This window comes from Corynebacterium sp. HMSC077G07, from assembly GCF_001809225.1.
Lineage (GTDB): Bacteria > Actinomycetota > Actinomycetes > Mycobacteriales > Mycobacteriaceae > Corynebacterium > Corynebacterium jeikeium_D.
Window position 1 is genome coordinate 1 of record NZ_KV796525.1, and the last position, 57,671, is coordinate 57,671.

A 57,671-nucleotide genomic window follows, 5' to 3' on the forward strand; every position below is an offset into this window, starting at 1 on the left:
GGCCACGCTGACCTCCGAATACATTACACACATGCCCCTATTTAAGCGAATCCGCTGGTAGAACCTGGAAAACGAATCACTTTAGTTAACTCTGTATGCCAGATTTGAGCCTTCCTACGGCTCGGGCGCTACTTTTCAGCAACTCAGCAATTGACCAATTACTTAGTCAGAGCCGCCTTGTCACCTGCGAGTCGTCGCCAAGCAGTGGCAGACGCGACCCCCATCAGCGCACCCGCACCCAGAAACACGCTGCCTGCACCCATCGCGGTAGCACCCAAACCAGCAACCGGCGGCAGGATGACCTGCGCCAAGCGGTTACCCATCAGTCGGATGGATAGCGCCTGAGCGCGCACCTCGGCATCCACCAGGGAGCTCACCCACGTCATTGACATGGGCATGACAAAACCCCACGCCAAGCCACAGATACCAACCGCGACAACCATCAGCCACGCACTCTGTAGCCACGGCATTGCCAAAAGCGGCAGGACACCGGCACAAACTGCAATGATAAGGACTCGATTGCGATTAGCTCGGTGCAAAACAGTCGGCATGAGGGCTCGGGAAATAATCGCGAGGCCACTACGCGCACCAAGGATTACCGTCACCTCGGCAACACTAAAGCCCAGTTCGCGTCCCAGCACCGGCACATATGCCGTCAACAGGTCAATGGCTACGATGACCGCAATTGATACAGCCATGGCGCTGGACATGCCGTCGATACGCAGGATGCTTAAGACCGATGCGCCGCTGGCTTCGGCCTGCCCCGGCCGCCTCTCGTCCATCCGGCTGCGGTCGCTAACAGTCGACGCCGGGGATTGCTCAGTTGAGCTAGCAGCTTGCACTTCGGCGGCTGCATTCGCTTCGTGCCGTCGATAAGCAGTTGCGACCGGCCAGCCGATGACCAGGGCGACCGCGCCGATTCCCGTCATCACCCAGAGCGCGAAAGTTGTAGCGGTCATAGTGCTGCCGTCGTGGTTGGGAGTGAGCAGACCTGCACCGACAATGCCGAGGAACTGCCCGACGGAAATTCCGAGCGTGAAATAAGCAAAGAGGCTATCGAGCCCGGCGACGCCGCCACGCAGGTGCGAAACCATGCCTTGAGCGGCGATGAGCGTGGTCATGTGGGCAAAACCCAGGGCCACGTAGCCGAGCAGAAGAATAGGTAGGTTCGGCGAGAGCGCCATTACTGCTGCCGCGATGACGGTGGCGACGAGACCGGAGTACATGACTTCGGTGGCGCGATGACTGTCGACAAGCTTGCCGGCGGGAAGCGCAATAATAAGAGGTACAAGTGAAAATGCGGCAGTGAACCAGCCGACGGTGGCGGCGGAACCGCCAAAATCGAGGACTCGCCAAGAAAGCAGCACGCGACCGCCGTTGAAAACCGCTTGTCCCAACACAGTAATGAGAACCAATAGGCCGAACCAGCGTCTCATACCTGTTTGTAACTCCCCTTCTCCTGTGTGGTCGTACTCTTCGCGGGGCGATTTCTTTGCACGTCAATACCTAAATTGATCGGTGCCTTCTCGTCGACTCGCACTCCTGCCAACCCGCGAAGAGCGGTCAAAGTGATGCGGCTTATTAAGAATAGTCCCTGAAGTTAAACATGTTTAGCGCATAGAATGAATTATTCGGGCATCCTTGTCGATGTAACCGGTTTGCTTATTTAGTTAATAAAGAATCAGGAATTAGGAGCCATGCTTGAACGCACATTGGTGTTCGTCGATACGTCATATTTATTGGCGAGCTTTTACAACTCGTGGGAAACCGGAGCCCGCGGGCAATTAGAAATCGACCTTAGAGAAGTAGTTAGTGTCCTTGACCGAATGATTAACCAGCAGCTGAACCAGCCAGTTCAGCGGCAACTTTGGTACGACGGCATCCCGGAGTCGGGGCCGCATCGTTACCAGCGCTCACTGCGCACGATCGATGGTGTGCAGCTGCGCGCAGGTCAACTCATTGAATGGGGTGACCGACGGACGCAGAAGGCCGTCGATACTCGGCTCGTCGCAGACATGGTTGTCGCCGGCCTGCGCAACCAAGTTTCCGATATCGTGCTGGTCTCGGGCGATGCGGACATGCTGCCCGGCGTCGCTGAGGCTTCGGCTGCCGGTGTGCGTGTGCATCTCTACGGCTTCGGCTGGGACTCCATGTCCGGTGCACTTCGCCATGCCTGCGATTCGACGACAATCCTCGATCCCCGCGAGGACTTCGCCGACGCCATGCAGCTCAATGTCCTCGAAGGCCCAATCCCGCCGGTCGTCCGCACGAATAAGCCGCTGGGCGATGCCGAACCAATCGAAGATCTCGGCGCTACCTGCGTGCCGGATACGCGCATCACTCCTCCGGGCGAGGGCTCGCTTGACGACGGCACGGAGAACACTCCCTCCGCCGCCGACGGTGACGCTGCTTCGCCGGAGGCCGGCACTCCGGAGGTTCCGCAGGACCAGCGCGTTGTGCCATCCCCCACGGCTGACAGCGACTCCGACTGTCGCAGCGAAGACAATGCCGCAGCCACGCCGACGGCCAAGGCCGACTCGCCGAAGTTCAACGAGGTCGAGCACGCGGCCAAGATGGGTGCCCGGGAAATCCCGGCGCAGGCTGAGCACCGCGCTGAGGTAGAGCGCACCGGCGGTTCGGAAGCTACACGGGTGGATTCCGCTGCTTCGGGCGTTTCGGCTGCCTCACCAGCGCAGCCAACGCAGCCAGCACAGCCTTCTCCAGCGACCATGCCCGGCGCGACAGTCAACACTGGCAGTGGGGCTGGTAACGACACTGTGAACAACACCGGAGCCGAGCATGCAGGCGCGTCTGCCTCCGATTCCGCGTCGTCGACTGCAACCGGCAGTGGGGAGTCGGCGACGGAGTCGTCGACAAGCGAAGACGGTGCCAACACGAGTACGCCGAAACCAAGCCCGCGGCCGAATCCTTCGATGATGGCGCCAAGGAGGAAGCTGCGTAGTCGATACGTGCCCCTGCCGAACGAGGTGTGGGCATCCGCGGGTTTTCAGACGCCGTTCGATGTGGGACAGCAGTACGCGAACTGGTGGTACGAGAATATTGCAAACGAGCAGGCGCGCGATAGTGCCCACTTGCTCTCTGGTGGTGGGCTGCCACCGGACATTGATCGTCCGCTGCTGCAGTTTGCGTGCGAAACCCTGCACGAATACACGCTGACGGAGACGCAGCGCGTCAATCTGCGCGATGGTTTCCACGCCGGTATCCGCGGAGTGCTGCTCGCGCGGAAGAACGGCGAATTGGAGTAATAGCGCGCCTCACGGATTCGGCAGTTTCGGTGGCTTCAGCACTGCTGGCGCTACTGTCGCTGCTGGCGCTGCTGGTGCGAGAAAGTGTCGGGGTTTATGTCAGTTTAGGGTGGTTTTTCCCGCTCAAACTGACATAAACCCCGACACTTTCTTGTTGACGATTGTTGGCAACTGGTGAACGCTACTTCGCTTCGTCTGCGTCCGTTGTGGTGTCCTCAACGGCCTCAACGGACTCGGCGGACTCGGCGGCCTCCAGCTCGCCGGCGTTATCCTTCGCGGCAGAACCGGATTCGAGAGCAGCGTTTTCATTATTCATCTGGGCACGAATTTCGGCCAGACGCATGTCAGCAGCGGCATCGCGAGTCGAAGTCTCGATCTCAGCCATACGACCTGCCTGTGAGGATTCCGCGAGCTCCTGAGCGCCCAACGCATTGGCGTAGCGGCCTTCAATCTTCTCACGGACCGAATCCAAAGTCGGCACATTCGGATCCTCGGAAATACCCTGCATGCTCTGGAGAGTCTTCGACGCGGTCTCTTGCATCTTGGCCTGATCGGCCTGCGACTCCAGCTTGCGGATATCCTGCTTAATCTGCTCGTAGCGAGCCTGCGACTGCTGCGCCTGACGCTGTGCCTCCTCAGCAGCAGATACGGCCTGCTGGTGGAGCTGCGTAGTATTTTCCAGCTCCTTTTCAACATTCACCAGCTGGGTGGCAAACACCTCAGCAGTGCTTTCCATCTTCTGTGCAGTGGCCTCATCGCCCTTGGCACGAGCTTGATCCGCATTGGCGAGTGCCTGCCGGGTGTTCTCGGTAATCTTGTCACGCTCAGAGGTCAACCGCCCCAGCTGCATTTCCAGCTGATTGCGGTTGCCGATGATAGCCGCAGCCTGACGCTGAATCTCCTGATGGCGCTGACGCTCGGCCTCAGCTGCCTGTGCAATCTGAACCTTAGGATCCGCATTGTCCTCGATCTTCTTATCGAACGAAGACATCATGTACTTCCAGCCCTTGGCAAATGGATTAGCCATGCAAATCCAACCTTCCTCAACATATGCGGAATAACTAATCGGAACCGAGAAGATTCCATCTCTTAAAAAATTGTACGTGAGCTAGCTCGCTCTCTCTCGGCAAACGGAAAGAGCTGGTTACCGACAAGCAAGACTCCCCCAGAGTTGTAAACTCTCTAAACATGGTTCATTGCCCTCAACGCACGTACCGCGGACTGGCCGCGAGTCTCGCCGCGGTAATTACTCTGTCAGCAACTGCGCCGCTGGCTAACGCGACAGTCACCGCAACTGCTGACTCCACCGATACCGGTGCATTTTCGCAGGTAGTCGTAGCAGCTCCATCGTCAACGGAGCCGGCTAAGCCCTCCGACGCAAAAACCAAGAAGACCACCGAAAAGCCAACTGAAAAGGCTCCCGAGAAGAGCACAGGGCGAACCGCAGAGAAGTCGGCGGAACAGTCGGCTGAGAAGTCGACCGAGAAAACCTCTTCACCGACATCGGAAACGTCCTCGACGGAGCCGTCGGAAAGCACTGTGAAAAGTGAGCCGAAGGAGTTTCCCCCACTTGTGCCAGGGGCGAAGACCCAGTGGGGCCTTGGCGTGCAAACTCGTCTCGACGAAGTGACTGAGAAGTTCGACGCTAAGGGCGGCATGCTCGGCATGGGCATTCTGGATCGCCAGACCGGTGAGTTCATCTGCAACTCACACTGTGATGATGTTTTTCGCCTCGCCAGCCTGATGAAGGTATTCGTCGCCGACGTTGTGGCCTATTCCAACTACACGCAGCCGAAGAAGGGCGAGATTGTCGCTGGCCAGGGTGATATGCCGGTTGAGGGCAACCCCGACGCCATGCTGCGCGACGACATGATTCGATACTCCAACAACGAAGCAACTGACGAGCTGTGGGATTCCTACGGCGGTGTACGCATCGTTGACAATGTCCGACAGCGCTACGGCCTCTCGGATAAGACTGTCGGCTCACCTATGTGGGGAGCCACCACCAGTACGCCAGCCGACATGGTTGCCTACTTTGACCGGATGCTGAGCGAAGAAGGCGGGCTGAGCGACACGGAGACCAAATACATGCGTCAGCTGATGTACTCACTGCCGCGCTACTCCTACGGCGATGCAGACCAGAACTTCGGTCTGCGTGCAGCGCTACCGAAGGAAACGATTGCCAACAAGTCCGGTTGGTACGAAGAGCAGCACACCACTGCCGGATTCCTTGGCGACGATGACCGTTACGCTATCGCGGTTCTGGGCAAAAACCTGACCGCCAACGAACTCACCGAAGCTGTCAAGCACGTGTTCCCAGACGGGCAGGTTCTGCCAACAGGTGAGAAGGAGACAAAGCACGCCCGCACCAGCGCACCACTGTCGATTGAGGAGGACTCAAACAAAGTCGCTCCAGCCCTGTGGGCGCTAGTAGCAGCACTCGCTGGCTTTGGTATTGGCTGGCTCATTCGTGGCCAGCGCGCGGACTAGATACAAAAAGCCCCCGCGCGCTTGAGGGCTAGTTCAGGCGCGGGGGCTTACGCGGAAGTGCTCCAAGTCGGAAAACGCACAGTATGCGGGCTGAACCGCAGAGTTTACTCGGTAGCGCTATCCTGTGCGGCCTGCTCGGCAATTTGCGCACGGACATCATCCATGTTCAGCTCCGAAGCCTGGCCAACCAGATCGCTCAGGGCGGCCTCCGGCAGCACACCAGAGTGCTGGAACAGCAGGATTCCCTCGCGGAAAACAAACAGCGTCGGAATCGACTGAATGCCCAGGGCCGCCGAAACCTCCTGGTTGGCATCGGTGTCCAGCTTTGCGAACACTACCTCTGAGTGCTTCTCCGAAGCCTTCTCATAAATCGGGGCGAACTGGCGGCACGGACCGCACCAGGATGCCCAGGCATCAACGAGCACAATGTCGTTGTTCTGAATAGTCTCAGCGAAAGTCTCGTTCGTAATATCAACAGTTGCCATGGGTCTAACTCCTCTTACTCTTTAACGTCGTGTTCTAACTTCACGTTCTTTACGTAGGTTTTTACCCGTTAGTCTCCCACAACGCACGCGGGGGTCGTTTCATTCCCGCCGGGTTCGCGGGAACGTCGTAAAGCGGCGCGTGCTAGTGGTTGATGCGGACAGTGTTGGCCTGTTTACCCAGGCCATCGATGGTGATGACCATTTCCTGGCCATCCTGAAGGTAGGTCTGCGGGCTCATGCCGTGGCCAACACCCGCCGGCGTTCCCGTGGAGATGACATCGCCCGGGTTCAGCTGCACGAACTGTGAGATGTAGGCGATCAACTTTGCCGGGGAGAAAACAAGGTCCGCAATCGGTGCATCCTGGCGCAGCTCTCCGTCGACGTATGTGCGCACCCGCGCGGAGTCCGCATCGAAAGCATCAGCCGTGAGCATCCACGGCCCGAAAGCACTGGCGCGCTGCAACGTCTTCCCCTGTAGCCACTGCGCGGTGGCATACTGGAAATCGCGCTGGGTGAAGTCATTCATAATCGCGTACCCAGCGATAGCGTCCTGCGCCTGCTCCTCCGACACCCGCAAGCAGGTCTCACCGACGATAACCGCGAGCTCGCCTTCGTAATCGAGCTTCTCCGCGCAGGCCTCCGGCACTCGGATATCATCCTTCGCGCCAGCGACGGCATCGGCAAACTTTGCGAATAACGTCGGCACCTCGGGGCGCTGGTGCCCCATCTCGTCGATGTGCGCGGCATAGTTCAGGCCGACGCAGACAATCTTGCCCGGCCGCGTAATCAGCGGTGCGAACGCCCACGCGCTCTCCGCCATGACGTTGTCAGGGTTGTTCCCCGCCTCCGCCAAGAGTTCTTCCGCTTCACGACGCCACGTTGGCCGCGCTAACACATCTCCGAGACAGTGGTCATCAAAAAGGACCGCTACCCCGTCGCCGAGAACAGCGGCGCGGGTTGCACCCTGATATCGCAACGTTGCTAGACGCATGGCTTTCTCATTTCTTCATGGCTATTCTCTGTGTCACTTCTGCCGCCTGATCGGCTCCCGGTTCCACGCTACCGCCTTGTTGAGCTGAATTAGGAAGCAGGTTCGCTCTTAGGCTGCCGCGGAGCCTCGCCTTCAGGCAGGGAAGAAGGATTCTGACTGCGCTGAAGGGCACGCTGCCCCGGCGTAGTCATGCGCACTACCCACGCAGGACGGACAAAGAGCCACCCGGCACCGATGGCAAGCAGCAACCTGTGCAGACCAAGACACAGCATCGCCGCAATGATAGTCACCAGCGGCGTCATGATGACCAAATGTGGGTCCTTCGGCAGAATGAGGTCACAAATAATCATGACCACAACCAACATTGGAATGTGCATGAGGAAGATAGGCAGCGTTCGGCCGCCAACCTTTTCAAAGGGCACAACTAGGCGAGTGTTCTGCAGCATCGCCATAATATTGATTGCAGCCAGTGCGCCAGTGGTGGACAGGTACACGCGGGTGAAGCCGACGTTGCCTTCGTTAAAGCTCGAGTAGGTCGCCTGCACCCAGATCGCCACCGACAGGAACGCCGTCAGCGTCACTAGCAGTGAGAGGCCGCTGCGACGCTGTGCCATCCGGAAAATCCAGGGCGCACCGTACATGCCCAGCACGTAGAAGAACAGCATCTTGGTGACAAAGTCCCACGACCAGCTGGACGAGGCAAAAGGTGCCCATGCACTAATGAGGCCTGTAACGATGAGCTGAATCACCGGATGTACCCAGCGAAATGCTCGTGTGAGAATTGCGAACAGCGCCAGCGCCCACAGGAACCAAAGGTAGGAAGTTGGTTCGATGATCGCGTGAAGCGTGTTGTAAATTCGCGGCCCCCACGCGCTGTGGTCCGTGATCGGCGGCGGAGATACTATGCCATCGGCATCCACGTGCGTATACGGCATGAGGAAAAGCACGAAGTCACGCAGTGGAACCCAAATCACGTAGAGATAGACCATCACCCAGATTCGGCGATTGGCTAACTTATGCCACGACTCCTTAAGTGCCTTGCCGGCGAACAGCCCAGATAGCAGGAAAAACAGCGGCATACGGATTGGTCCGAGGAAGAAGTTAATCCCCGCCCACTGCGCCGTGTAGTAACCGTGCGCTTGCAGCTCTGTGATGGCATGGCCAAGCACAACTAAAAGAATGCACAGCCCCTTAGCCGCATCTACCCAACCGACGCGCTGTTTCGGCGCACTCTTCTGCCTTTTCGCTTTGGCCTCCGCTGCCACGGGAGCGGCAGTTGGTGACATAGTGCTTCCCCGCTTCCCGACGACTCCGCGTAACCCTCAAAACCTTCAAAACCATCAACGCACGAAAACTCGCCCTATTGACTGTCACTCACCTTACCTAGCCACCCGGATTGCACTAATTCTGGGTGGCTAGGCCAGGCACCTAGAGAGAACCGCTGGGCTCCTCCGCCAGGTTGGCGAACCTGGAGTAATGCAGCTGGTGGGCCACAGCAATGCTTCCGGTCGGTCCACCACGGTGCTTTGCGACGATAATATCCGCCTCACCAGCACGTTCATGGTCAGCCTCCTGCGAGTCCGGCCGGTAAATCAGCATGACGATATCGGCATCCTGCTCCAGCGAACCCGACTCACGCAGGTCCGAGACCTGTGGCTTCTTATCTGTGCGAGCTTCCGGACCACGATTCAGCTGCGAAATTGCAATCAGCGGTACCTCGAGCTCCTTCGCCAACAACTTGAGCTGACGGGAGAACTCCGAGACCTCTTGCTGCCTGGACTCGACTTTTTTACCCGAGCTCATCAGCTGCAGGTAGTCGACCACGATCATCTTCAGATCGTGCTTCTGCTTCAGCTGACGTGCCTTCGCGCGAATTTCCATCATGGTCAGGTTCGGCGAGTCATCAATAAACAGCGGAGCATCACGAATCTTGTCGCCGACCTCGACCAGCTTTGTCCAGTCCCGCTCATCCAGGTCACCGGAGCGCAAAGATGCCATGTTGATCTTCGCCTCTGCGGACATGATGCGCATCATGATTTCATTGCGCGACATTTCCAACGAGAAAATTGCGCTGGTCATGCCGTTGCGAATCGAGGCCGAACGCATGAAGTCCATTGCAAGCGTGGACTTACCCACACCCGGACGGGCCGCAATAATCACCATCTGACCTGGGTGAAGGCCATTTGTCAGCTTGTCCAGGTTGGTAATCCCCGTCGGCACACCCTGCGCCAGACCGCCGTTTTGGGTAATAAGATCCAGTTCCTCCAGCGTGTCATCCAGGACATCGGCGATGGGAACGTAGTCATTCTTCGTGTTCTCACGTCCAACGCTGAAAATGAGCTGCTGCGCCTCATCCACCAGCTGCTCCGGCTCCGTGTCCTCCGCGCCCGCATAGCCAATCTGGGCGATCTTCGTGCCGGCCTCTACCAGGCGACGGATTGTCGCCTTCTCCGCAACAATGCGGGCATAGAACTGCGCATTCGCCGCCGTTGGCACCAGGGAGGCCAAGGTGTGCAGGTACAGCGGACCACCGATGCGCTCCAGGTCTCCAGTTCGATCCAGACGACCTGCCAGCAAAATGGGGTCAATTTCCGAGGACTCACCGTAGAGGTGCAAAATCGCCGAGTAAATCGTCTGGTGCGCCGGTCGGTAGAAATCCTCCGGTGTCAGCTGCTCGTACACATCCGCAACGACCTCTGAGTTCAGCAGCATCGCGCCGAGCACACTCTGCTCCGCCTCGATATTGTGCGGCGGGGTGCGCTCAAAAGTCGCGCCCGCGACCGCACTCGCACGAGCGCCACGACCACGGTCTCGCTCCCAGTCCCGCGCCCCAGATCCGCTTGCCGACGATCCGTTGCCCGAGCTCTGAGAGAAGGAATACTCCTCCGGTGGCGCATCCTCTACCGGCGGTTCCGGGGGCAGCGGAACGTCATCGAAGGAATCATCGTGGGAATTCACCGAGTAGGACGACGCCTCGTCCCCTGCTCCTGAATGACCACCATCACCTACAGGCTGACTCATCGTGAGCAGCTCCTCCCCTTCTGGACCACTTAGGTGCCTTTTCAACCCTGTTGCTGACTGACCGTCACACTCAATATGCCTGTTCCGCCCGCCAGCATTGGACACCTGACTACCTACCGCAGTTATACCTGCTCGAGCGGATTGACGGACCTGTAAAAGTACCCTTTAAGGCCCCAGAAAACAATCCTCGACAGGGGTTATCCCCGAAGTTATCCACAGCACCTGTGGATAAGCCTGGGGAGAACATGTGCACAATCAAGAAAAGTCCAGGTGAACGGTCCGTAACCCTAAACCGCCGCTTGAATGTTAACGGGGGTAGCGGAGTTTCAACCCGAAAATATTCTATCTACGCAGGTCAGTGCGTATTTGCCTTAATCCTGCACAAATGTAATCCTCTGTTACCCCTTTAGCATCGATGCTGCTCATGCGGAGATTATTAACGATGAATTAATAAAAATCTCGTGCACTCCAGAAGAGTTATCCACGGCAGCCAGGCAAGTTACCCACAGGTTTATCCACAGAAATCATTGTTAGCCTGTGGACAAGTCGTAGACGCTCTTTCCAGCACCTGCATAAAAGGCTTTAAACCAGCCTTAAACCACGAAAAGCCCTGACCTTTCACTACGAAAGATCAGAGCTTCACGTGTGCTGTTGTCATTGGGCCTCAGAGCCCGCGCAGTCTTTAAACGCGGTGCTCGTCAGCCGCCGTCAAAGTAAAAACTCTAAACCGCGAACTTACGCGGCGACGACCTGTACGGAAACATGCGCGGTAATCTGCGGGTGCAGCGCGATGTCAACGGTGTGCTTACCAAGGGACTTGATCTGGCTCGGAGCAAGCACGACTGCGCGCTTGTCGATAGCCTGACCGGAAGCCTTACGAACTGCATCGGCGATGTCACCCTTGGTGACAGAACCGAACAGCTTGCCATTTTCCGAAGCCTTCACAGCAACGGAGACGTTGTCGAGCGAATCAATCTTCTGCTTGACTTCACGTGCATGGTCGAGGTCGCGGATAGCGCGAGCCTCCTGGGCACGACGAATGCCCTCGATCTGCTTTTCTGCGCCGCGGGTGGCAACAATTGCCAGTCCGCGAGGAAGCAGGTAGTTACGTCCGTAGCCGGCCTTGACCTCAACGATGTCGCCTGCGACACCGAGCTTGTCAACGTCGGCGGTGAGGATCAGCTTCATGATCCCTGCCTTTCGCTGGATATGTCTTTAAAAGATTATGAGAATTGTGGATGCTAAATCTGCTGCAAACTAGTCACGTAGTGCCGTGGCTGGAAGGAGCTTAGAACGGAGGCTCATCGCCGCCGAAGCCGCCACCGGCCGGAGGAGCTGAGTTCCACGGATCTTCCGCAGGAGCTCCGCCACCAAAACCGCGATCGCCCTGTCCACCCTGGTTGCCCTGGTTTCCACCAAAGCCACCGCCGAAACCACCACCGGCATTTCCGCCCTGGCTGCGGTTGCCGCCGCCAAAGTTTCCACCGCCGTTGCGTGGAGTGCGCGTGACCTGAGCTCGAGCGAACTTCAGGGACGGGCCCACCTCATCGACCTCAACCTCAAAGACGGTACGACGCTCGCCCTCGCGGGTCTCGTAACTGCGCTGGCGCAGACGACCCTGGACGATGACGCGCATGCCCTTGGAGAGACTTTCGACAGCGTTCTCCGCTGCCTCACGCCACAGGCTGCAGGTGAGGAACATGCCCTCGCCGTCAACCCACTGGCCATCTCGGTACACCCGCGGAGTCGACGCGACGCGGAAGTTCGCGACGGCGGTGCCGTTCTGGGTGTACTTAAGCTCCGGGTCAGCAACCAGGTTGCCAACCACCGTGATTTGTACGTCTCCCTGAGCCATGCTTCTTCTCCTCGGTTGTATTCTGTCGAGCTGATGATGGGGCTTTCGCCCGCTATCCTACGGCTTTCGCATTACCGGTGTGCCCCATTCGAGCACTCTGGCTACGCAAATATGACGCAGATTAACGATCAACCCGCAGCACCTTGGTGCGCAGGATGCTGTCGTTCAGATTCAGACGACGGTCGAGTTCCAGCACGGTTGCGGACTCGCAGGTGAGGTCGACGACAACGTAGATGCCGTCTTCCTTCTTCTCGATCGGGTAGGCGAGGTGGCGCTTACCCCAGATGTCCACCTTCTCCACCTTGCCGTTCTCCTTGCGGACAACGTCGAGGTACTTCTCCAGGGACGGGCCTACGGTGCGCTCATCCTGAGACGGATCGATAATAATCATTACTTCGTAGTGACGCACGGACCTCATCACCTCCTATGGTCTAGTTCTTGTATTTCGGCTACACAGCGTGGTGCGCTGGCACTGTCTTTCATGCCAACCGCTATGCAGCAGGAGGATCGTTGCGTCAAGCAACCCTGCCAGGGTACCGCAGGCAGAGGTATATGTCCTAATCGCAGGCGCCATCGGCAAGCAGTACTGGCAAGCGGTGTCAGGGCGCCGAATAGAAAGAGACGCACACAGAGCTACTGCGTGCGCCTCTTTGAATTGTGAAGTTGTCGCGTGCTTGGTGGGCAGTTAACGCTCTAGCAACTGACTACCTGGCCTGCGTCCTACATTGATGTCGAGGAAGCATGTGCCAACGCAATAATCACCGGAATGACTGTCGCGAATAGGAAAGCTGCCAGGCACAGAGCCCAAATGATTGCCGGTTTCCACTTCTGCATGAAGCCCCAAAAGGCCGTGCCGAACATCAGGAAGCCAATCGCGACGCAGACGATGGTGAAAATCACCCACGTGTCCACTTACTGTCCACCTCCAGGGTTACCGGGGTCTCCGCCGCCTTCATTGCCACCGCCGAAACCACCGCCTCCCGGAATCGGGATGGGCAGTAGGTCAGCGATTCCGCCGCCACCGCCTCCGCCATCGCCACCCGGAACCGGAAGCGGTGCAGGCTGCTCCTCGGAGGACTCAGAGGTCGACTCCTCGGCCGACTCCTCTTCTGTGGTCTCCGGGGCATAGCCCTGGTCATAGCCAGAGTCAGAGGTCGACGGCGCCTGGTACTGCGGCGCACCTGCGACACCACCGATTGGCTCCGGCTTGGTGAAGTACTCAAAGTCCTCGTTAGACAGTGCGTTATCCATGGTGTACTTCCACAGATCACCCGGGGTTTGCGAGCCGTACATGATGCCACCATAGGAGTTGTAGAGCGCCGAACCATCGACGTTGCCAACCCACACTGCAGTCGACAGCTGCGGTGTCGAACCGATCATCCACGCATCCTTGTTCTGGCCGGTGTCACCCAACTGCGTAGTACCGGTCTTGGCGGCCGACGGGCGACCACCACTCAAGGGCTTGTTGCTGTAACCGGCAATAGGCTCCATGGCCGATATCATATTGGTGGCCACTGCCTTGGAAACTCGACGGTCGCCCTTGTCAGCGTTGGACTCGTAAACAATCTCGCCCTTGGAGTTTTCGACCTTCTCTACGAAGTGAGTCTGCTGATAGACGCCATCGTTAGTCAGGGTAGCCAGACCAACGGCCATATCCAGCGGACGTGAGAGGTACTGACCCAGGGCGATACCGTCCTGCGAGTGACCGTTGTCGTCCATCAGAGTCTTTTCAATACCCGGGATGGACTCAGCCACGCCCAGACGATGAGCCATTTTGGCGGTGTCATCCGGACCATTCTTCAGGTCGCGCTGCAGGCGAATAAACGGGGTGTTCAGCGACTGCTTCAGGGACTCATAAAGCGGAAGCACGCCACCGCCGGCACCGCCGTCGTTGTGCAGAGTGACGTTACCGGACTGCACAGGTGCCGAAGAGTACTGCGCGGTCAGTGGAATACCTTGATCGAGAGCTGCTGCCAGCGCAAAAATCTTGAAAGTAGAGCCGGTCTGCAGACCGCTGTTTGCGTAGTCCCAACCAGTCGGATCGTCGCCACCGTAGTAGGCGCGGACAGCACCGGTCTTCGGCTCCACCGAAACGATGGCGGCACGCAAACCCGTTGACTGATCGACGTAGTTTTCCATCGCATCCAGGGCAGCCTGCTGCACCGTCGGGTCAATGGTCGTCGTAATGCGTAGACCGCCAGTGTTGACCTCCTGCTCGGAGATACCTTCGCGCTCCAACTCAGCCAGAACCTGATTCTTAATCATGGCAGCCGGGCCGGGCTCCGGAGCCTGCTTCGGCGCCAACGCCGGATCGATGGTCTCCGGGTACTGCATTCCCGCGCGGTCCTGCGGCGAGACGATGTTCATCTCCACCAGGCCATCGAGGACGTAGTTCCAACGCTGCTCAGCCTCCGGGCGGTTAGTCCACGGATCCAGTGCAGATGGACGCTGAATCGAGGCTGCCAGCACAGCACCCTCTTCGGCATTCAGCTCACCGACTTCCTTACCGAAGTAGGCCTTCGACGCTGCCGCGATACCGTATGCGTTACGACCAAAGTAAATCGTGTTGAGGTAGGCCTCAAGGATTTCGTCCTTAGTCCACTCCCGCGCCATCTTCGCCGACATGACCAGCTCCTTGGCCTTACGGGTCAGCGTGCGCTCGTTGCCCACCACAGCATTCTTGACGTACTGCTGCGTAATGGTCGAGCCGCCACCGGCACTGGAATTACCAGTCACGACTCCCAGAGCCGCACGGGCATAACCAGTCAAGGAAAAACCCGGGTTGGTATAGAAATCACGATCCTCAGCTGCCAGCACTGCATTGCGTACAGCATCCGGCACCTTGTCGATAGTGATGTTGCTTCGGTTACCGCCCTCCGGGACGATGCGCGTGATTTCCTTTTCACCAGAACGGTCATAAATCACCGCAATCTGGCTATTGGCCAACTCCTCTGGCTCCGGCACGTCCGTTGTCGCATAAGCAACACCGAACACAACTACCGGCAACAGCACGACCAGCGCCACGGCTAGACCGAGCCACGCTAAAATTCGCCGCTTATTATCAGTCGGCTGTTCTTCTTGCGCCATCGAGCTTTCCTCTTCATGGTCATCTGGTTCAAGGTCATCTGGGGCGTACTGCCCCTTCTCCGGGTCCGGCTCGCTTGCCGACGTCATCTCTGAACCGGTAGCCAGACCCTCGTCATTGCCACCGACCGAAACAGCATCAATGCTGTCGCTGGAATCGTCGTCAAGCGATGCGTCATCGGAGCGTGCGTGCGTATTGAAGGAATCAGCATCCGGCTGATCCCACCACTCGCCTGATGAATTAGAACCCTGGCCCTCGTGAGGGCTGTTAGGACCGCCTGGGCTATCGGGTCGATCATTGCTCACGGGTGCTCTCCCTAGTTTTCTGACTCTTCTCGAGCTGCCTGAAGTGTCCGGGTCAGGAAACTCCACTTGCAGTCGGGGCACACCTCAACTTCTTTGACGGTGCACGAACCATATTCATTAACTATTGCGGATAATTCGTTTTCAGTACAAGCAGAGCCGGAACGACGGCCCAAGTTTTCTCCGAACACCCAGAATACGAGTCGGAGGTCGAATTTGCGACATACTGGGCACTCTTCCTGGGACTTTCTGCCGTGAAAACGCGCGGCAGCGACCAGCCGAGCATCGGCATCACAGAGTGATTTCCGTGAAATCTCCCCTACACGCCACTGCTCCAATAACTGCTTCTTGAACAAGGAGTGATCAATCTCGCCCTGCCATGTCATCACGAAGACAGATTAGCAGGCTCGTGCGGGCTGGTTTCACCCCCGCTTTATCGGTAAACACATGCCCCCTCACGGTTCGGGCATCGGCAAACAACGCATAAAGGTATAACGTCACGCTCGTTACCTCAATGCGCGCACCCACTCACGGCCGCACCGCTGGCGCAAGGCCCTGGTGCGGGGTTCTGATGCTAGGTCTTGATGCGAGTTCCCGGTGTGAGTTCCCGGCGCGAGGTCAAAGCCTCCGAGCACATAGTTTCAAGGAGAATTACTAAATGAGTTCAATTCGCGTCGCTATCGTCGGCGTCGGCAACTGCGCCTCTTCCCTGGTGCAGGGTGTCGAGTTCTACCGCGATGCAAAGCCCGATGAGACCATTCCTGGCCTCATGCACGTCGTCTTCGGCGACTACCACGTCTCCGATGTCGAGTTCGTCGCAGCTTTCGACGTTGACGACAAGAAGGTCGGCAAGGACCTCTCCGAGGCCATTGTTTCCTCCGAAAACTGCACCATCAAGATTGCCGATGTCCCGACTCTCGGCGTTGAGGTTCAGCGCGGCCCGACCCTGGATGGCGTTGGCAAGTACTACGCGGACACCATCGACGAATCCCCGGCTGAACCGGTCGACGTTGTTCAGGCGCTGAAGGATGCCAAGGTCGATGTACTGGTCTCCTACCTGCCGGTCGGTTCAGAACAGGCTGACAAGTTCTACGCACAGTGCGCCATTGACGCTGGTGTAGCTTTCGTCAATGCCCTGCCGGTCTTCATCGCTTCCGACCCTGAGTGGGCCAAGAAGTTCGAAGACGCAGGGGTTCCGATTGTCGGCGACGACATCAAGAGCCAGGTCGGCGCAACCATCACCCACCGCGTCATGGCCAAGCTATTTGAGGACCGCGGTGTTCGCCTCGAGCGCACCCTGCAGCTCAACGTCGGCGGCAACATGGACTTCAAGAACATGCTCGAGCGCGACCGCCTCGAGTCCAAGAAGATCTCCAAGACCCAGGCCGTCACCTCCAATCTCACCGGTCCGCTGGCCGGCAAGATCGACGACCGCAACGTCCACATCGGCCCGTCGGACTGGGTGGACTGGCTGGATGACCGCAAGTGGGCCTACGTCCGACTCGAGGGCAAGGCCTTCGGCGAGGTGCCGCTGAACCTTGAGTACAAGCTCGAGGTCTGGGACTCCCCGAACTCCGCTGGCATCATCATCGATGCTGTTCGCGCTGCCAAGATCGCCAAGGATCGCGGCATCGGCGGCCCGGTCTACGCCGCTTCTTCCTACCTGATGAAGTCCCCGCCGAAGCAGCTTGCCGACGATGTTGCGCGAGCACAGCTCGAAGCATTCATCAAGGGCGAAGACTAAAAGGTACAAGCACTCAAAAGTACAAGCGAGCAGCTCCGAGAGCATGTGCCTTGAAAAGTGCCAGCCGGTTACCCATGCGGTAGCCGCTGGCGCTTTTGTGCTTCTCTCTCCCCTATCCTCCCCGCGTCTCTTCCACGCCTTCTCGCCCTACTCGCTGCTGCGCCCATCTCGTCCCCGCCATGGATGCGTGCGCTGCAGTCGTCGTAAAGCAGACAGCAATACACCCGCGAGGATGAATCTGCGAGACATATCACAAGCCAAAAGCATTCGCGAAAGTAGCCGTATGGCTACCTCCAACCCAACGTTCTAAGTACAGAAGAAGTGACACTTTAGGGGGTTTCTGCCAGCACCGAAAAACCTTATACGCAGATAGGTTTAATGTTTTGTACTGGGGTTTTAGATGTTTGGTGGAAAATTCCTGGTGATTTCATCGCCGAAATCACCAGTTGTAGAAAAATAAATAGCACCCCAAATAAATTTCGTATTGGCAACTAGCACTGTTCGCATATAACATCGTCGCTATGACATTATCTTCGGGCTCGATTGGCAATCCTGATGCCGTTACTCCTCTGTCGCTCGCTAAGCGCATTCGCCCTCTCCTGACTCGCGCTGAGCTGCTCTACAGCCGCCGCTCCTCGGAGTCCCAGCTCAGCCGCGCGCAGCTGTCCATCATGATGACCCTGGAGGCACTGGGCGCCTGCCGTATCAGCCAGTTGGCTGAGGCCGAGGCCATCCGCATGCCCACCGCCTCCAACGCCGTGCACCACTTGGAGGTCGCCGGCATGGTGGAGCGCGTCCGCGACAGCAAAGACCGCCGTGGCGTCCGCGTTGAACTGACCGACCGTGGCCGTGAAGAGCTGCACCGTGTTTCTGAAGAGCGCAATCAGCAGATGGCGGAGATGTTCAGCACGCTGACCCAGGAAGAGCTGGAATTTGGTGCTGGTCTTGAGACGATTCTGTCCAAGATCCTCGAAAACTACCCGGAGCACCCAAAGACAAACCCAAGCGTCTAGTCTCTTTTCCAGCTAGCCCTGCCCGCTTTAAGCCCACAGGCAGGATACATAGCTTTTACACGTCCTCGGTGCCGTTTTAAATATGCCCGCCTATCCACGTAGGCTATTACCCAGAAGCACCACTTGGATATTTCTGAGTAATCACAGGAGGATTAGCGATGGCTTCCCGCCCGCTTCGTATCATGATTGCGTGGCGTCCAGGCGAGTACGGCACCGAAACGCTTGCTTACGCCGCTTGGTTAGCTCGCACCACGAAGGTGCAGATTCGCGTTGTCAGCGCACTGTCGCGCGGCTGGCCGCTGACCTCACTGGCTCGGTTGAGCACCAATGACTCCTGGGTTTCCCACGAAACCGAGTCTCTTGAAAAAATCATCAAGGATGAGCTTAAGCTCGCTGGCCTGCGCAAGGGCATGCTTGACGACGATGCCGTACGGATCATCGAATCCTCCAGCGAATCCACAACTATCTGCAACGAAGCCGAAGAATTCGAAGCCGATGTGGTTTTGCTTGGCACCCGCCGAAGCAATACCAAGGACTGGACCGCCAAGAACCGCAGTCGCTTTACTGCGGGATCAACCTCTGATGCGCTGCTGCATTACTCGCCAATCCCGCTGGGATTGGCGATCCCCGGCGCGAAGCTTTCTAAGCACGGTGTGACCCGTGTCAGCATTTGCTACATTGACACCCCACAGTCGCACCACGCATTGAATAAGGCTGCTGACCTGGCATATCGCTGGGAAGTTCCCCTGCGTTTGGTCTCGTTTACGCCGCGTGGTGCGACCATGTACCCGACGGAGAACGGCTACGGCCCCTCCTCTGACCTGATGATTGAGTGGCGCGAGCAGGCTATGGGGCTGCTCGACCGCGGTATGGACCGCGCGCATACCCGTTACCCAGACCTTTCCATTGATGCGGAAGTAGCCTCCGGCAACGGTTGGGAAGAGGCCATTCAGTCCATCAAATGGAAAAAGGGAGACTTGCTCGTTTTGGGTTCGTCTACTCTTGGCCCATTCGGGCGAATTTTCATCGGCTCGTCGACTAACCACATCGTTCGCCACAGCCCGGTGCCAATGCTGATTACTCCGGCCTAGTATGGCAGGCACATCAGACGGCATTTAGAGGCGAGGGGAGCAGATGGTGGATAATTCACCGAAGCGCAGTACACCAGAGCGCAATGAGGATGAAATCTTCGACGAGCTTGAGCGCAAGATGTATTCCGGCAAGCGCGCCTACATCTACACCGCGGGTGTGATTCTTACGACGCTGCTCGCGGGCCTCATTATTGGCATCGCCGGCGCCATTGTCGGTGGCCCCACCTGCGATGCGGGTAAGTCCAGCTTCCTCTGCTCCCGCACTTGGGAGATCCTTTTCCCCGTTGTCCCGGGCGTAATCTCCCTGGTCGGCTGCCTTTTGGGCTTTTGGCAGACCTACGTGGAGTGGAAAAACTTCCGCAACTGGCGCGCGTGGCTCGCTATGTGCTGGGTGCTCATGCCCTTCACTTTGATGTGGATGCTCTCCACATTCGGTGTCCTGATTCTGGGCGTTAAGTAGGGGTAAGAGGCGGCCAGCTTCGGAGCCACCCCTTGAGGCTTTTGCGAGAAAGTCTCAAGCGAGAAAGTGTCTGGGTTTATGACAAATTTGAGTCGATTTTAGGCCTCAAACTGTCATAAACCCAGACACTTTCTTGTACGCATTAGCCTCCCTGGTTACTTCTTCACAACCAGGTTGACCATCTTGCCCGGAACGACAATGACCTTCACGATATTGCCACCGGCGTTTTCCACAGCTGCGACAACCTTTTCGTCGGCACGCGCGGCGGCCTCGATGTCCTCGCGGGAAGCATCGGTAGCCACGTCAATGCGAGCGCGAACCTTGCCGTTAATCTGAACTGGCAGCTCAACGGTGTCGTCGACCAGCCACTTCTCGTCAACTGCCGGCCAGGGGCCGTGTGCCAGGGACTCGGTGTGGCCGAGACGGCTCCACAGTTCCTCCGCAATATGCGGCGCCACAGGGCCAAGCATGAGGGCCAGCGGCTCCACGGCGGCGCGCGGTGCACCGGCCGAACCGTAGGTCTTAGTCAGGTAGTTGACGTACTCAATGAGCTTTGCGACGGCCGTGTTGTCACGCAGCTCTGCGTAATCGGAGGTAACCCCTTCCACGGTGCGGTTGAGGGCCTTGAGGTCGTCGTCGGAAAGCGCTGCGTCCGTGACGGCGAGCTCACCGGAGTCCTCATTGACCACCAGGCGCCAAGCGCGCTGGAGGAAGCGCTGCGAGCCGACCAGATCCTTCGTCGCCCACGGGCGGGAGGTGTCCAGCGGACCCATGGCCATCTCGTAGACGCGCAGGGTGTCAGCGCCGTAGTTGTCGCAGACCTCGTCGGGGGAGACAGCGTTCTTCAGGGACTTGCCCATCTTGCCGTACTCCTGGAAAACTTCCAGGTCAGAGCCGTCTTCGGCGCCGCCTGGGATGAGGAACTTATCATCGCGCTCAACAACCTGATCGGCCGGCTGGTAGACACCACGGGCATCGGTGTAGGCGTAAGCCTGGATGTAGCCCTGGTTGAACAGACGGCGGTACGGCTCCTTGGAGGTCACGTAGCCGAGGTCGAAGAGGACCTTGTGCCAGAAGCGGGAGTAGAGCAGGTGCAGCACTGCGTGCTCGACGCCACCGACGTAGAGGTCGACGCCGCCTGGGTCGTCCTTACCGTGAGTCTCCGGGCGAGGGCCGGTCCAGTAGCGCTCGTTTTCCAGGTCAACGAACTCCTCAGCGTTGTTCGGGTCGATGTAGCGCAGCTGGTACCAGGAGGAACCTGCCCAGTTCGGCATGACATTGGTGTCACGGCGGTACTTCTTCTTGCCATCGCCGAGATCGAGCTCGACATTGACCCAGTCAGTGGCCTTGTCCAGTGGAGCCTTTGGCTCGGTGTCGGCGTCGTCCGGGTCGAAGGTGACCGGCTTGTAGTCCTCGACCTCTGGCAGCTCGACCGGAAGCATGGACTCGGGCAGCGCGTGGGCGTGACCGTCCTCGTCGTAGACGATGGGGAAGGGCTCGCCCCAGTAGCGCTGGCGGGCGAACAGCCAGTCGCGCAGCTTGTACTGGACCTTCTCGTGACCAGCACCTTCCTTCTCCAACCACTCAATGACGGTGGCGATGGCGGTGTCCTTGTCCAGGCCATTGATGTCCAGGCCGGAATCATTGGCGGAGTTCACGCACGTACCGTTACCGACGTACGCCTCCTTTGCAATGTCACCACCTGCGACGACCTCGCGGATTGGCAGACCGAAGGCAGTGGCGAACTCGTAGTCGCGCTCATCGTGGGCCGGGACAGCCATGATGGCACCGGTGCCGTAGCCAATCAGGACGTAGTCGGAAATGAATACCGGCACCTGCTCACCGCTCACCGGGTTGGTGGCGTAAGCGCCCAGGAAGACACCGGTCTTTTCCTTGTTCTCCTGGCGTTCCAGGTCGGACTTGGAGGCAATTGCGGCGCGGTAAGCGGCGACGGCCTCGGCTGGGGTTTCCTTGCCGAAGGTCCAGCGCTCATCCACGCCCTCGTAGGAACCGCTGCCGGCTTCAACCAGCTGATCCACCAGCTCGTGCTCAGGAGCGAGCACCATGTAAGAGGCTCCGAAGAGAGTGTCCGGACGAGTGGTGAAGACCCTGATCTTGGTGGAGACCTTCGGGCCGACCTCGGCTGTGAAGTCGACCTCGGCACCGCGGGAGCGGCCAATCCAGTTGCGCTGCATGGACTTGACCTTGTCCGGCCAGTCCAGCAACTCCAGGTCGTCGACCAGGCGGTCAGCGTATGCGGTGATGCGCATCATCCACTGGCCCAGCCGCTTGCGGAACACCGGGAAGTTACCGCGCTCCGAACGACCCTCGGCGGTCACTTCTTCGTTGGACAGCACAGTGCCGAGGCCCGGACACCAGTTGACCATCGAATTCGACTGGTAAACCAGACGGAATTCGTCGACTGCTTCGCGCTGCTCGGTCTCGCTGAGCTCAGCGTAGACGCGACCATCCTTGGTAGTCATCTCGCCCGACTCCAGCAGCGGAATCAGCTCATCGATGCGACGGGCCTTCTTCTGATCCTCATCGAACCAGGCGTTGTAAATCTGCAGGAAAATCCACTGCGTCCACTTGTAGTAGTCCTGGTCAGTGGTCGCGAAAACACGGCGGCGGTCATGGCCAAGTCCCAGGCGGCCCAGCTGGCGCTCCATGTTGGCGATATTCGCTTCCGTCGTCACGCGCGGGTGCGTACCGGTCTGGATTGCGAACTGCTCCGCCGGCAGACCGAAGGCGTCGTAGCCCAGGGTGTGCAACACGTTTGCGCCCTGCATGCGGTGGAAGCGCGCGAAGACATCGGTGGCGATGTATCCCAGCGGGTGGCCTACGTGCAGACCGACACCGGACGGGTACGGGAACATGTCCTGGACGAAAAGCTTGTCCTTCGGCGGAGTCGAGCCGTCGGCAGCTGCCAAATCGCCCACCGGGTTGGGGGCGTAGAAGGTGCCGTTATCTTTCCAATACGCCTGCCACTTTCCCTCTAGCTGAGTCGCCAGCTCGGGGGAGTAGCGGTAGTCGGTGGCTTCTGCCGAGGACGAGGACTTTTCGCTGTTGGTCATGGTCTCACAGTCTAATAGGTGCGTTTGGCACGTGCTCAACCACCTATATAAATTGGAAGCATGATTGTCATCCCTGTAATTACCCTGGTTCTGGCTGTTTGCATAGCCGTTGTCGCTGGTTTGGCATGGTCGGCGAAGCTACCGGGTAATAACTGGATCGGAATTCGTGCGCCTGAGGCTCGAAAGTCCCAGGAAAACTGGGATATTACGCACCGCGTTGCCGGCCCACCGTGGGCTGTGTCCGCTGTCGCTTTCCTCGGCGCCGCCATGCTCGGCTTCCTCGCCATACGCCCGGAGGCCTCTGGTTGGATGTGGCTGTGGTACGCCGTCGCTCTGCTCGCCGGTATCGCCATGCTCGGCATTGGTGCGGCTATCGGCTCGCACACCATCGCGCTTTACGACGCCAAGGTCTCCGCCGAGTCCGGCTCCGGTTGTGGGTGCGGTGACGGTGACAGCGGCTGTGGCTGTGACTCCGCCGCCACTGATGCCGCCGACACTGCGACTGATGATGCCTGCTGCTCCGACAACCCGGCAGCAGACTGCGGTGTCTCCGGTGGCTGCAGCTCCTGTGGTCTGGAAGGGTTGTGCACGGACAAGGGCTCATCCGCGAATGTCACTTTCAAGCCTGTGGACAAGGATGCGCTGCGCAAGGCAGCTGAGCAGAAGAAGTAAAAAAATTATTGCAGAGAAAAGCTTCTGCAAAATAGTAAGACAACATCTGGTTGCCCACTAAGCTATTTGTCCATGTGGCAACGAATTGTGAATTGGCGTCCAGATCCCCTCATCGTCGGTATCGTTGCTGCAGCGATACTGGCGATTATTTTTCCTGCAAGCGGCACTACCGCTGAGGTTTTCAGCTGGGCCACAAAGATCGCCATTGGCTTCTTGTTCTTCCTCTATGGCGCGCGCCTGAGCCCGCAGGATGCGTTGGCCGGTGTTAAGCATTGGCGGCTGCACATAACCATTCTGGCTTTCACATTCGTGCTGTTCCCAATCCTCGGCCTGCTGATGAAACCCCTGGATTGGATTCTTTCTCCTGGCCTCTACCTGGGCATTTTGTACATGACGCTGGCACCGTCGACGGTGCAGTCGAGTGTGAACTTCACGTCCATCGCCAAGGGCAATGTCGCCGGCGCCATCGTCAGTGCCTCGGCATCTAACCTGCTGGGCATTGTGGTCACACCGGTGCTGGTGATGCTGTTGATGGCCACCGGTGGCGGCATTCATGTGGATTCGTCGGTGTTCTTGGATATTTCGCTGCAGTTGCTGCTGCCATTCGCAATCGGCCAGCTCACTCGCCGTTGGACCCTGAAGTTTGCCGCCGCGAAGACGACTAAGAACGTTGACCGCCTATCCATCGCAATGGTCGTTTACGCAGCCTTCTCCGAGGGCATGGTGCAGGGCATCTGGTCGAAGGTGCCGGCAGGGGACATTGTCATCCTGTGTGTGCTTTCGGTCGTGCTGGTGGAATTCGTTTTGCGGTTGTCCGGATTCATCGCAAATAAGATGGGCTTCGACCGCAAGGACCGCATTGCGATTCAGTTCTGCGGTTCGAAGAAGTCCCTGGCCACCGGTCTGCCCATGGCTGCCGTTATCTTCGGTGCCGATGCCAGCCTCTACATTTTGCCGCTGATGATTTTCCACCAGATTCAGCTGATGATCTGTGCGGTCTACGCCGCTCGCTGGGGCAAGGAAGCAGAAGCTGAGCCGGAGCCACAACCCGCTTAACGCGGTCTAGCGCATGGACCCGAGGGGCGAATCCGGCTTGGCACATATACTGGGGCGCACAACATAAGGTTCGGTTTTAAACGAGCAAACGAAAGTGTGAGATTCAGCATGGCTAACGAGAATCCGGCTCCGTTCTCCCCGGAACAGCGCGCCGCAGAAGAGACCGCGATCAATGAGTTCTGGTCGTGGTGGAACTCTTTTGGCGCCGATGCGCTCGACTCGATGTTTAGTGTCCAGCTCGGTATCGATGGTGCCCCGAACGCCGCCGATGTGGACATTATTGATGTCCAGAAGGAGGTCGGCGGCCGCATCGCCGCTATTAATGACCGGCTCATCTGGGGGTTTGAGGCTGGCGCTCCGTATTCTCGCCATCTTCTGACTGTGAGCGCTGCCGGCGATCCGGAGCTGCGCCCGGTCGCTCGCCGTTGGCTGGAGGCCGCGCCTGACGACGGCGCGGTGTGGTCTTTCACCGACCTCCGCCAGGCGGATCCGGCGATGAAGCTGTCGCTGGGGGATGTCGCAGCTACGTTGGTTGCACAGGGTGCTCTCGAGGCCGATGCTCCCGCCGAGGTCGATCCGGCAGACGCCCGCGTGGCTGTTAGCAGTGGTCATGGGGCAGTGGACGTTCGCCTATTCCACCCGCTGTTCCCGGCAATTGCTCAGTTGGAGGACGGTGAGCGCTTGGTAGCTCAGCTAGGTTTCACACTGCTGCAGCTGGCTCTGGGGGAGGAGGACTTCGGCCTATGGCTGCGCGGTTTCGCCTTCGCTGGCGAGGAGCCGGAAGATGCTATCCCGCTACCGGAGCTGGGCGGTGTCGTCGAGCAGCTCGCGGAAGAGTGCCCGGAGTGGCTCACCATTGATGCCGAAGCCAACGGCCAGCCGCTCGTCGTCGCTACTCGCGCTCCGATTACGCAGCTGGTGAGCCCGACTATGACGCAGCATGTGCTGATTCAGCTCATGCTCGCTCACATTGACGACAAGGGCTTGCCGACGGACGAGTCGAAGGAATCCCTCTCCGAGTTCAATACCGCTGCCGCTGAAGCCATCGCTGAGGACAAGGGTATTTTTGTCGCAACTGAGCAGTCCGACGGTATGGCTCTGCTGCACTTCTTTATTGACCCGGCATCTGATGCGGAGGCGGGTCTGCGAGCTGTTGCGCAGACGTGGACCGACGGAGAGCACGTTGTCGACACCGCTTACGATCCAGCTTGGCAGCGCGTCGGCCACCTGCGCGTGTAGATTGGTTTTTTGTTATGAACGCTCGTCATCGTCTTACTCCACGGCCTTCCCGCGCGATTCGCATGGGTCTTACCGGTGTCATCGCTGTCACCAGCCTTCCGCTGGCAGCTGGAAACGTCGCTGCGGCTCCGCAGCCGAAACTGACTCCACAGGGCACTATTAATGCTCCGGGGCGCACCCAGATCAGCTTTACCCACACCCCGACCGGCGCTCACTACGGTACGGCCAACGAGAATGAAGCTCGTCCGGGGCTGTCGATTGTCAAGCTCTACATTGCCGACTACGTCTTCAAGCACGGCACCGAAGCGGACAAGGCGAAGGCCACACAGATGATTCGCTACTCCGATGACAACATTGCCAGCGAGCTCTACGGCCGTTACCCGGACTCCATTAACGCCACGGCGCGTGAGTACGGCCTCAGCAACACCCACGGTGCGGGCCACTGGGGCAATTCCACGACTTCCAGCGCTGACACCGTGAAGTTCCTGGAGGCCAAGAAGCGCGAGAACCCTTCCGACCCGGTGCTGGTTGCTATGAGCACCGCGTCACCTGTGGCAGCGGATGGCTACCGTCAGGATTACGGCACCGCCACGCTGCCTGGTGTTATTGGCACAAAGTGGGGTTGGTCCGATGACCGCCAGAGCGTTCACGCCTCGGCGTCCATTGGTCCTGACTTCAGCGTCGCTGCTAACACCTACGGCACCAAGGAAGCTCACACCAGCGATGTTCAGAATGCGTTCGGTGGCACGGTGGGCACTCCACCACTGCCTGGTCTGCCCGACAGCCCGAGCCTGCCCAACATCCCAGGCGTCCCGAATCTGTCCGAGAGCCCGAATCTCGGCGAACTACTGAACTTGCCGGAATCCCCGCAGCTGCCGCAGATTCCGGGGCTGCCGAACTTCACAGGCCAGGTACCGGCGCAGTTCTAGCCACTGACCGCTAGCCGCTGGCACCGTCTCACACAGCGCTTACGCAGCGCACCTCACGCGACAAGGTTCACGAGGGCCATATACAGCGCCGTGCCTACGAATATCGAGATCACGGTGTTGCGCCGCCACCAGTGCAGGAAGATGGTGACGACCAGCGCTACAGGCACGGCCCAGGCAGCGCCGGGGTCGCCACCCTCACCGCTGAGCCCCAACCGTCCAAAGACGGTGTAAACCACCAGCGCCATCATGACTCCAACAGGCATGGTCGTGCCGAGGAATTCGAACAGGGGAGAGCCCTTCAGGGTCCGCACGAACGCAAACGGCAGTGCGCGCAACGCAACTGTCACTGCGCCCATCGCAAAGAGCGCGGCTAGCACATAGCCAGAATCGGGCATCGCGGTCATGCTCGCTCTCCCTCCGTTACACGCTGATTGCTTGACGACGTCATGCGCATCACCCGATCTACTCGTGGTGACCACACGCGCAACAGCAGCATGCCGAAGTACATCAACAACCCGATGACCAGCATCTGGTTCGGGTTAATCAGCCACCCGACCAACGTGCAGACGATAGCGGCCAGGGGCAGTGACCAATCCTTGGAGGTCTCAAACGCGTCCATGGCCAGCACCGTAAAGAGCGCCACCAGTGCGAACTCGGCACCGCGGATCCCTTCGGGCAATGCTGCACCGGTTAGCGCCCCGACAATACCGGAGCCCACCCACAGCAACTGGCAGAGAATCTGAATCGTCAGCAGGCGGCGGCCCGACATCTTTTCAGCCGGATTTGCCGCAGAGACGATGGCATACGACTCGTCGGTAAGCGCGTATGTGGAGTATGCGCGGCCGAGACGAGACTGTATCCGGTCGCGGGGGAACGTCAGCCCGTAGAAGACGTGGCGGAAGTTGACCATAAACGAGGTCACGGCACAGCCGAGCAGACCCGTATGGGCCATAACCAGGCCGACAGCGAGGAATTCCATCGACCCCGCGTAGACCACGAAGGAGAAGATGGGTGCCCACCACCAACTTAAGCCAGTCTGTGCGATGAGTAGGCCGAATGCGAGCCCCAGCGGAATGAGACCCATGCCGACGGGCAGTGTCTGCCGAATGCCGGCAGCTATGTCGCTGCGGTCACTAGTTGCGGCACTGTTTCCTTCGGCATTGATGTGCTCACTCATCTAGTTGTCACGTACATCTACGGGGTAGGTGCCATACAGCGGCAGCGGCCAGGGCTGACGGCGCATGCAATCACCCCAGATGTCAGCGGCAGCAGGCGCGAGTACATCAGAGGGCAGGGCAGGGGCGACGTACCAATCACCGCGATCGAGCTCTTCTTCCAGCTGCCCCGGATCCCAGCCCGCGTAACCGGCGAAGATACGCGCGCCATCGATGCGGTCGCGTACATCCTCCGGCTCCGCGCCGAGGTTGACCAGCGCAAACCTATGGGCGATGCGTTCCATCAGCGGTGCACCGGTAATACTGTCGGTCTCCTCTGGGAGGGTAGCGCCATTTCGCACCACACCAATGCAGATTGGCTGCGTCTGGTTGACCGGACCCCCGACGTAGAGCACCGGCGGCTTAGTCATCAGTGACGCCCAGGGCTCGAGCACATTGTGCACAGGCGTCTGCGAACGCTGCGTGAGATCGACACCAAGGGTGCCGTGCTCATCGTGTTCAATGAGGAAAATCACCGAACGAGCGAATTCCGGCGAGAGCATGCCGGGTGCTGCGAGCAGCAGCATACCGGCGGCCGGGTCGTTGCGCTCGAGGCTGGTAAAAAGCCGGTCGCCATAGAGATTCTCCGGATTAATCGATGCCATTAGCTCTCACTTTCGCTTTCAGCCTGCTCACCGGACTGCTCGTACCACCATTTCTTCAGCGCCAAGATAGCATCCTCACGCTCCAGCGGACCGGACTCCAATCGCAGCTCTTTCAGGTAATTCCAGGCCTGTCCGACTTCCTTGCCAGGCTTCAGGTCCAGAATCTCCATGATTTCGTTGCCGTCCAGATCGGGGCGGACGCGTGCGAGGTCCTCCTGCTCAGCGAGCTCCTTGATTCGCGCTTCCAGGTTGTCGCAGGCTCGTGCGAGGCGTGCTGCTTTACGACGGTTTCTCGTCGTACAGTCGGCCCGCACGATTTTGTTGAGTCGTTCCAACAAATCTCCGGCGTCGTTGACATAACGTCGCACCGCCGAGTCCGTCCACTTGCCTTCGCCATAGCCGTGGAAGCGCATGTGCAAGTAGACCAGCTGGGAGATTTCATGGCTAATTTTCTTCGGAAACTTCAACTTGCGCAGGCGGCGACGCACCAGCTTCGCACCGACGACCTCGTGCTGGTAGAAGGTGACATTGCCCTGCTCGTTGTAGGCGCGGGTAGCGGGCTTACCACAGTCGTGCAGCAGTGCCGCCCAGCGCAGCACGAGGTCCGGTTCACCGGGTTCTTCCTGATCAATAGCCTGCCGCATGACCTGCAGGGAGTGTTGATAGACATCCTTGTGCTGGCGGTGTTCATCCTGCGTCATGCGCATATCGGAAATCTCCGGCAGCACGCGGTCGGCCAACCCCGATTCCACCATCAGGTCGATACCACGGCTGGGATCTGCCCCCAGGATGAGCTTGTTCAGCTCAGTGGAGATGCGCTCAACCGTGATGCGGTCAATTTCGCTGGACATTTCCTTCAACGCCTTGAGTACGCGCGGCGCCACGTCGAACCCGAGCTGGGATGCGAAGCGGCAGGCACGCAGCATGCGCAGGGGATCATCGCCAAAGCTGACCTCCGGCGCCCCCGGGGTGTCCAAGACACCCGCGACAAGATCCTCGAAACCTCCGAGCGGGTCGAGGAAGGTGCGAGTGCCGTCGCCATGCAGTTCAACGGCGATGGCGTTACAGCGGAAGTCACGGCGGATTAGATCGCCTTCCAGCGTGTCGCCGAAAGTGACCTCCGGATTGCGACTGACCTGGTCGTACGTATCCGCACGGAACGTGGTGATCTCCACCTGACGGCCATGCCGCTCTGCGGACAGCGTGCCAAATTCAATGCCGGTATCCCAGACAATGTCCGCCCAGTCATCAAGAATCGCGCGCGTCACCTCCGGGCGTGCGTCGGTGGTGAAATCGAGATCCACGCCCAGTCGCCCTAAGAGAGCATCGCGCACAGAACCGCCCACAAGGTACAGACGGTGGCCAGCTGCACTAAACGCAGCTGCCAGCGAATCGAGAATCTCCGACTCCTTGGCAATCGCCTGATCCGCCACTGCCAGCATTGCCGTCCTGCGCACCTGTGGGTCCGCATCAGCAGCCGCCGGAGTAGCGCCGTGAGGTGTAGTCGCCCCGGGCTGGTCACCATTTGTCGTTGAAGGAGTCGATTGTGTCACGACCGACACAATACCCGCTTATACCTATAAACCCGGTAGTCTAAGTGGAATGAACAACGTGGTACGCAATGACAACTCGGCGGCGAAGAGCCGTCGACGTCGTCGGCGACCGCGCAGAAGGGGTGGCGCTTCCGCGTCCACCAACACCAATAGCGCTACTACCAGCGGAAATTCCGCAAAACGCAGTGGCTCCAGTGCCAATGGCCCCAAATCGGCCAAGCCAAACTCCGGTGGCGCCAAGAAATCTTCCAAATCACCGAAGTCGGCACGACCCTCGAAGCAGTCGAACAACCGCGGTGGCCGTAAGAACGGCCAGGATAGGAACAATCGCCGTCGTCACGCACAGACGAAGCGCACGAACAATCGCCGTGCGCACTCGTCGCGCGCGCAAAATGCAGCGCCGATGCAGACCTCGATTGAGACTTCGGCGGGCGGACTGGTCGTCTCGGGTCTGGCCGAGGCGGTCGGCGAGGGCGGCAAGGTCGACCTGTCGCGGATTTATGTCGCGCTGATTGGTCGGCACGACCGCCGCGGGCGCCTGCTGTGGTCAATGCCCAAGGGCCATGTCGAGCCCGGCGAAGCTTTCGATTCCACCGCCGAACGTGAGGTGTGGGAAGAAACGGGCATTCGCGGCGAGGTCATCGAGGAGCTCGGTGTGATTGACTACTGGTTTGTCTCCGATGGCACGCGGATTCACAAGACCGTGCACCATCACCTTCTGCGCTACGTCGATGGCGATTTGAACGACGAAGATCCCGAGGTCACTCAGGTCATGTGGGTCCCGGTAGACACCCTGGTGGAGCGGTTGGCCTACGCTGACGAACGCAAACTGGCCCGGCGCGCGCACAATCTGCTGCCCGATCTCGCCCGCGCGGAAAAGCGAGCAGGCCGGCAGACGCCGAGGTGATTGCGCATGTTCAGGTTGCAGTTGCCAAGGAATGTTGTTCGTAAAGTCACGGCCGCCACCGCAGCGCTCATACTGTGCTTGCCGACGGCCGTTGCGCCCCCAGCTTTTGCGCAAGATGAGCAGTTGTGGGGCAGTGGTACCAATCGAGTCGGTGAACAGGGACCCCTTCGGCTTTCGATAACCAGCTTCGCTCCGCATGTCGCGGCTCTACATTCGACACTGACCATCAAGGTGCAGGTGCACAACACCTCCAACGCGGATATCAGCAATGTTGCGCTGCGCCCACAGCGGGCCGGCGCACTAGCTTCCTCTGCAGATGCGCAGACGATTCTCGCTGAGCCTGAATCGGTGTTTGATGTGGCTGGTACCTTCAGTGCCCCCATCGAGCTGAAAGCGGGCGAGACGCGTGAGGTTACGCTAAGTGTTCCTATCTCCGCACCGGCCCCAGAAGGACTCGACATCACGGAAGCCGGCACGTTTCCGCTGCTCATCAACGCTAACGGGCAACCGGAAGATGACATCGACCGCCTGCTGGCGGAAACACGCGCACTGCTACCGGTGACGGATTCGCAAGCTGCAGGTGATGAGCCGGAACCGCCTGCCGGTGATGAGAACGACAACGATGAGACCGACAATTCCGATGCGCCCACCCGCCGCGACCCAGTGCCGTTTTCGCTGATTTGGCCCATCAGCCAGCCAGTGCCAGTGGTCGGCGGTGAGACCGGTGACGCACCCTCGTCGCCGAATCTCATCCTCACCGACAATTCTTTGGCCGAGTCTCTCGAACGCGGTGGCCGCCTCGACGGTTTGCTCACCTCGTTGGAAAAAGGCTTTGCCGGCCCCGATGGGGAGAGATTGCGGGAATCGACATGCATCGCCATCGACCCGGAGACCCTCGATGCAATCTCCCGGATGACCCGTGACTACTGGATTGGCACCAGCCGCCCAAGTCCTGTCGAGTCCTCTCCACGACTGCGGGATTCCTGGGGAAACGCGGATGACACCAATCTCACGCATATGCCCGCCAGCGACAATGCCGCCGACTGGCTTAACCGGCTGCACGATCTCACACAGGACACGTGCACACTGTCACTGCCGTGGGGCGGCACCGATGCCAGCGCCGTAGCTCGCGTGGCGGATCAAGAGCTTTCCATGGAGGCACTCGCCGCTGGTCGGCAGACCATCGCCAAGCATTTGGACGTTCAGACACTGCCGGGTATCTATTTGCCCGCCGAGGGATACGTAACGTCGGAAAGCGCCCCGCTGTACTCGGCGGCGACAGCTCTGAACGGAACCACTCCGGAGCGCGCATTCGAAGACCGCGTAGATACCGGCGAGACGATGCCTCCCTCGCCCACTCCACGCGAAGCCGCGCACGACACCACCGTATTAGTCGCGGACAACACCACTATCACCGCCGATGGTCAGACACTACGGCCTGGCCACAGTGGCGTGCTTGCCGACGGTAGCCGCGCCTTCGCCCTCTCTGGGGCACTGACAGCCTCTCTGGCTGTAACAGGACGGTCTCCCCAGACTGTGGCGTATTCGAATCTGCTGGGACGCTACGATTTCCGAATCGACTCCGAGGCTGCACGGATGCAGACAGCGATTGGCACTCTGTTCCAATCACTGACTGATTCGGATGCCCCTCGCGCGGCTGTAGTGGCAGCACCACCGTCCGGTTGGGATCCACACGCTAGCGACGCTGAAGATTTCATGGCCGCGGTTCGGAAAGCCGTGGACGCTAACCTGGCTGAGCTAACTCCGCTGATGGACTCCATCACCGCCGCAGCTCGTGACCTGGATGCGGGCTCGGTTACCCCAGTTGACGAGCTCGCCGATCCCGCGCCAGTGAGTGAGACGCTCGTGGAGAAGGCTCAACTGGCCTCCCGCGAAATCACGGACCTGACCACAATCATGTCCAACGATCCCAATGTCGCACTGACGCGGTATGAATTCACCCGCCCCCTGCGGCACGACTTGCTGCGCTCGTTTACAACTCTCGGCCGGCGAAATCAGCTGCAGTCACCTGACGTGCAGCGGCGGAGCGAAGAACTCAGCGACCAGGCACTGATTATGACTCGACGCCTGCGCAATTCAGTGACGTTGGTAGCTCCCGGCGGTGTCTACACCCGCGCAACGCAGCTGTCGCCGATTGCGGTGCTGGCTCGCAATGGCCTGCCGCTGCCGGTTCCCGCGTTCGTGCGCGTCGGCGCTGGAGATTCGGTGATGGAGGAGAAGTATGAGGCCGCCATCCCCGCCAAGGGGTCGGTGACTGTTCAGTTCACTCCGAAGTCGGGTGATGATGCAGAATCCACTCCGGCGACCAATGCTCCAGAGGGAGACCGGCCACGGGATAGTGGAGACAACTCCCACAACCTGTTGCTGTGGCTCGAATCACCTGGCGGCACGCCGATTTCTCGATCAGTGAGTATTTCCGTGCAATCGGGCGCTTCGGTTGGGGTTTTGGCTATCGTGACCCTCGTCATCGTCACTGTTGGTGGGTTTTTTGCCGCAAAACGGTCTCAGTACTTTCGGAAATAGACCCCCTTTTAAGCAACAATAGGACATGTGACTGACTCAGACGCGCATAAATCTGGACTTCGAGGCCGCATTCGTCGCCCCGCGCCACCGGCCCCAGTTCCGGCGGCGCGGCCAACGGCTGAATCTCAGCCGGCCGAAGCGGCCCCGGACCTAACTCGCGTATCCGGCCATAAGGCAAATGCCGATACCGCCGCTGACGCGATGACGGAATCGGCATCACCATCGCCAGCAAAGGCGGCAACTGCGACAGCAACCGCTTCCAGCGATTCCTCCGCAGGCTCGACGGCGGACGCAAATCAGGGACAGTCGAACTCGGACATCGTCGCCTCCACGGGCTCGATGGCAATCGCTACCCTGATTTCGCGCATTACGGGTTTTTTGCGAAACCTGCTCATCGGCGCGACGCTGGGTCCGGCTGTGGCTTCAGCCTTCAACGTCGCCAACACACTGCCGAACCTGATTACGGAAATCGTCCTCGGCGCGGTGCTGACTTCTCTGGTGGTGCCGGTGTTGGTGCGCGCGGAGAAGGAGGATCCAGATCACGGTGCCGCCTTCATTAGACGTCTCTTGACTGTCTCTATGACGCTGCTGGCAGTGGTGACGGTGCTGGCAGTGATAGGTGCGCCACTGTTGACCAGATTGAGCCTTAACGAGGCCGGTAAGGTCAACGTTCCGCTGGCAACGTCCTTTGCGTTCTTATTATTGCCGCAAATCATCTTCTACGGCATATTTGCGCTGCTCATGGCGGTGCTAAACACCAAGGGAATCTTTAAACCCGGTGCGTGGGCACCTGTCGCTAACAACGTCGTGGCCATTGCCACGCTCTTGCTATATCTGTTCCTGCCCGGCCAATTGAGTCCGGATTCGGACGGTTCACTCTCCGATCCGCACATCCTGCTTTTGGGTCTTGGTACCACCCTGGGTGTCGTCATTCAGGCAGCCATCATGATTCCCTACCTCAAGCGCGCGGGCATTGATTTGCGTCCGCTGTGGGGTATCGACGACCGCATCAAACAGTTCACCGGCATGGGTGTCGCGATTATTACCTACGTGGCAATTTCCCAGGCTGGTTACTTCATCACCACCAATATTGCCTCGACTGCCTCCAAGGCAGCGCCGACGATTTACCAGCAGGCTTGGCTGCTGTTGCAGGTGCCCTACGGCATCATCGGAGTTACCTTGCTGACCGCCATCATGCCGCGACTGTCCCGCAATGCAGCCGATGGCAACGATGGGGCAGTGGTCCGCGATCTGTCCATCGGTACGCGCCTGACCATGATTGCGCTGGTGCCGATCGTCGCATTCTTCACCGCATTCGGCCGCCCCATCGCCGTCGGTCTTTTCGCGTATCTGGAGTTCCCCCGCGAAACCGCAGAGATTCTCGGTTGGACGCTGTCCTTCTCGGCGTTCTCGCTTATTCCATACGCCATTGTGCTTTTGCACTTGCGTGTTTTCTACGCCCGTGAAGAGGCCTGGACCCCGACTTTCATCATCCTCGGCATTACCACCGTCAAGGTGATTCTGTCGTTCTTCGCTCCTCGTCTGGCTTCTGACGATGAGACCGTCGTCGTGTTGCTCGGTGCCGCCAACGGTTTCGGTTTCGTCGCCGGCGCGGTAATTGGCTTCTTGCTCTTGCGCCGCGCTCTCGGACACTTGGACAGTAAGGCGACCATCCACACCGTGCTGTGGGCACTGGGGGCGTCGCTCGTCGGTGTCGCCGTCGCCTGGGGCGCATTCGCATTGACCGACCTTGTGCTGTTCGATTTCTTCGGTTCCTTCGGCGTGCTGCTGCAGACCATCGTCACCGGCGTGGTCTTCCTCATCGGTACCGGCCTGGTGCTCGCTCAGGCTCCATTGGAAGAGGTCCGCGTTCTGGGCGGCTTCCTCGGCCGCATCCCGGGTCTACGCCGCTTTGCTCCGCAGCCTCATGCAGCCGACAATGCCGTCGCCGACCGTGAGGATATGGAGCGCGAACGTGGCTTCGCCGCTGATGCTTTCTCGATTGCCCCGTCGAACCTGATCGGCGAGGCCACGGGTCTGGCAAACGAGGGCTTCACCGCTTCGCCGCTGCTGCCGCCGATGCCGACGCAGGGTTCTCGCCCAACCCGCTATGTACCCGGCGAGATGGTCTCAGGTGGTCGTTTCCGTCTGCGTTCTGAAGTCGCGACCTACCCAGGTCTGCGCCTGTGGCGCGCCATGGATATGGGCGATCCCAACAACTCAGATGTCGCACTCGTCTTCGTCGACACGATTGCACTGCCGTACTACGACACTTCGCCATCGGTTGCCGCCCAGAAGATTGCCACGACGACCAATGAGCTGCGTGACCTGGCTGGCACCGGGATGTCCCACATTCATAGTGTGGCGAAGACACGCACCGAGGTGCTCATCGTCGCCGACTGGACCAGCAGTATCGGTATTGAGCGGTTCGATCAGGCCGCCCACCCGGATGCCCTGGCACTCGCAATAGCATCACTTGCCGAGACAATCGCCGACGCCCACGAATCTGGACGCTGCCTTGGCCTGACAAACAAGCCTGGACAATTGCGCATCAGCAGCGACGGCCACATCTACGACGCTTTCCCCGTCGTTTTGCCCGATAGCTCGCAACGTTCGGACTACAACGCGTTGCTTTCTGTCATCGACGAGCTGTTCTACAACTTGCCAAATATCCCCTCCGATATTTCTGCTGCCATCGACCGCGCGAAGCAGGTTCGCCCGGAGAACTTCAACCAAAAGGAGTCGCCAGCTCGCACACTCGCGGAGGATTTGCGCACTGCAGCGCTCGGCCCCGACTCTTCGGAGTTTCTCGCAATCGACCCCGACACCGGTGCGCGCGAATCCGTCGATGCCGACGGTGCAGCCCAATCAAACGCTCACCACACCAAGAATCGCACCCGCGCATTCAGCACCGGCGCAGTCGTTGTCGGTGTAGTCATTGTCGGTGCACTTGTCGCCGCGGGCATCTTTGGACTGGTTAACCGTTCCTCGGACGCACCGATTAACTCCGAGTCCGTACGACGCGGTCCGGCTCCGGTCACGACGCTCTCGCTTGCCGACGCTAGCGAGTGGCAAGCCGACACCGACAACCCTGCAGCAGGTCCGGACAATCCGGACATGGCTGAGCTGACCATCGATAATGACGAGGAAAGCTTCTGGGTAACTTCTACTTACCTCAGCCAGTTCGGCAATCGTCCAGAGGACTTTAAACCTGGTGTTGGTATTCGGGTCACTCTGGATGAACCGGCAACCATTCGAGAGCTTAAGGTCTCTGCGACCCCGGGCGCACACATTGAAGTTCGCGGCCTACGCGATGCTGACTCGACAAACTTGGATGACACAACGGTTCTCGGTAGCGCAACCGCCATCTCAGGTACGACAACTATCGAAATTGATAGCCGCGACACTGAGTGGAAGAACCTTGTTGTCTGGATCTCCGGCTTGCCGACGGCTGCGGAAGCGGTAGCCGACAGCAACTCAGACACTGATGCTGATACGAATGCTGATGCTGAGTCGCAGAATTCCGATTCGGACAACCCACTTGTCGGCGACCGCAATCTGGCTGAGCAATCCCCGGATTCGTTGCTGCCAGTTGCAATTGGCGATATCCAGGTGCGTGGTACGGAATAACGCTCTGAGCTTGCCTTAGGCGGCAACAGTTTAAGTTGTCCCAAGTTATCCACAGCTACTGGGACATTTTGAAATTCATCCACAGCCCGCGGTCTCCACGGCAGTTTTGCCAAGCGGAGAGCGCGGGTTTCGTGTTTGCATAGGAGCCATGAACTTTGGGGGAAGAAATCGAATTGGGGACAGTCACCGTAAGGCCCATGCGGGTCGGCGACTGGGGGATTGTGGCGTCGTCGGTATGCAAAAGCATGCATCTGCGGACGAGGTCGATCGTGAATTATTGAAGGCGCACCTGGCGGGGGATCGTCGCGCGTTCGCGGTGTTGGCACGGCGTTATTATCCGCAGTTGGTAGCGATGGCGCGGCGCTATCGTCGGGATGATTTCGATCCCTTGGATGGGGTACAGGAGGGGCTGGCGCGGGCAATTGCGGGGGCGGCGAATTTTCGCGGGCGTTCGACGGTGGCGACGTGGCTGACGTGCATCGTGAAGAATGCGTGTATTGACCACAACCGCGGTCGTTTCGGGGAGATCCCTCTCTGCGATAAGGAGGAGGATTTTGAGACGTTTATGAGTTCACAGCCGATTCCCTGCCCGGATGTTCCGCTACGTGTGACTATGGCCGCCGCATTGGAGCAGCTGCCAACGGATCAACGGGATGCCCTGCTGTACTTGGACATCTTTGGATATTCGCTGCAGGAGACCTCTCGCAGTATTGGGCAGCCGAGCGGGACGTTGAAGTCTCGGCGGGCGCGGGCGCGTCGTACGCTTCGGCGACAATTGGAAGAAGTGCAGGTGGCCTAACAACTGCGGAGCAGGGGAGAGGCTGGGGGAATAGAGATGGCTAACCTCACGTTGGTTGAGGTGGCTGGTTCCGGTAATTTCTTTCCCGGAGCTGAAAAATTTGCTTACTACTGAGCATCACTGTGCGCCATGTGATGTGAGAGATAAAAATTATAGGAGTCTTCATGAGCGATATCGTTCACGACCTGATCATCGTCGGTTCCGGTCCCGCCGGTTACACGGCTGCCACCTACGCAGCCCGTGCCGACCTGAAGCCTGTGGTGTTCGAGGGCATCGAGTTTGGCGGCCTGCTTATGACGACTACCGATGTGGAGAACTACCCAGGTTTCTCCGGGGGCATCATGGGCCCAGAGCTGATGGATCAGATGCGCGCACAGGCAGAGCGCTTCGGCGCTGACCTGCGCATGGAGATTGTCGATCGCATGGATCTCACCGGCGATATCAAGTCTGTCTGGGTTGGCGAAGAAGAGCACAAGGCTCACGCTGTCATCCTGGCAACCGGTGCCGCTCCGCGTTATGTCGGTGCTCCGGGTGAGCAGGCGCTGCTTGGTCATGGTGTCAGCGCCTGTGCCACCTGTGATGGTTTCTTCTTCCGCGACCACGATATTGCCGTCATCGGCGGCGGTGACTCCGCAATGGAAGAGGCAACCTTCCTTACCAAGTTCGCCCGCTCGGTGACGATTGTCCATCGCCGCGATGAGTTCCGTGCGTCGAAGATCATGGTCGAGCGCGCGCAGAACAATGACAAGATTCGCTTTGCGACGAACAAGGTTGTGTCCCAGGTTCTTGGTGAGGACAAGGGTTCGGTTACCGGTCTCGAGCTGGAAGACACCGTCACTGGTGAGAAGTCCGTCCTGGATGTGACTGCCATGTTCGTAGCAATTGGCCACGAGCCACGTTCGCAGATGGTTCGCAATCAGCTGGATTGCGATGAGAATGGCTACATTCAGGTAGCCGCTCCGAGCACCCAGACCTCCCTCAAGGGCGTCTTTGCAGCGGGCGATGTTGTTGACTCGCATTACCAGCAGGCAATTACCGCCGCTGGTTCTGGCTGCAAGGCTGCGCTGGATGCTGAGCACTACTTGGAAACTGTTGCTCGGTAGCTGACAGCAGGGCAGTCGCACTAGCTGGATAAACACCTAATAGTTGGGGTATCGCAATTGTTGGATAAGCCCTACGATTGCAGATATCCAACTATGGGGAATATCCGATAGCCGGTAAGCCCAATTGTTGTTAGCTGTAGCTCAATCAGGGCGCAGCAGGACGTGTTATAGCCCGGTACGCCCCGTACTCATCGAGCACTTGCAGCGTTCTCAAGAACACCATTAATTAACAATTTAGTACTTCACTCGCACCACCGGAAGCCCTAATTTTTGACGCCTTGAGCGCCAAATCCGTACGCGAGGCTGAAGAAGCTAGGTTGAAAAATTAGAATCAAGACCACAAAACAAAACCACTAAGAACTCAAACGAGCTCATTCTAAGGAGAAGAATTTCATGGCTCCGGTAACCGTCACCGCCAACACCTTTAAGTCCGATGTCCTCGAATCCGATAAGCCGGTGCTTGTTGATTTCTGGGCAGAGTGGTGTGGCCCGTGTAAGAAGATTGCTCCCGTTTTGGACGAGGTTGCGACCGAGCTCGATGGCAAGGCCGTCATCGCCAAGGTCAACGTTGATGAGGAGCGTGCACTGGCTGGCATGTTCCAGATCATGTCCATCCCAAGCCTGCTCCTATTCAAGGACGGCAAGAAGGTCGAAGAGATTCGCGGAGTCCGCCCGAAGGGCGAAATCACGTCGCTCATCGAAAAGCACCTTTAAAAGAACTTGGGGTTGCTCCTTATCCGATACGAGGTTACGACTGCCCACCCGCCACTTCGCTATTGCCACCTTCGTTGGACACACCCCATTATGATGTGACTGAAGTTGTGGTTGTGATTTAGAGTTAGTCCTGGGGTTCTGCCGTCGGGCTAGCCGACGCGCCCTCGTAACAATCAATTCGCGCCTGCGACCTGGTAATCTTGCTGGAAATGGCGGTTTACGTCTTCCTTAATACCGTGAAGGAACCAGGTTGCCGCCAACTTGAGAGGTATTGCTGACCATATCCTCTGAGAGTGCGCGAGATTTCTTAACTGAAGTTTCGTTTAGCTCACTGGCCAGTAATACTGATTAAGTGTTGTGAGGACCCACAACGGCCTAAACATAATTGTGGAGTTCGGAAGGGAGTTTTCGTGCCAGAGTTTCTGAAGGTGGGCGATAGGTCACCTCGTGTAGCCGAGGTACGTTCTACCCTGGCTCGTCTTGGGCTTCTGCCCAATTGGGAGGGCTCAGCCGCGGAGGAGAACTCGCCTCAGTGGTCTGGTGACGATGACCTCTTTGATGAGGATATGCGCAACGCTCTCCTGGCGTTCCAACAGTCCCGCGGTGTCTATGCCGACGGGATCATCCGCGACAGCACCCTGCGCCTACTGCGAGAAGCCTCGTACACTCTGGGCACCCGCGTACTGTCCTACGATCCACTGTCACAAATGACCGGTGAGGACGTAGGCGTTCTCCAAGCTACCTTGCAGGAACTCGGCTTCCACGATGCCCGAGTAGACGGCCACTTTGGCCCGAAGACCGATGCCTCTGTACGTGAATACCAGCTCAATTACGGGCTGGAGCCCGACGGTATCTGTGGTCCCGTTACTCTCCGGGCGCTCAGCTACTTGGGCAGGAGGGTTACTGGTGGCTCTGTAAACGCCTTCCACGAGAAGGAAATACTGCGCACGATGGGGCCGAAGCTCTCTGGAAAGCGCATTGTCATTGATCCAGGTCTTGGGGCAGGGGAGCCCGGCATTGTGGTCGACGGCCCTTACGGTCAGATTTCTGAAGAAGAGATTCTTTGGGATTTGGCCTCTCGCATTGAGGGTCGCCTTGTCGCGGCAGGTGCAGAGACTATTCTGTCTCGTCCTCGTACCGACAATCCGTCCATCGAGGATCGCGCTGAGATGGCCAACGCATTTGGCGCTGACGTCTTCATCTCCCTGCAGGCCGACCACTATCACAACAACCGCGCCAGCGGTATTGCGACTTTTTACTTTGGCTCGATGAAGGGCTCCAACTCCATTCTGGGCGAACAGCTCTCTGGCCTTATCCAGCGAGAGATTGTTGCCCGTACGAGCCTGGTAGACTGCCGCTCGCACGCCCGTACCTGGGATCTCCTCCGTCTGACCAGGATGCCCACGGTGGAAGTCGCCGTTGGTTACCTGACCAACGAGGATGACGTCGCAATTCTTTCTTCCCCAGATCAGCGTGACGTAATTGCCGAATCTATCGTTGTCGCTGTAAAGCGTCTGTACCTGGGCGATGAAGAGCAGCAGCCAATGACCGGCGCTTACAGCTTTGCGCAGCTGATTGAAGAGGAAAAAGCCTAAACACGGCTGATCAATCAAACCCGGCGCTAAAGACTGAACAGCTTTGAGCGCATAAAGGGTTCTTTCGCACTTAGATCCAACGCATGGCCGATTTCTTCGTCCCAATCCAATTCCGCATCCAACTCGATACGGAGTTTCGGATGAATCGGATGTGGAGTGACCACCCGAAACCCGGAGTCAAGAAGGGTTCGCGTACGAATCAAATCACCGGCGTTATGGTTAATCGCCGCCAACGAATCTGAAATACACGGCTTAGGATTTAGCTTTTCTTCAAGTTGCGCTTCGAAATCAGCGATTAGGTTCTCCGTACCGTCGTCAGGCGTTGGCGACGACGGCGTAAATGCCGACATAGAATCCGCCGTGCCACTGCAACCAAACGCTTCTACCGCTGAAATCCCGCGCAGCGCGAGCTTGTGCAGAGCGGTCACAATGAGCACGCGGAGCATGTCATCGTCAACCTCTAAAGCGTTGTAATGCAGACTCGTCAGCGCAATCGCATCCGGCGATATTGGTCCGGAAGGCATGGAAAATGTCGTCGGGCAGAAGCGTGGCGGAGCAAAGAGCAGCGTGCCGACGGTCTCAGGTTTCCCATCGATAAGTGATGCCGGTGGCTTTCGTCGTAGCGAATATCCGCACGGTCCCCAGGAAAGGTAGACGGTATTGAGCCATGCTTCCTTCTCCAAGCGCACCTGGGCGGCTAAATCAGGGCTTAAATCGCCATTTAAGAGGCTTTCACTAGCTCCGCCTGGCCGAGTAGGGGGTTGGCCGTCCGAATGCTTTAAATCACCGTTAGGCGCTTCATCCTCTTCTGGCGTGCTGGGGTCCAAATTAGGTTCGCGCGGCTCAGTCGAGAACTGGGGTAGGGCAGTTGCTGTACGGATATGCTCCATGCCCTGTTCCCAAAACAGGCTTAACATCGTCTCTGGATAGATTCCCTCGATGTCGGCCAGCGAAATTTTCTCGATGAATACTTCAGTCACAGTAACCGGGTTTACTCTTCGTCGAGATGCATCAGTGACATGATGCGATCAAAGTCCTCGAGGTTGCCGAATTCGATAACGATTTTGCCCTTACGCTTGCCCATCTGGGCAGTCACCTTCGTATCAAAAGAATTGGACAGGCGGTCAGCCCAATTGTGAAGGACCTCCGGCTGCGGAGTGGGCTCACGGTGCTGCTTTTTCGGTCGCTCGCCGGCATTGAGTAATGTCACTGCTTCTTCGGTCGCACGGACGGATAGTCCTTCAGCAACAATTCGCTCGGCGAGGCGCTGCTGTTCTTCCTTACCTGCCTTAACTCCAAGCAAGGCACGTGCGTGACCAGCCGACAGAACACCGACCGCTACTCGTCGCTGTACCTCCACCGGCAACTGCAAGAGTCGAATCATGTTGGTAATAACGGGCCGCGAGCGACCGATTCGATCCGCCAGCTCTGCCTGAGTTACACCAAACTCTTCGAGTAGCTGCTGGTACGCAGCGGCCTCTTCGAGTGGGTTCAGCTGAACGCGATGGATGTTCTCTAGTAGGGCATCGCGAAGCATGTCCTGGTTTGGAGTATCGCGAACGATGGCGGGAATCGTGTCGACCCCAGCTCGCTGAGAAGCACGCCAGCGACGTTCACCCATGATGATTTCAAACTCGGGTTGCGGCGCGTTCGGATCTTCCTTGCGCGCTGCCTCGAGTGCGGCCGCACGACTATCCTCAGAGATTGGTCGTACGATAATCGGCTGCAATAGACCGAACTCACGAATAGAGTGAGCGAGCTCATTTAGGGGCTCCTCATCGAAGACCTCTCGTGGCTGCTTCGGGTTCGGCGTGATCAGCTTCAAGTTGATCTCGCGATAGGTCGCGCCAAACTCGTTTGCGGCCGAAGCGTCAACATCGGTAGCCTCGGCGCTGCCATGGTCCGCTGCTCCCGACGTCGTCGAGGGCAATGTTTCACGTGAAACATCACTAGACTTACCAATAACCTTATCGTCACTGTGACGTTTCTGCGCCTCATTGGTATGAGGTTTGCTCTGGCCGGATTTTGCAGATTTTCCGGCGTTTTTGCCTTCAGTCAACGAGGTGCCGGATCCCGTCGCGGCTGCCCCCAGTACGTCGGCAACTCCGCTACTTCCAGGCTGCTTCGTCCCCTGGGTACGGCGGGGACCGAAGATAATATCCGCGGCACTCTCACCTACCGAGGGGTTAGCCGCCGGAGCAGTTGGGATCAGCGCGGCGATACCGCGACCGAGCCCTCCCTTGCGGTTCTCCTTTTTTTGATTCGACATCGGTAACTACTCCTAGTGGCTTTAATTTGTCTCAGTGGAATTGGACGGGGTAGGGGAGGAAGCTGGTTTTTGCCCAATCGCACTTCCACCCGGAACTGCGGAATAGTCGCCACGCGTTGCCAATTCCTTCGCGGCGTCAAGATAAGCAACTGCGCCCCGAGACCCTGGATCGTAGGAAATTACGGTCTGCGAATATCCCGGCGCCTCCGATACCTTCACGGATCGAGGGATGAGATTACGTAGCACAACCTCACCGAAGTAGTTACGAACCTCATTGGCAACTTCTTCCGAAAGCTTGGTGCGGCCATCGAACATAGTGAGCAGCACAGCAGAAATATGTAGCTCCGGATTGAGATGCTGACGAATCATCTGCACGTTATTCATCAGCTGAGTCACACCCTCCAAGGCGTAAAACTCACACTGAATCGGAATCAAAACCTCGTTGGCGGCAGTCATCGAATTCAGAGTCAACAGACCGAGCGAAGGAGGGCAGTCAATAATGAGAAAGTCAAAGCCGTTGTCAATCAGGTACTGATCTGACACTGCATCGAGAAGTCGGCGCTCACGGTTCAGGAGCGAGACCAGCTCAATCTCGGAGCCCGCCAAGTCCAACGTCGCTGGCACACAAAAGAGATTCTCAGATTCAGGGGAACGCTGGATGACATCGTCAATCTGTAGTTCGCCAATTAGAAGCTCATACGTCGACGGGGTCCCGGAAACATGCTCAATCCCCAGGGCCGTAGAAGCATTTCCCTGCGGGTCATTATCGATGACTAGCACCTTGAGACCATGCCGCGCGAGCGCCGACGCGATGTTGACTGCCGAAGTGGTCTTGCCCACGCCACCCTTCTGGTTGGCGATAGTAATACGGCGCGGGCGTTCGGGGCGTGGAAGCGATAAACGGTTCGGGGCCTTAACTTGCGCTGCCCGTTGAGCTGCCGCAGCGATGGGTGTGTCTTGCCAGGACTTCCGGCTCATTAACTATTCCCCTTACAAGCACAGCAATCACCAATCATGGCCACTGGAGTGCGAATAAAAACTTAGTAACTATCTGCAAAAGCGTAATCATCAAGCCCCAACAAGCGTTAGACGCCGACGATTGTGGAAATGTTTCACGTGAAACATCCACCTTGGCCGGTAGGACTTTGCCATACCGCGATACTTATCCCACTCTAGCCCGACGGCACTACGCGCCTCAATGTCGAAACCAAAACACAAGCGAACCGGCAGTGGAGTAGGGGAGGGGGACTTACAACCTACTTCTTCTGAATAATCACGGCGTACGTCGAAGTTCCCAACACGGAACCGCCAACCTCTACAACGCGGGGATTAGTTCCCTTCGCCTTGGCAATAAGCTTTGCGTCCCGATCAATCTCCTCTTGCGCAGTTCCACCCTTCAGTGCAACCATCGCGCCTCCGGATTTAACTAAAGGAAGCGACCAGCCCGCCAATTTCCCAAGAGGGGCAACAGCGCGAGAAGTGACGACATCTACTTGGCCAACCTCAGCGCGAACCACTTTCTCCTCAGCGCGGGCGCGAACCACGGTCACATTGTCCAGCTCGAGATCTTCCACAACTTCGTTCAAGAAAGTCGTACGGCGCAGCAATGGTTCTACAAGAACCACCTTCAAATCTGGTCGTGCAAGAGCAAGCGGAATCCCGGGCAAGCCTGCCCCCGAACCAATGTCCGCAACTACAAGCCCTTTGCCTATCGCTTCTCCAACTACCGCAGAATTGATAATGTGCCGATCCCACAGCTTTGGAGTTTCACGTGGCCCAATCAAACCTCGGACTGTAGCCTCCTCAGCCAACCATGAGTGGTAGCGGTATGCTCGATCGGCATTCCCTCCAAACACGGTATCTATCACCGAACGCAGATCCGCATCGACCAAACCTGCGGAGGCTTCTTGATTATCGACGTCTTTCGCGGAGTTACTCAACAGTTCCACTAACCTTTCCAATGGGGCAGCTGTGCCGTCACCCGTCGAGCTTTTCATTACCCCTAGTGTACGACAGTGCAACAGCGATGTTTCACGTGAAACATTGATCAAAGTTGGATGCCAAACTCCAGGCCCCGGAGAAAATTACATGCCTGTAATAACAGTGACGTTGTTTGCTCGATAGAGCACGAAGGCAAGCAAAAACGCCCCGCATCAACTGCGGGGCGTTTCGATTAATTAACTTATGTAGACGAAGGGCGATTCCACTTCAGCTATTTCTTTTTCCGCTTCCGGTTCTTCCGATTTGCGGGTTTCTGTCCTGGCGCTGGCTTCGAGGCTGGGCCCTGCTGTCCCTTCCCCGAATTACCATCCGGAAGATGGCTAGAAGCCTTGTTCGCTGCAGAGGCCTGACCGGACTGCGCCTGCTGCGCATTCTGCGCTGCCTGACGCTTGCCACCCTTCTTCGGATTGATTGGCTTCTGGCCAACCTTCGGAGCGAGCTTCTCCTGTGCCTCGCGCTTGGCAGCCTTCTTAGCTGCGACAGCTTCCTTCTCTTCCTCATCCAGCTTGCCGAAGATGTAGCGCTGCTGGAAGTAGGTCCAGACGTTGTTAGTCACCATGTAGACAAGAAGACCGATGTGCCAGAAAGCACCGGTAACAAGAATCATGATCGGGAAGAACCAAAGCATCATCTTGTTCATCATGTCCATCTGCTGACCCATAACGCCTTCCTGGCGCTTCACCAGACCGGCTTCCTGGCGGGCACGCGTGCGGTCAACAGACATGCGAGCGTTGAAGTGCGTTGCAAGTGCCGCAATAACAATCAGCGGAATGGCAACGATCATGATGTCCATGCGGGTGAAGTCCGCAGGCGTACCAGGCACAGTAAAGGCTGCGTATTGATCCTCGCCCATACCAACCGAACTGGACAGTGGAGCATTGAGCACACGAGCCAGCAGGAAGGACCGCACCTCATCTACACCGAAGACGTAGTTAGGCGTATTCCAGTTCTGCTCCACCGACATGCGAAGCGCATTGCCCGTCGTACCCGTTCGGTTGAACGAACGCAGCACGTGGAAAAGGCCAATCAACACAGGCATCTGAACCAGAATCGGCAAACAGCCGCCGAGCGGGTTGACACCCATTTCCTTCTGTAGCTGGCGCATAGCAAGAGCCTGAGCCTGCTGATCGTTCTTGTACTTCTCCTTGATGGCCTGCATCTCAGGAGCGAGCTGCTGCATCTTGATGGCAGAACGCTGCTGGTTCAGCATCGGCTTAAACAGGAGGATACGGATGGTGACCACAAGCAAAATAATGGCCAGCACCCAGGAGATACCCGAGGAGGGATCGAATAGGAAACCTGAGGCCTTATGCCAGAACCACAGGATGGCCGAAATCGGCACATACACGAAATTGAGCACGGTCTAAGATCACTCCGTTCTTTAGGGGACAGCGCACTCGCGCCTTCGTCTACAAAGCCCCGTCAAAGGCTAAGCATTACTAGAGGTTACCTGTGCATTCGCCTCAACCACGAACCCAGGCCGGGGAATGTGGCAGGAACTGGATCCCAGCCACCCGGATGCCAGGGTGCGCAACGGAAGATGCGCAAGAAAGTCAGCCACAGGCCACGAATAGCTCCGAAACGGCGCACAGCCTCAAGACCATATGCGGAGCACGTCGGTTCAAAACGACATGTGCTCGTGGGCTTCAGATTAGAGATACGACGGCGGTAGAAGAGAATCGCCCTCTCAGCCACACGTGCGCCGGGGGTCTGAGCGAGGGGGCCGTCGTCAAGCGAATTAGCGCCGACGTTCGTATGTGGCGAGTGCCGATTGCACATCGTGGGACAGCTCCTGGCTGGTGGCTGTGGCAGATGCAGGCAGCGCGCGAACGACAATGTCCATGGTGGACGGAAGATTCTGCGCGGCCGCGGCCATAACATGGCGGAGCCTGCGGGATACAGCGTGACGAGTCACGGCGTTGCCCACAGCTTTAGATACGACAAGACCGACACGCGGACCACCAAACCTGGCAATCTGCGTATCGGTCTTATCTTCACCGCCAGAAGCGGCGGTGTCACGAATATGCAAGACCAAGGTCTTGCGTCCGATTCGGCGTCCACGTCGTACGGTGACCGTGAAGTCACGCGAAGAACGCAGCTTATTGCTCTGAGGGAGCACCGAAATCGGTGTCCTCTTGCTTAAGCGGACAGGCGGGCACGGCCCTTGCTGCGGCGTGCTGCCACAACGGCGCGACCGGAACGGGTACGCATACGGGTACGGAAGCCGTGCACGCGTGCACGACGGCGGTTATTCGGCTGGAACGTCCGCTTCGACACGGTTGACACTCCTTGAAACTCAAACGACCACGAGTCCACGCTGAACACACCGCAGTAAACTCCTCGCTTCGAGTGCGAGGCAGCGATGCGTCTGACGCATTCCCGTGATGCACGGAAAAATTACTTACCGACAGATTGAAAGCTACATGCGTTCTGTCGGGTCCAAGCACAAGCTCGGACTCATATCTCAATGGATATGAAACACCCAGATAGGTTACGTCGAATCGAGCGAGAAATTCAAATCAACACGCCGGATTTACCTGGAGAATCATTTTCCAAGTTTTCCGACGGTACCGATGTTGACCTGTGGAAATACTGACCTATGCACTGCAATCCACAGGGTGTTTATCCCATTAGCTGTGGATAACTTCCACACCATGAATCACAGCGAGCAGGGGAAATAACGTGTTTACCTAGGTAAACGCAGACTAGGGGGCTATTTTTCATTGTGGGCAAACTGTGGATAAACTGTTAGTCAATTAGCGACAAGGTTTATCCACAGATGTGGACAAACATGTGGAAGTCCTGCTCGGGGCGTATAGCACCTTGTGTAGAAACACCCCACAGGGCGAATTACAAGAAATAGCCCCCAAATGGGCAGATATGGCACTCTCGCCATGCCAAAAACACTCCACAAAAACAGGTCGCCTCGATAAATTTGATGAACGTAAACATGTAAAAGGACATTCACACAGTGAGCGAACAACCAGAATTGCCAGGTGGACTCTGGGAGCAGGTCGTTTCTATCCTGACTTCACCAGAAGGTGCGCCGGAGTTGGGCATTGCACCACTACGCCCGCCACACAAGGCACTGCTGCGGTCAGTGACGCACACTGGTGACTTTCCAGGTTTTTTCCTGCTCAGCACTCAATCGCCAGTGGTGCAGGCGCTGGTAAAAGAAGAGCTCAAGGGCATTATCGAGGCCGTCTTAGCTTCGCTGACCGGCGAAGAGTTGGAAACGGTCATCACCGTTGCCGATCCTGCTGACGACGCTGAAGATAGCCAGGCAGCAGAGACCACTCAACCATCTGCACAGCACTCGGGGCAGATGCCATCTGCAGCTTCGCGTCCGCAGCAGGCTCAGCGTCAACAGCCAAACCAGCAGCACCAGCAGCAATCTGGCCGCAACTACCCGTTCCCCAGTGCAGATACGAACGACTTCAATCTCCACGAGCAGCACCAGGGATCGACGCAGACGCCACAGGTGTCGCAGACGCACCAGCCGAATGTCCATAATCAGCAGAGTGCCCAGTCACAACGCCGATCGATGGACGCCGTAGATTCGATGGCCCAGGGGCTTTCGCACTCATCTGCCGAGAATCCAATGACTATTGCTGATCAGCGCCAGGTCACAAGTCCTTTCCGCTCCGAGAGCCACGGCACTCCAACCGAGATGAGCATGCCTTTCGAGGAGCCCACCCTCAACCCGAACTACACCTTCGAGACCTTCGTTATTGGTCCGCAGAACAAATTCGCCGCCGCAGCCGCCGTCGCTGTTGCAGAGTCTCCGGGGCGCACCTACAACCCGCTGTTTATCTCCGGCGGTTCGGGTCTTGGCAAGACGCACCTGCTCCACGGCATTGGTCACTACGCCAAGCATTTGTACCCTAACCTGCGGGTTCGTTACGTTTCCTCGGAAGAGTTCACCAACGACTTCATTAATTCCGTGCGTGACGACGCCCAGGAATCCTTCAAGCGTCGCTACCGCGATTTGGACATGCTCATCATCGATGACATCCAGTTCTTGGAGGGCAAGGAAGGTACACAGGAAGAGTTCTTCCATACGTTCAATGCCCTGCACCAGTCCAATCACCAAATTGTGCTGTCGTCGGACCGCCCACCACGCGAGCTTAAGACCCTGGAGGATCGCCTTCGTACCCGCTTCCAGTGGGGGCTCAATCCGGATCTGCAATACCCGGACTTGGAGACGCGAATCGCAATTCTGTCGAAGAAGGCACAGCTGTCTGATTTGGTCGTTCCGCATGATGTACTCCAGTACATCGCGGAGAACACCTCGTCTTCTATTCGTGAGCTCGAGGGGCGTCTACTGCAGATTAGCGCTCACGCATCCATGATTCATGAGCCTGTGACCTTGAAGTTTGCGCAGGAGATCCTCGGTGCCGACGAAATCGAGGTGCAGATTACCCCGGAGATCATCATCTCCACCACGGCTGAGTACTTCGACCTAACGGTTGCGGATTTGGTGGGCCCGGGTAAGACTCGTCCGGTCGCTCATGCTCGCCAGATCGCGATGTACTTGACGAGGTCCTTCACTGAGCTTTCGTTGCCGTCGATTGGCCGGGAGTTCGGAAATCGTGACCATTCGACGGTTTTGCACGCTGAACGCAAGATTGTTAAGGAAATTCAGGAGAAAAAGCCCTCAAAGGACCAGGTCAACGACCTGACTACACGCATTCGTGACCGAGCTCGCGGCACGGCTTAAAATCCTTGGGTTCGGCGTGCGGAATTCTTGTTATTAACTGCGGTTTTTCCGTGCACAGAGCTGTGGACAACTCGTAAATTTTGTGGATGAAAGATGAAGCCCGAACACTATCCCCAGACACCCCAAGTTATCCACAGTTAGACGCACTGGTTATCCACAGCGCGAAATCAGTGAAGACCAGCGGGAATCATGTAATTTCACAATGTGCACACCCCCTATTACTACTCCCGACTTTAAAAATCTCTAGAAACTTCTAGATAAAAGGGGGCCTGCGCACAACCTCTGGCAAGCAACCTCTCGCGCACAACTTCATAAATGCCAAGAACGAATAAGAACTACGATTAAGCACTAGACGGACTACAAGAATCCCAGTGAGGTCTTTGGCAGTCTGCAGTAGAGTTGTACGATGGAATCTTTGTAACTCCAGTCATGTGCGCTGACATAGCGTGCTGACAACACAAAAGACGGCTAATAACAGACATCCAATACCGGTGGAGGAACGATGGAGCAGACCGAAGTCCGTATTCGCGCGGCTAAGGACGATCTCGCGGGTGCGGTGAGCTGGGTTGCTCGTAACCTGCCTGCACGCCCGACTCAGCCGATTCTGCGTGGCATGATTTTTCTCGCGGATGACAATGGTCTGCAGCTCGCTGGCTATGACTACGAGGTCTCGACTCAGATTCGTATTAGCGCAGAGGTCGATGAGCCCGGTCGCTTCGCCGTCAATGGCAAGTTGGTTTCTGACATTGTCTCTAAGCTGCCGAATAAGCAGGTAGAGATGCACTTTGATGGCACGAAGGTCATCGTTCGCTGTGGTTCTTCCCGCTTCGAGCTGCCAAGCCTGACCTTGGAGGATTACCCGCAGCTACCAGAAGCTCCGGCTGCTACCGGTACTGTCGATGCCGCTCTGCTGGCTGAGGCTATTGGTCAGGTCGCTATCGCTGCCGGCAAGGATGAGTCGCTGCCGATGCTGACCGGCATCCGGATGGAAACCGAAGGTAACGAGGTCACTCTCGCTGCCACCGACCGTTTCCGCCTGGCGGTTCGCAGTTTCGAGTGGGAGCAGATCCCGGAGGGGGAGACCAAGCTGCTCATCCCGGCAAAGACCTTCGCGGAGACTGCCCGCACCCTCGATACCACTTCCAGCGAGCCAGTGACCTTGGCATTCGGCGACGGATCCGATGATCGTGAGGTCGGCTCCGAAGGTCTGCTGGCTATCCTCGCCGATCCTCGTCGCACTACCACGCGATTGCTGGACGCCGAGTTCCCGAAGTTCCGTCCGCTGCTGCCGAAGCAGCATTCCTCCATGGCTGTTGCTCGTGTTGACCAGCTGCAGGATGCCATCCGTCGTGTGTCTCTGATGGCGGATCACGGTGCGCAGATTCGCATGGACTTCTCCGATGGCCAGGTTGTCCTTTCCGCTCATGGCGACGAGGTCGGTCACGCAGAAGAGACTGTGGCCTGCAACTTCTATGGGGAACCACTTCTGATCGCCTTCAACCCGCAGTACCTGCTCGAGGGGCTCAGCGCTGTTCGCTCCCACCGCGTTCTGCTGGGCTTTACGCAGCCGTCGCGTCCCGCGATTCTCATTCCAGAGCCGGAAGCTATCCCGGAGCTCGGTGAGGACGGCTTCTACCCAACGCCGGAGACCGACTTCACTTACCTGCTGATGCCTGTGCGCCTGCCGGGCTAGTCTGCGGCTATGCACATTCGGTATTTGTCCTTGCGGGACTTCCGCTCCTGGCCGGAGTTGGAAGTCGAGTTCACGCCTGGAATTACCGTATTTACCGGGCAAAATGGCTACGGCAAGACCAATATCGTCGAGGCCGTTGGGTATCTTTCCACGCTCGGTTCGCATCGAGTGTCTACGGATGCTCCGCTGGTTCGGTCGGGGACCCCGTCGGCACGCATTTCGGCGACGGCGGTCAATGATGGCCGCGAGCTGACGGCGCATCTGCTCATCAATCCGCATCGCTCGAATCAGGCGCAGATCAATCGCACGCGGCTGAAGTCTCCGCGGGAGCTGCTGGGGATCGTTAAGTCGGTCTTTTTCTCGCCCGAGGATCTCACGCTGGTCAAGGGCGAGCCCGCTTCCCGTCGCCGATACATCGATGATTTGCTCGCTTTACGACGGCCACTGTCCGCCGGTATCCGCATCCAATATGACAAGATTTTGCGTCAGAAGAATGCACTGCTGAAGTCGGCGGGCTCGACGCTGCGCCGTGGCTATTCTTCCTCGGAGGGGCAGGCCGCACTGAGCACGCTGGATACCTGGGATGCGCAATTGGCGCAGGTGGGAGCGGCGTTAATGGCTGCGCGTATGGATTTGATCGCCGAGCTTTCCGAGCATGTCAGCGAGGCCTATGCCACGCTTGCCCCGCACTCGCGCCCAGCCACGATTGCCTATGCGCCGAAGGTCGACAGCCTGGATGGCGGGCCATTGCCCAGCGAACCGGAGCTGCTCGAGGCACTGCTGCTGACGAAGATGGCGGAGCGCCGCACCGCGGAGATTGAGCGCGGTTCCTGTCTCGTTGGTCCGCATCGCGATGATCTCAACCTCATTCTCGGCAATGACCCCGCCAAGGGCTTCGCTAGCCACGGCGAGACCTGGTCTTTTGCACTCGCGCTGCGTCTCGGCGCGTACTTTTTGCTCCGTGCCGATGGGCCCGACCCGATCTTGGTGCTTGACGACGTGTTTGCGGAGCTCGACCGGCATCGTCGGGAAGCTCTCATGGAAATCGCGCAGCAGGCTGAGCAGGTGTTGATCACCTCGGCGGTGGGGGAGGAGTTGCCTCAGGCACTGGTCGAGGATTCTTCTGTCACTCATCACACGGTGACGGTGGCGCAGACTGAGCAGGGGCGAATCTCACTGCTGGATGAAAACCCAGTCGCGGAAGAGTGACGGGTATGGTCGAGAACATGGAGCCGGATAACTCACCGGAAGAAGAAAAGGACCTGATCAGCGACGCTTTCTTCCGCATGCGCGATGCCGCTAAGGAGGGCGGTCACAAGTTACCGAATCTCCAGCGGCCACCGAAGAAGAAGGGCTCGTGGTCTGGCCTCGATAGCCGTGTGCCTGTGAAGGCCGCGGAGGGGATTGTTGCGGACGTCGATAAGCAGCGGGCAGCGCAAGCAGTGGTACGAGATCGTGCCGGTACGGTGATTTCGCCGAGCCTATTGAAGGAGGCGGGGATTCGGCTGTACCGGAAATATGACCGTCGACCTGCGCCGATTGGTGCGGTGCTGAATAAGGCAGTAGTTGATCGCGGCTGGCAGATCCATATTGCCCACGGTGTGATCATGACGGAGTGGGATTCGATGGTCGGCAAGGTTGTCGCGGAACACTCCCAGGTCAAGGAGTTCAAGGACGGCACTTTGGTGGTCGAGTGCCAATCGACAGCATGGGCAACACAGCTGCGGCTAGCACAGCGACAGGTTTTGAAGTCGATTGCGGAACGCGTCGGGGATGGAGTGGTTGAGGAAATTAAGGTGCTTGGGCCAAAAGCGCCGAATTGGCGCAAGGGCAAATTGCACATCGAGGGCCGAGGACCGCGTGATACTTATGGGTAAAGGTCGGTAAACGGTCTACGAATAGCCGTCGGTATGCGTAAAACTGCGAAATTTGGTCCTTTGAGCGCATCGGCTATATCCACAGTAGGGGACTACGTTGGGGTAAGATGGGCAGGAGAAAACCGGCAGGCGGTTCTTGAGACGTTATCGACTTCCAAACTAGCCAGACCTATCTAGTAGTCCTATGTAGTTCTGGCTGGCGCTGATAGCGCTTGACCGCCGGCCTATTTTTCGCGCGCTGACGAATGTTGCGCGGGGAGAGAACCAAGAATAGGAGACGCGCCGAACCGTGGCTGCTACCGAACATCAATATGACGCCTCATCGATTACCATCCTCGAGGGCCTCGAGGCCGTGCGTAAGCGGCCGGGTATGTACATTGGCTCAACTGGTGAGCGTGGCTTGCACCACCTGGTGTGGGAGGTTGTAGACAACTCCGTCGACGAGGCGATGGCGGGTTACGCCACCGATGTTGAGGTCACTCTGCTGGAAGACGGCGGCGTTCAGGTCCGCGATAACGGCCGTGGTATTCCTGTCGAAATGCACCCGTCGGGTATGCCGACGGTGCAGGTGGTTATGACTCAGCTGCACGCCGGCGGCAAGTTTGACTCCGAGTCCTACGCTGTTTCCGGTGGTCTGCACGGTGTGGGTATTTCGGTGGTTAACGCGCTGTCGACGCGTATGGAAACCGAGGTCATCCGTGATGGCTACACCTGGTACCAGAACTTCGACCAGGCCGTCCCGGAAGAAATTATCCGAGGTAAGAAGACTCGTGGTTCGGGCACCACACAGCGTTTCTGGCCGGACCCGGAGATTTTTGAGACCACCGATTTCAAGTTCGACACCATTTCTCGCCGCCTGCGCGAGATGGCGTTTTTGAACAAGGGCCTGACCATCACGTTGGTGGACAAGCGTGTCTCCGAGGAAGAGCTCGAGGCTGAGGCTCTGGCGGAGCAGGCGGAGACCGAATCCGCTGAAATCGCCAAGGATGCGGCTGAGGAGCAGAAGGAGCAGGCAGAGAAGACCACCAAGCCGAAGGAGCGCCGCAAGGTCTTCCACTACCCGAATGGTCTGCGGGATTATGTCGAGAATCTGAACAAGTCGAAGAACATCATCCACCCGACCATCATTTCCTTCGATGCTGCAGGTGACGGCCACGAGGTCGAGATTGCCATGCAGTGGAACTCGGGCTACTCCGAGTCGGTGCACACCTTCGCCAACACCATTAACACCATTGAGGGTGGCACCCACGAAGAGGGCTTCCGTTCTGCGTTGACATCGCTGATGAACCGCTATGCGCGTGAGCACCGACTGTTGAAGGAGAAGGAAAACAACCTCTCCGGTGAGGACTGCCGTGAAGGTCTTGCTGCCGTGATTTCGGTGAAGGTCGCCGATCCACAGTTCGAGGGCCAGACAAAGACGAAGCTGGGTAACACCGAGGTGCGTTCTTTCGTCCAGCGCATGACCAATGAGCACATCGGTCACTGGCTGGAGGCCAATCCGGCTGAGGCTAAGGCCATTGTTAACAAGGCCATTGCTTCGGCGCATGCCCGTCAGGCGGCTCGTAAGGCCCGCGACCTGGTGCGTCGTAAGTCCGCGACCGATCTTGGCGGTCTTCCGGGTAAGTTGGCGGACTGCCGTTCGAAGGACCCGAAGCAATCCGAGCTGTTCATCGTGGAGGGTGACTCCGCAGGTGGTTCTGCAAAGGCAGGCCGAAACTCGCTGTTCCAGGCCATTTTGCCGCTGCGCGGTAAGATTTTGAACGTCGAGAAGGCGCGCCTGGATAAGACGCTGAAGAACAACGAGGTCCAGGCTATTATTACGGCGCTGGGCACCGGTATTCACGACGAGTTCGACATCGAGAAGCTGCGCTACCACAAGATTGTGCTGATGGCCGATGCCGACGTTGATGGTCAGCACATTGCCACGCTGTTACTGACGCTGCTGTTCCGTCTGATGCGTCCGCTGATTGATGAAGGGCACGTCTACCTCGCCCAGCCACCGCTGTACAAGCTCAAGTGGGCCAAGGGTGAGCCGGGCTACGCCTACTCAGATGCTGAGCGCGATCAGCTGCTGGAAGAAGGACTTGCCGCCAACCGCAAGATCAACAAGGATGACGGTGTCCAGCGCTACAAGGGTCTCGGTGAGATGAACGCCGCCGAGCTGTGGGATACCACCATGGATCCGGATCACCGCGTGCTGCGTAAGGTCGCCCTCGAGGACGCGCAGAAGGCCGATGAACTGTTCACCATTCTGATGGGCGATGACGTCGCTTCACGACGTTCGTTTATTACCCGTAATGCGAAGGACGTTCGCTTCCTCGACGTCTAAGCCGATACCTAGTCTGGTTATCGGCTTGTCGGTTCCCCTGACAAAACCTCAGTTCAGCCATTAATGTTTATGAAATGGAAGATACTCGAGGAAGCATGGTCAACGGGGAACCGCCAGTCGAGCCACGTATTGTGCAGGAGACATTGCCCGATGGCTCCGTGACCCCGATGGCGCTTCGGACTCCCGAAGGTACGCCTCGGGGCATCGTCGTTATTTGGCCGGGCTTTGGCATGGGGGCTCGCTATTACCGGCCGATTGCCCAAGAGTTGCAGCGCCGAGGTTTTTGCGTCCTGACCTCGGAGCTGCGCGGCCAGGGTAACCAGACTGCGGTGGCCACCCGTGGCCACAACTGGGGCTACCAGGATCTTGCATCGGTGGATTACCCGTTGGCCGTGGCGCGTGCGCGTAAAGAGTTCGACCACCTCGCGGCAGGGGAGAGCACAGAGGAGAAGCTGCCGGTCTACCTGCTGTGTCATTCCATGGGCGGTCAGATTGCCTCGCTGTATCTGGCCCGACCGGAAGCGGACGTGGCCGGCGTAGTGATGGTCGGCTCCGGTACTCCGCACTACAACTGTTTTACTGGCAACGAGTACAAGCGGCTTCGCTACGGTGCACCGTTTATGCAGGTGGTGTCCCAGATCCTGGGCTATTGGCCAGCGGGCAGGCTTGATTTGGCCGGCTATGGCCGCCAGGCTCGTAACCATGTGGTGGAGTGGGCGCGGTTCTCGCGCACGGGTCTTCTGCGACCGCGCGGTGCGGATATCGACTACGCCGCTGAGATGCCGAAGGTGACCACCCCGGCGCTGCTGCTGAACTGTGGTGGTGACCGTGACTGCCCGGAGGCTTCCGCACAGGCGCTGGCACGGATGCTGCCGAATTCGGCAAAGTACGAGTTCATTGAGCAGCGGCTGGGCCACAATCGCTGGGCGCGTGAGCCACAGGCTGTGGTTGACCGTCTAGAGCAGTTTATTGAGGAAATTTAAACCGCAATTTTCCAGCTGGTAATCTGCGCTTCTTAACGTAGATGCCTATGGCAACTTCACCTAAAAATATATCTGAATTTTCCCGTCGGCACTTCCTGCAGACCGCCGCAGGAGTCGGTGCTGTCACCGCTGCGAGCACGCTGCTGCCGCCATCATTGCGCCATGCACTCGCGCAGCCCCGACCGGCTGGCTCCCTCGACCAGGTTGAGCACGTTGTCGTGTTGATGCAGGAAAACCGCTCTTTTGATCACTACTTCGGCACTCTCCGAGGTGTGCGGGGGTACAACGACAATTCCGCTTTGCCGGGCGTTTTCAACCAGAGTGGGGTCAGTCCATACCTGATTCGCAACGCCGCTAATCGC

General features: G+C 58.1%; 49 protein-coding genes (1 of these 49 running past the window's edge). 24 read left to right on the forward strand and 25 right to left on the reverse strand.

All coding sequences use genetic code 11. The annotated features are described in order from the left end of the window. Positions 1 to 158: 158 nt before the first annotated feature. On the reverse strand, positions 159 to 1,436 hold the full coding sequence (locus HMPREF2562_RS02345; RefSeq protein ID WP_069358885.1) for an MFS transporter: 1,278 nt from the start codon (positions 1,434 to 1,436) through the stop codon (positions 159 to 161). Positions 1,437 to 1,697: 261 nt separating this feature from the next. On the opposite strand from HMPREF2562_RS02345, the gene HMPREF2562_RS02350 reads away from it, so the two are divergent. Further along, positions 1,698 to 3,266, forward strand: a complete 1,569-nt coding sequence (locus tag HMPREF2562_RS02350; RefSeq protein ID WP_070549570.1) for an NYN domain-containing protein — start codon at positions 1,698 to 1,700, stop codon at positions 3,264 to 3,266. A 181-nt stretch (positions 3,267 to 3,447) separates the two neighbouring features. Here HMPREF2562_RS02350 and HMPREF2562_RS02355 read toward each other — a convergent pair whose 3' ends face one another. Then, a complete protein-coding gene (locus HMPREF2562_RS02355; protein WP_070429053.1) occupies positions 3,448 to 4,293 on the reverse strand; it encodes a PspA/IM30 family protein in 846 nt (281 codons plus the stop codon). A 161-nt stretch (positions 4,294 to 4,454) separates the two neighbouring features. Here HMPREF2562_RS02355 and HMPREF2562_RS02360 point away from each other — a divergent pair, with 161 nt between their 5' ends. Then, positions 4,455 to 5,756, forward strand: coding sequence for a serine hydrolase (locus HMPREF2562_RS02360; protein WP_070549571.1), 1,302 nt, complete (start codon positions 4,455 to 4,457; stop codon positions 5,754 to 5,756). A 104-nt stretch (positions 5,757 to 5,860) separates the two neighbouring features. Here HMPREF2562_RS02360 and trxA (HMPREF2562_RS02365) read toward each other — a convergent pair whose 3' ends face one another. The 10 genes from trxA (HMPREF2562_RS02365) to HMPREF2562_RS10875 form a co-directional block, all read right to left on the reverse strand. Beyond that, positions 5,861 to 6,241, reverse strand: a complete 381-nt coding sequence (trxA, locus tag HMPREF2562_RS02365) for a thioredoxin (protein ID WP_016421700.1) — start codon at positions 6,239 to 6,241, stop codon at positions 5,861 to 5,863. 142 nt (positions 6,242 to 6,383) lie between these two features. Further along, positions 6,384 to 7,232 (reverse strand): fumarylacetoacetate hydrolase family protein, encoded by an 849-nt coding sequence (locus HMPREF2562_RS02370; protein WP_016421701.1) that lies wholly within the window; start codon positions 7,230 to 7,232, stop codon positions 6,384 to 6,386. A gap of 89 nt (positions 7,233 to 7,321) precedes the next feature. Then, positions 7,322 to 8,518, reverse strand: a complete 1,197-nt coding sequence (locus HMPREF2562_RS02375) for an acyltransferase family protein (RefSeq protein ID WP_049189420.1) — start codon at positions 8,516 to 8,518, stop codon at positions 7,322 to 7,324. A gap of 142 nt (positions 8,519 to 8,660) precedes the next feature. Continuing rightward, entirely contained in the window at positions 8,661 to 10,253 is a 1,593-nt protein-coding gene (dnaB, locus tag HMPREF2562_RS02380; RefSeq protein ID WP_049170075.1) for a replicative DNA helicase, read from the reverse strand. Positions 10,254 to 10,988: 735 nt separating this feature from the next. Next, on the reverse strand, positions 10,989 to 11,441 hold the full coding sequence (rplI, locus tag HMPREF2562_RS02385) for a 50S ribosomal protein L9 (protein WP_005511982.1): 453 nt from the start codon (positions 11,439 to 11,441) through the stop codon (positions 10,989 to 10,991). 100 nt (positions 11,442 to 11,541) lie between these two features. Beyond that, positions 11,542 to 12,108, reverse strand: a complete 567-nt coding sequence (locus tag HMPREF2562_RS02390) for a single-stranded DNA-binding protein (RefSeq protein ID WP_049170077.1) — start codon at positions 12,106 to 12,108, stop codon at positions 11,542 to 11,544. 121 nt (positions 12,109 to 12,229) lie between these two features. Beyond that, the gene (rpsF, locus tag HMPREF2562_RS02395; RefSeq protein WP_005511978.1) at positions 12,230 to 12,517 is read right to left on the reverse strand and encodes a 30S ribosomal protein S6; all 288 of its coding nucleotides are present in this window, start codon (positions 12,515 to 12,517) and stop codon (positions 12,230 to 12,232) included. Between the two features lie 311 nt (positions 12,518 to 12,828). Next, complete coding sequence (locus tag HMPREF2562_RS02400) at positions 12,829 to 13,020, reverse strand: hypothetical protein (RefSeq protein WP_016421704.1); 192 nt, start codon at positions 13,018 to 13,020, stop codon at positions 12,829 to 12,831. Next, complete coding sequence (locus HMPREF2562_RS02405) at positions 13,021 to 15,498, reverse strand: transglycosylase domain-containing protein (protein ID WP_070549572.1); 2,478 nt, start codon at positions 15,496 to 15,498, stop codon at positions 13,021 to 13,023. Between the two features lie 11 nt (positions 15,499 to 15,509). Beyond that, positions 15,510 to 15,881 (reverse strand): DUF5318 family protein, encoded by a 372-nt coding sequence (locus tag HMPREF2562_RS10875; RefSeq protein ID WP_224784051.1) that lies wholly within the window; start codon positions 15,879 to 15,881, stop codon positions 15,510 to 15,512. Positions 15,882 to 16,153: 272 nt separating this feature from the next. Here HMPREF2562_RS10875 and HMPREF2562_RS02410 point away from each other — a divergent pair, with 272 nt between their 5' ends. The 4 genes from HMPREF2562_RS02410 to HMPREF2562_RS02425 all read left to right on the forward strand — a co-directional run bounded on the left by HMPREF2562_RS02410 (position 16,154) and on the right by HMPREF2562_RS02425 (position 19,803). After that, positions 16,154 to 17,239: an inositol-3-phosphate synthase gene (locus HMPREF2562_RS02410; RefSeq protein ID WP_016421706.1), complete on the forward strand. Its 1,086-nt coding sequence runs from the start codon at positions 16,154 to 16,156 to the stop codon at positions 17,237 to 17,239. Positions 17,240 to 17,760: 521 nt separating this feature from the next. Then, the gene (locus HMPREF2562_RS02415) at positions 17,761 to 18,252 is read left to right on the forward strand and encodes a MarR family winged helix-turn-helix transcriptional regulator (RefSeq protein ID WP_016421708.1); all 492 of its coding nucleotides are present in this window, start codon (positions 17,761 to 17,763) and stop codon (positions 18,250 to 18,252) included. A gap of 158 nt (positions 18,253 to 18,410) precedes the next feature. Continuing rightward, a complete protein-coding gene (locus tag HMPREF2562_RS02420) occupies positions 18,411 to 19,343 on the forward strand; it encodes a universal stress protein (protein ID WP_069358890.1) in 933 nt (310 codons plus the stop codon). A 43-nt stretch (positions 19,344 to 19,386) separates the two neighbouring features. Next, positions 19,387 to 19,803, forward strand: coding sequence for a hypothetical protein (locus tag HMPREF2562_RS02425; protein WP_048733161.1), 417 nt, complete (start codon positions 19,387 to 19,389; stop codon positions 19,801 to 19,803). Between the two features lie 155 nt (positions 19,804 to 19,958). On the opposite strand, the gene leuS is transcribed toward HMPREF2562_RS02425, so the two are convergent. Next, positions 19,959 to 22,877: a leucine--tRNA ligase gene (gene leuS / locus HMPREF2562_RS02430; RefSeq protein WP_070549573.1), complete on the reverse strand. Its 2,919-nt coding sequence runs from the start codon at positions 22,875 to 22,877 to the stop codon at positions 19,959 to 19,961. A 60-nt stretch (positions 22,878 to 22,937) separates the two neighbouring features. Here leuS and HMPREF2562_RS02435 point away from each other — a divergent pair, with 60 nt between their 5' ends. The 4 genes from HMPREF2562_RS02435 (at position 22,938) to HMPREF2562_RS02450 (ending at position 26,773) form a co-directional block, all read left to right on the forward strand. After that, positions 22,938 to 23,549: an SdpI family protein gene (locus HMPREF2562_RS02435; RefSeq protein WP_070549574.1), complete on the forward strand. Its 612-nt coding sequence runs from the start codon at positions 22,938 to 22,940 to the stop codon at positions 23,547 to 23,549. 72 nt (positions 23,550 to 23,621) lie between these two features. Beyond that, complete coding sequence (locus tag HMPREF2562_RS02440) at positions 23,622 to 24,605, forward strand: bile acid:sodium symporter family protein (protein ID WP_016421713.1); 984 nt, start codon at positions 23,622 to 23,624, stop codon at positions 24,603 to 24,605. Between the two features lie 108 nt (positions 24,606 to 24,713). After that, positions 24,714 to 25,844 (forward strand): DUF695 domain-containing protein, encoded by a 1,131-nt coding sequence (locus HMPREF2562_RS02445; RefSeq protein WP_016421714.1) that lies wholly within the window; start codon positions 24,714 to 24,716, stop codon positions 25,842 to 25,844. 14 nt (positions 25,845 to 25,858) lie between these two features. Further along, positions 25,859 to 26,773: a hypothetical protein gene (locus HMPREF2562_RS02450; protein ID WP_246819320.1), complete on the forward strand. Its 915-nt coding sequence runs from the start codon at positions 25,859 to 25,861 to the stop codon at positions 26,771 to 26,773. A 53-nt stretch (positions 26,774 to 26,826) separates the two neighbouring features. Here HMPREF2562_RS02450 and HMPREF2562_RS02455 read toward each other — a convergent pair whose 3' ends face one another. Genes HMPREF2562_RS02455 through HMPREF2562_RS02470 form a run of 4 tightly spaced genes read right to left on the reverse strand, consistent with a single transcriptional unit; the run spans position 26,827 to position 30,034 of the window. Beyond that, entirely contained in the window at positions 26,827 to 27,177 is a 351-nt protein-coding gene (locus HMPREF2562_RS02455) for a branched-chain amino acid transporter permease (protein WP_038627068.1), read from the reverse strand. Continuing rightward, positions 27,174 to 27,950: an AzlC family ABC transporter permease gene (locus HMPREF2562_RS02460; RefSeq protein ID WP_052155556.1), complete on the reverse strand. Its 777-nt coding sequence runs from the start codon at positions 27,948 to 27,950 to the stop codon at positions 27,174 to 27,176. The genes HMPREF2562_RS02455 and HMPREF2562_RS02460 overlap by 4 nt, the downstream gene beginning before the upstream one ends. Beyond that, the gene (locus HMPREF2562_RS02465) at positions 27,951 to 28,592 is read right to left on the reverse strand and encodes a YqgE/AlgH family protein (RefSeq protein ID WP_038627070.1); all 642 of its coding nucleotides are present in this window, start codon (positions 28,590 to 28,592) and stop codon (positions 27,951 to 27,953) included. Next, positions 28,592 to 30,034 (reverse strand): CCA tRNA nucleotidyltransferase, encoded by a 1,443-nt coding sequence (locus tag HMPREF2562_RS02470; RefSeq protein ID WP_038627072.1) that lies wholly within the window; start codon positions 30,032 to 30,034, stop codon positions 28,592 to 28,594. Before HMPREF2562_RS02470 ends, HMPREF2562_RS02465 begins: the two co-directional genes overlap by 1 nt. A 160-nt stretch (positions 30,035 to 30,194) precedes the next feature. Here HMPREF2562_RS02470 and HMPREF2562_RS02475 point away from each other — a divergent pair, with 160 nt between their 5' ends. The 7 genes from HMPREF2562_RS02475 (at position 30,195) to HMPREF2562_RS02505 (ending at position 41,437) form a co-directional block, all read left to right on the forward strand. Next, on the forward strand, positions 30,195 to 31,052 hold the full coding sequence (locus tag HMPREF2562_RS02475; protein WP_191620910.1) for an NUDIX hydrolase: 858 nt from the start codon (positions 30,195 to 30,197) through the stop codon (positions 31,050 to 31,052). A gap of 6 nt (positions 31,053 to 31,058) precedes the next feature. Further along, on the forward strand, positions 31,059 to 33,596 hold the full coding sequence (locus tag HMPREF2562_RS02480; protein WP_049189425.1) for a hypothetical protein: 2,538 nt from the start codon (positions 31,059 to 31,061) through the stop codon (positions 33,594 to 33,596). 27 nt (positions 33,597 to 33,623) lie between these two features. Further along, positions 33,624 to 37,226: a murein biosynthesis integral membrane protein MurJ gene (locus HMPREF2562_RS02485; protein WP_049189415.1), complete on the forward strand. Its 3,603-nt coding sequence runs from the start codon at positions 33,624 to 33,626 to the stop codon at positions 37,224 to 37,226. 235 nt (positions 37,227 to 37,461) lie between these two features. Then, positions 37,462 to 38,025: a sigma-70 family RNA polymerase sigma factor gene (locus HMPREF2562_RS02490; RefSeq protein ID WP_224783764.1), complete on the forward strand. Its 564-nt coding sequence runs from the start codon at positions 37,462 to 37,464 to the stop codon at positions 38,023 to 38,025. Between the two features lie 164 nt (positions 38,026 to 38,189). Continuing rightward, positions 38,190 to 39,128 (forward strand): thioredoxin-disulfide reductase, encoded by a 939-nt coding sequence (gene trxB / locus HMPREF2562_RS02495; RefSeq protein ID WP_070549576.1) that lies wholly within the window; start codon positions 38,190 to 38,192, stop codon positions 39,126 to 39,128. Positions 39,129 to 39,521: 393 nt separating this feature from the next. Then, complete coding sequence (trxA, locus tag HMPREF2562_RS02500) at positions 39,522 to 39,842, forward strand: thioredoxin (protein ID WP_016421730.1); 321 nt, start codon at positions 39,522 to 39,524, stop codon at positions 39,840 to 39,842. Positions 39,843 to 40,252: 410 nt separating this feature from the next. Continuing rightward, a complete protein-coding gene (locus HMPREF2562_RS02505) occupies positions 40,253 to 41,437 on the forward strand; it encodes an N-acetylmuramoyl-L-alanine amidase (protein ID WP_048733139.1) in 1,185 nt (394 codons plus the stop codon). A gap of 26 nt (positions 41,438 to 41,463) precedes the next feature. Here HMPREF2562_RS02505 and HMPREF2562_RS02510 read toward each other — a convergent pair whose 3' ends face one another. The 8 genes from HMPREF2562_RS02510 to rpmH all read right to left on the reverse strand — a co-directional run bounded on the left by HMPREF2562_RS02510 (position 41,464) and on the right by rpmH (position 47,984). Next, a complete protein-coding gene (locus HMPREF2562_RS02510) occupies positions 41,464 to 42,417 on the reverse strand; it encodes a hypothetical protein (protein ID WP_016421732.1) in 954 nt (317 codons plus the stop codon). Positions 42,418 to 42,428: 11 nt separating this feature from the next. Next, positions 42,429 to 43,706: a ParB/RepB/Spo0J family partition protein gene (locus HMPREF2562_RS02515; protein ID WP_016421733.1), complete on the reverse strand. Its 1,278-nt coding sequence runs from the start codon at positions 43,704 to 43,706 to the stop codon at positions 42,429 to 42,431. Between the two features lie 21 nt (positions 43,707 to 43,727). Next, positions 43,728 to 44,684, reverse strand: coding sequence for a ParA family protein (locus tag HMPREF2562_RS02520; protein WP_016421734.1), 957 nt, complete (start codon positions 44,682 to 44,684; stop codon positions 43,728 to 43,730). A gap of 278 nt (positions 44,685 to 44,962) precedes the next feature. Continuing rightward, positions 44,963 to 45,598, reverse strand: a complete 636-nt coding sequence (rsmG, locus tag HMPREF2562_RS02525) for a 16S rRNA (guanine(527)-N(7))-methyltransferase RsmG (RefSeq protein ID WP_224784050.1) — start codon at positions 45,596 to 45,598, stop codon at positions 44,963 to 44,965. Between the two features lie 320 nt (positions 45,599 to 45,918). Further along, positions 45,919 to 47,067, reverse strand: coding sequence for a membrane protein insertase YidC (yidC, locus tag HMPREF2562_RS02530; protein WP_070549577.1), 1,149 nt, complete (start codon positions 47,065 to 47,067; stop codon positions 45,919 to 45,921). Between the two features lie 86 nt (positions 47,068 to 47,153). Then, positions 47,154 to 47,486 carry a membrane protein insertion efficiency factor YidD gene (yidD, locus tag HMPREF2562_RS10700; protein WP_080969543.1) on the reverse strand — a complete coding sequence of 111 codons (333 nt, stop codon included), beginning with the start codon at positions 47,484 to 47,486 and terminating at the stop codon, positions 47,154 to 47,156. Next, a complete protein-coding gene (gene rnpA, locus HMPREF2562_RS02535; RefSeq protein WP_049170110.1) occupies positions 47,446 to 47,826 on the reverse strand; it encodes a ribonuclease P protein component in 381 nt (126 codons plus the stop codon). Before rnpA ends, yidD begins: the two co-directional genes overlap by 41 nt. 20 nt (positions 47,827 to 47,846) lie before the next feature. Beyond that, a complete protein-coding gene (gene rpmH, locus HMPREF2562_RS02540; protein ID WP_005511646.1) occupies positions 47,847 to 47,984 on the reverse strand; it encodes a 50S ribosomal protein L34 in 138 nt (45 codons plus the stop codon). 694 nt (positions 47,985 to 48,678) lie between these two features. On the opposite strand from rpmH, the gene dnaA reads away from it, so the two are divergent. The 7 genes from dnaA to HMPREF2562_RS02575 form a co-directional block, all read left to right on the forward strand. After that, positions 48,679 to 50,427, forward strand: a complete 1,749-nt coding sequence (dnaA, locus tag HMPREF2562_RS02545) for a chromosomal replication initiator protein DnaA (RefSeq protein ID WP_048731378.1) — start codon at positions 48,679 to 48,681, stop codon at positions 50,425 to 50,427. Positions 50,428 to 50,929: 502 nt separating this feature from the next. Then, on the forward strand, positions 50,930 to 52,120 hold the full coding sequence (gene dnaN / locus HMPREF2562_RS02550) for a DNA polymerase III subunit beta (protein WP_048731377.1): 1,191 nt from the start codon (positions 50,930 to 50,932) through the stop codon (positions 52,118 to 52,120). Positions 52,121 to 52,129: 9 nt separating this feature from the next. Beyond that, a complete protein-coding gene (gene recF, locus HMPREF2562_RS02555; protein ID WP_070549578.1) occupies positions 52,130 to 53,329 on the forward strand; it encodes a DNA replication/repair protein RecF in 1,200 nt (399 codons plus the stop codon). A 5-nt stretch (positions 53,330 to 53,334) separates the two neighbouring features. Next, positions 53,335 to 53,997: a DciA family protein gene (locus HMPREF2562_RS02560; RefSeq protein ID WP_049170117.1), complete on the forward strand. Its 663-nt coding sequence runs from the start codon at positions 53,335 to 53,337 to the stop codon at positions 53,995 to 53,997. A gap of 289 nt (positions 53,998 to 54,286) precedes the next feature. After that, entirely contained in the window at positions 54,287 to 56,326 is a 2,040-nt protein-coding gene (gyrB, locus tag HMPREF2562_RS02565) for a DNA topoisomerase (ATP-hydrolyzing) subunit B (protein WP_070549579.1), read from the forward strand. 74 nt (positions 56,327 to 56,400) lie between these two features. Beyond that, the gene (locus HMPREF2562_RS02570) at positions 56,401 to 57,309 is read left to right on the forward strand and encodes an alpha/beta fold hydrolase (protein WP_370550191.1); all 909 of its coding nucleotides are present in this window, start codon (positions 56,401 to 56,403) and stop codon (positions 57,307 to 57,309) included. A gap of 47 nt (positions 57,310 to 57,356) precedes the next feature. Next, on the forward strand, positions 57,357 to 57,671 hold the 5' portion of the coding sequence (locus tag HMPREF2562_RS02575; protein ID WP_070549581.1) for an alkaline phosphatase family protein. It continues 1,638 nt past the right edge of the window; only the first 315 of its 1,953 coding nucleotides appear in the window; its start codon is at positions 57,357 to 57,359; its stop codon lies off the right edge, out of view.

What these genes read in the sequence shown, in the direction of transcription:
- HMPREF2562_RS02470 (WP_038627072.1), bottom strand. Translation starts at nt 30,034, where the DNA reads ATGCTGGCAGTGGCGGATCAGGCGATTGCCAAGGAGTCGGAGATTCTC.
- yidD (WP_080969543.1), bottom strand. Translation starts at nt 47,486, where the DNA reads ATGTGCAATCGGCACTCGCCACATACGAACGTCGGCGCTAATTCGCTT.
- HMPREF2562_RS02355 (WP_070429053.1), bottom strand. Translation starts at nt 4,293, where the DNA reads ATGGCTAATCCATTTGCCAAGGGCTGGAAGTACATGATGTCTTCGTTC.
- HMPREF2562_RS02480 (WP_049189425.1), top strand. Translation starts at nt 31,059, where the DNA reads ATGTTCAGGTTGCAGTTGCCAAGGAATGTTGTTCGTAAAGTCACGGCC.
- HMPREF2562_RS02515 (WP_016421733.1), bottom strand. Translation starts at nt 43,706, where the DNA reads ATGTCGAATCAAAAAAAGGAGAACCGCAAGGGAGGGCTCGGTCGCGGT.
- trxB (WP_070549576.1), top strand. Translation starts at nt 38,190, where the DNA reads ATGAGCGATATCGTTCACGACCTGATCATCGTCGGTTCCGGTCCCGCC.
- HMPREF2562_RS02390 (WP_049170077.1), bottom strand. Translation starts at nt 12,108, where the DNA reads ATGGCTCAGGGAGACGTACAAATCACGGTGGTTGGCAACCTGGTTGCT.
- HMPREF2562_RS02445 (WP_016421714.1), top strand. Translation starts at nt 24,714, where the DNA reads ATGGCTAACGAGAATCCGGCTCCGTTCTCCCCGGAACAGCGCGCCGCA.
- recF (WP_070549578.1), top strand. Translation starts at nt 52,130, where the DNA reads ATGCACATTCGGTATTTGTCCTTGCGGGACTTCCGCTCCTGGCCGGAG.
- trxA (WP_016421700.1), bottom strand. Translation starts at nt 6,241, where the DNA reads ATGGCAACTGTTGATATTACGAACGAGACTTTCGCTGAGACTATTCAG.
- leuS (WP_070549573.1), bottom strand. Translation starts at nt 22,877, where the DNA reads ATGACCAACAGCGAAAAGTCCTCGTCCTCGGCAGAAGCCACCGACTAC.
- dnaB (WP_049170075.1), bottom strand. Translation starts at nt 10,253, where the DNA reads ATGAGTCAGCCTGTAGGTGATGGTGGTCATTCAGGAGCAGGGGACGAG.
- HMPREF2562_RS02460 (WP_052155556.1), bottom strand. Translation starts at nt 27,950, where the DNA reads ATGAGTGAGCACATCAATGCCGAAGGAAACAGTGCCGCAACTAGTGAC.
- HMPREF2562_RS02440 (WP_016421713.1), top strand. Translation starts at nt 23,622, where the DNA reads ATGTGGCAACGAATTGTGAATTGGCGTCCAGATCCCCTCATCGTCGGT.
- HMPREF2562_RS02520 (WP_016421734.1), bottom strand. Translation starts at nt 44,684, where the DNA reads ATGAGCCGGAAGTCCTGGCAAGACACACCCATCGCTGCGGCAGCTCAA.
- HMPREF2562_RS02475 (WP_191620910.1), top strand. Translation starts at nt 30,195, where the DNA reads ATGAACAACGTGGTACGCAATGACAACTCGGCGGCGAAGAGCCGTCGA.
- HMPREF2562_RS02375 (WP_049189420.1), bottom strand. Translation starts at nt 8,518, where the DNA reads ATGTCACCAACTGCCGCTCCCGTGGCAGCGGAGGCCAAAGCGAAAAGG.
- HMPREF2562_RS02560 (WP_049170117.1), top strand. Translation starts at nt 53,335, where the DNA reads ATGGTCGAGAACATGGAGCCGGATAACTCACCGGAAGAAGAAAAGGAC.
- HMPREF2562_RS02345 (WP_069358885.1), bottom strand. Translation starts at nt 1,436, where the DNA reads ATGAGACGCTGGTTCGGCCTATTGGTTCTCATTACTGTGTTGGGACAA.
- HMPREF2562_RS02465 (WP_038627070.1), bottom strand. Translation starts at nt 28,592, where the DNA reads ATGGCATCGATTAATCCGGAGAATCTCTATGGCGACCGGCTTTTTACC.
- rplI (WP_005511982.1), bottom strand. Translation starts at nt 11,441, where the DNA reads ATGAAGCTGATCCTCACCGCCGACGTTGACAAGCTCGGTGTCGCAGGC.
- HMPREF2562_RS02490 (WP_224783764.1), top strand. Translation starts at nt 37,462, where the DNA reads ATGCAAAAGCATGCATCTGCGGACGAGGTCGATCGTGAATTATTGAAG.
- HMPREF2562_RS02455 (WP_038627068.1), bottom strand. Translation starts at nt 27,177, where the DNA reads ATGACCGCGATGCCCGATTCTGGCTATGTGCTAGCCGCGCTCTTTGCG.
- trxA (WP_016421730.1), top strand. Translation starts at nt 39,522, where the DNA reads ATGGCTCCGGTAACCGTCACCGCCAACACCTTTAAGTCCGATGTCCTC.
- HMPREF2562_RS02420 (WP_069358890.1), top strand. Translation starts at nt 18,411, where the DNA reads ATGGCTTCCCGCCCGCTTCGTATCATGATTGCGTGGCGTCCAGGCGAG.
- HMPREF2562_RS02350 (WP_070549570.1), top strand. Translation starts at nt 1,698, where the DNA reads ATGCTTGAACGCACATTGGTGTTCGTCGATACGTCATATTTATTGGCG.
- HMPREF2562_RS02435 (WP_070549574.1), top strand. Translation starts at nt 22,938, where the DNA reads ATGATTGTCATCCCTGTAATTACCCTGGTTCTGGCTGTTTGCATAGCC.
- HMPREF2562_RS02410 (WP_016421706.1), top strand. Translation starts at nt 16,154, where the DNA reads ATGAGTTCAATTCGCGTCGCTATCGTCGGCGTCGGCAACTGCGCCTCT.
- HMPREF2562_RS02370 (WP_016421701.1), bottom strand. Translation starts at nt 7,232, where the DNA reads ATGCGTCTAGCAACGTTGCGATATCAGGGTGCAACCCGCGCCGCTGTT.
- HMPREF2562_RS10875 (WP_224784051.1), bottom strand. Translation starts at nt 15,881, where the DNA reads ATGACATGGCAGGGCGAGATTGATCACTCCTTGTTCAAGAAGCAGTTA.
- HMPREF2562_RS02415 (WP_016421708.1), top strand. Translation starts at nt 17,761, where the DNA reads ATGACATTATCTTCGGGCTCGATTGGCAATCCTGATGCCGTTACTCCT.
- HMPREF2562_RS02450 (WP_246819320.1), top strand. Translation starts at nt 25,859, where the DNA reads ATGAACGCTCGTCATCGTCTTACTCCACGGCCTTCCCGCGCGATTCGC.
- HMPREF2562_RS02425 (WP_048733161.1), top strand. Translation starts at nt 19,387, where the DNA reads ATGGTGGATAATTCACCGAAGCGCAGTACACCAGAGCGCAATGAGGAT.
- HMPREF2562_RS02570 (WP_370550191.1), top strand. Translation starts at nt 56,401, where the DNA reads ATGGAAGATACTCGAGGAAGCATGGTCAACGGGGAACCGCCAGTCGAG.
- dnaN (WP_048731377.1), top strand. Translation starts at nt 50,930, where the DNA reads ATGGAGCAGACCGAAGTCCGTATTCGCGCGGCTAAGGACGATCTCGCG.
- HMPREF2562_RS02360 (WP_070549571.1), top strand. Translation starts at nt 4,455, where the DNA reads ATGGTTCATTGCCCTCAACGCACGTACCGCGGACTGGCCGCGAGTCTC.